This window comes from Salipiger sp. PrR003 (assembly GCF_010500785.1).
Classification (GTDB): Bacteria; Pseudomonadota; Alphaproteobacteria; order Rhodobacterales; family Rhodobacteraceae; genus Salipiger; species Salipiger pacificus_A.
Genome location: NZ_JAAGOV010000036.1, coordinates 53,896 through 106,038, shown reverse-complemented (window position 1 = coordinate 106,038; position 52,143 = coordinate 53,896). Strand labels below are relative to the sequence as shown.

The window sequence follows — 52,143 nt, the reverse complement described above, 5'->3', positions numbered from 1 at the left end:
GGCGCCCGCCTCATGGCGCTCGGCGGCGCGACCATGAACGGACCAAGGTATATCTGGTGGAACTTCGTCTCGTCGTCAAAGGACCGCATCGAACAGGCCAAGGAGGACTGGAAGGCCGCCGACTGGGCGAACGGTCCCTTCCGCCTGCCGCCCGGCGACGAGCAGGAGTTCATCCCGATCACCGAAGAGCTGGACCGCACCCGCCCGAGAAACTGGGACTAGTTTCCGCGAATGAACATGCATAGCGAGGCAGATCGATGGCGCACTTGCAAGCTCAGGGGCGGATAACGCTGAAATATGTAACGCGGTCTGCCGTGCCCAGTCAGCTCACTCCGCGATCATCAGGTCTAGGAATGAGCTGGCGACCAAGCGCGGGTACGCCTACTCGAGCTGCGGTGGGGGGGAAGGTTACCAGCATCACGGCTGAGGGCTGAGAGTCCGTCCAAAAGATGCTCGCAAGGAGAAGGGCACGCAATGCTACCGCTCGATCCAAAGTGGTATGGGCCCATGCCATGTGCCTGGTACTTCTGGTGCTTGGGCCATGGCCCTCGTTCAGGGATAGTCCAGACTATCCTCAGCGGAAGAGCCTGAACAGCCCGCCAGCAATATCGGCGATGTCGAAGACCCGCGCATAGAGGTGTTCGCGCGCGGCGAAGGGTGCCGAGTCTGACCCTGTCATGTCCCGCTCCACCGCGGTGATCAAACGGCGCAGACGCGCCTGGTGAACACCGAGCCGGGTCTGGACGGGATCGGCCAGGATGCCTGCAAAGGCCGTGACGACGGCCGCCGTGACGATCAGCATCAAGGCGACCGTGATAATTGCGAGGGGCGAAGCGCCGACAGGGAACGCGCCATACCAGAGCCCGCCCAATCCACGGCCGAGCGGGACGTTTCCGATCGCAGCGTCCAGAGCGTAGGTGTCGGCCAGCGCAGGTGCCAGGGACAGCATGCCCGGGGTCAGGCGATGGAACAGCCAGGCCCCGAAGCAGATCGTCAGCAGTGCCGTGGTCATCTCGGCCACGGCCGACCTGGTACCGGTGTAGCTCTTGATGGTCGCGGCGGCGCGCTCAGCCCTTTTGCGCGTCTCATCCTCCCTTAGGGCCGCGTCTTCTCGAAGCGGAGGAGCCTCGGCGAAGCGATCGGCGATGGGGCGCCCCGGACCGCCCGGCAAGGCGAAGACATGCTCGAGAAGCCCCTCCTCCACCGCGCGAGCCGTGCGTGTGGGCAGGATCAGGTGGACGCGCCCGGAAAGCCTGAAGCGCGCCTCAGACGAACCACCCCCAGCAGGAACGCGATGAGGCGCAGGAGCGCATGCAGGGGTGCTAAGACCACGTTGAGCGGGGCACAGAGGATATCGAGGCCCAGGGCCCTGCGATGCAGCCGGGCCGAGCCCGCGAGGGAGAAGGTCGATGCAACATGACCATCGACGCGCGCCCGCGCTTCCGCAAAGTAGTACTTAGGGTCCGAAGGCTGGATCGCGCCGCGCTGCATTTCGTCCTCTCACCGGGCCGAGCCCCCTGCCCGCCCTGTTCGCAGATAAGGCGCCCGCGGCTGGCTTCCAAGCCATGAGCAATACCTAGCATGCCTCCACACGGACGCGGCCCCGCCGCAAAAACACCGTCTGGCCGTAGTTTATCTCCTTTACCGGCGCGGGAAGCCTCATCGGGACTTCTAGCGGTCGGGCGGAGTGGCACGAAATAGTGGCGTGCCTTAGTGGCATAAAACTGCAATAAACTTGAATAAGCCTCCACACTGCAGATACTTAGACAAGCAACTTAGTGGCGCGAAATGGAGTTCTGGAGTGGCCGAGATGATCATCGCCCCTACACGAATCGAGCCTGCCCGGATCGAGGACCTGCCGATTAAGTTGGCCGACTCCGCCCTGGCCTTGGCGTCGGCTGCCACAAAGCTGGGTCGAAACCTGCCCGCCGAGACCTTGACCGAGGTGGCCGCGATGATCCGGGTGATGAACAGCTACTACTCGAACCGGATCGAAGGCAACAACACCCGGCCCCGGGAGATCGAGCGCGCCTTGTCAGGCACCTTCGATGCCGACCCGAAGCGCCGTGCCCTGCAACAGGAGAGCGCAGCCCACGTCCGCATCCAGGCACAGATCGATGCCCTGGCCGCGGCCGGCACGCTCGGGGACCCGACCGGCCCCGACTTCATCCGCTGGCTCCACGCGGAATTTTACCGGGACCTCGACGCCTCCGCCCTGACGATCCGGGAAGGCGCGCACCCGGTGGTCATGGTGCCGGGAGAATGGCGTGACGGGGACGTGGAGATCGGCGAGCATATGCCTCCGCCCCATGACAAGGTGCCGGCCTTCATGGATCACTTCCATGCGCGCTTCCGGCTTGACTGGCTGCACGGGCAGACGGCCCGGATCCTCGCGGTGGCCACGGCCCACCACCGGCTCAACTTCATCCATCCGTTCTACGATGGCAACGGCCGGGTCAGCCGGCTCATGAGCCATGCTCTGGCCCATCATGCCGGGATCGGTGCCAGCGGCCTCTGGTCGGTCTCCCGGGGGCTCGCCCGCGGACTGGAGGGAGGTCTACCCGGGCGCGACGAGTACAAGTCAATGATGCATCTGGCCGACCGGGTTCGGCAGGGCGATCGCGACGGGCGTGGCAATCTCTCCCTGGCGGCACTGACCACCTACACCGACTGGTTCCTGAAGGTCTGTCTCGATCAGGTAGAGTTCATGGACGAACTGCTGGGGTTCGACGGGATGGGCAAGCGTCTGGCGCGCTACGCAGCGAGCCGTGATTTCCGAGCCGGCGCGTCCGATCTGCTGCGGGCTGTCCTCGTCCGGGGCGAAGTTGACCGCGGTGATGCAGCGGCCATCCTGGGCGTGGCCCCGCGCACCGCACGCGCCGTTATCAAGGAACTCACCGATGATGGGGTGCTGGGCTCCATCACGCCCCGCGCGCCACTGCAACTGCGCTTTCCCAGTCAGACGCACGAAATGCTTTTCCCCCGCCTCTTTGAAGCCTGATGCCGATAGTGCCCCGCGGCGTGGTGTAGGAAGCCGCGAGCGTCGCTGATCGCGAGGCTGGCGGTCATCGTCGATCTTCGAAGTAGGTTTGGGTTGCGACACCTGAAACCTGAGACGGAGATGACGATGACCGACGACAGAATGGCTCTGATGGAGCTGGTTGAGAAGCAGGCTGATGGCGATCTCGTGCGCGAGATGCTGGCCTTTGCAGCCGAGCGCATCATGGAGGCCGAGATCGAAGCGCGGACCGGCGCGGCCAAGGGCACGCGCTCGCCAACGCGAGAGGCCCAGCGGAATGGATACCGGGAGCGGGATTGGGATACGCGTGCCGGCCGGATCGCGCTAGAGATCCCGAAGCTGCGCAAGGGCAGCTATTTCCCCAGCTTCCTTGAACCGCGGCGGACAGCCGAGAAGGCATTGGTGGCGGTGATCCAGGAGGCTTACGTTCACGGCATCTCCACGCGGTCCGTGGATGACCTGGTGAAGGCCATGGGAGCTGGCGGCATGTCTAAGAGCCAAGTCAGCCGGTTGTGCATGGAAATCGACGAGCGGGTCGACGCCTTCCTGTCGCGGCCGCTTGAAGGCGCGTGGCCCTACCTGTGGTTGGACGCCACATACCTGAAGGTCAGGGAGGGCGGGCGCATCATCAGCAAGGCGGTGATACTCGCGGTGGCGGTCAACGAGGACGGCAAGCGCGAGGTTCTGGGTGTCGCAACCGGTCCATCCGAGGCGGAGGTGTTCTGGACTGATTTCCTGCGCAGCCTCGCCGACCGGGGCCTGCGTGGCGTCAAGCTGGTCATCGCCGACGACCACAAGGGCCTGCGGGCCGCCGCACGCCGGGTCTTCAACGCCACTCATCAGCGCTGCCGCATCCACTGGATGCGCAATGCCCTGGCGCATGCCCCTGCGAAACAGCGCACGGCAGTGGCGGCGATGTTGAAGACGGTCTTCGCCCAGGAAAGCAAAGCCGACGCCGAGAACCAGTGGGCCGTCGTGGCGGACGCCCTTCGGGAGAAACAGCACAAGCTCGGCGCCCTGATGGACAACTCCCGCGACGATGTGTTGGCCTACATGTCGTTCCCTCGAGAGCACTGGACCCAGATCTCTTCGACGGATGAGATCGACAAGATTTTTGCACGCAGATCTGTTATTCTTTCTGTGTGCGGTCGATCTCGTGGCGAAGCGTGGCGTGTCGGCTGGAAGCGCCACCGAGCAGTCCGTGTATTCCCTGCCGGGGTGAGGCGGTCGCACACTTGTTTCCTGATGGTGGCCAGGCGCGCCAGGCGGCAACGAAGTGCTCGTAGCTCTCTTGCGCTTTCTCGGCGATCTGCATCTCTTGGTGCCGCATTTTCTTGACGTGGTAGGCATATCTCGCCCCACGTTTGTTGCCCTTCTTCTGCGGCTGGCCAGCGGCCAGTTCCATTGACCGACGCTTGTGGGCAACGAGGCTTGGCCGGGCCCACCGGTATGAACTGATGCGGTGGATGCCCCCGCCAACGGCATCTCATATGCCATGATGGTTCCATTGGAACCGAATGGAGGGCACACCGATGACGACGAGTATCAGCATGCTGGCGATCGACCTTGCGAAGGGTAGCTTTCAGGTCTGCGCCGTCGGGCCGGAGGGGACGGTTCTATACAACCGAAGTTTGTCGCGGACGCGTCTGGCGACGCTTCTCGCTGAGCAGCCCGCGTGCATCGTGGCGATGGAGGCCTGCGCCACGTCGCATTACTGGGGCCGGGTGGCACAACGGCACGGCCACGAGGTTCGGCTTGTCCCGGCGGTCTATGTGAAGCCGTTTGTGAAGCGTCAGAAGAACGACAAGGCGGACGCGGAAGCCATCGCGGAGGCGGCCTTGCGCCCGACGATGCGCTTCGTGGCGGTCAAAAGCGCCGAGACTCAGGGGCGCGCGGTCGCTTTCCGGACGCATCAATGTCTGGTCCGGCAACGCACGCAGCTCATCAACGCGCTTCGAGGACATCTGGCCGAGTTCGGCCTTGTGGCGCCGAAGGGACCGGCGAGCCTGAAGGTGCTGGAGAACGCGCTGGAAGACGAGGCCACGGACCTGCCACGCCCGGTTCAGGAAATGGGAACGATTTACCTTGGCCAAATCGCGCGGCTCACCGAGGTGATCGAACATCTGGCGGATGAACTCGAGGCAGCATCGAAGACAGATGCACAGCTGCGTCGGCTCTGCACCATCCCTGGGATTGGCCCGGTCACCGCTGGCGCGGTCTCGGCATTTGCACCGGACCTCGATACATTCGACAGCGGACGAAACTTCGCCGCGTGGCTCGGACTGGTTCCACGACAGAGGTCCACCGGCGGCAAGACAAGGCTGGGTTCGGTCAGTAAGATGGGTCAGACGGACATCCGCCGCCTGCTAATCGTCGGTGCCATGAGCGTGATCCGCTGGGTGGTTCGAAAGGGCGGCAGTGCGAACCGCTGGCTGGCTGCGCTGGTGGCGCGCAAGCCCAGGATGGTCGCCGCCGTCGCGCTGGCGAACAAGATGGCTCGCATGATTTGGGCCATGACAACGAAGAAAGAGGATTATCGAATGGCGTGATCTGAGCCCGAACAGGGGCTGGACACGACATGGCCGCAAGGCCGGGGTGAGCGATCGACGAGGAGTAGGCGACACGGACTTCGAAGTTCAAGGCGGGAGATTCAGTCCCGGGGCTCGAGCGCTTGCAGCTCTCTGAACCGATGTGAACCCAGCCTTCCGAACAGCATACCGGCCCGTGGCGTCATGGAAGGCCACGCTCAGAGGCCTGACACACGTCCGATCGAAGACCCCGCCTACGAACCGAAGATATTGCTTGCCAAACAGGGGGCAATGGTATGGACCCCGCCGCCTTCAGGTGGCGTATCCTGGGAAGATAAACAGGAGGGCTCGTGCCATGGAGATCAAAAGGATCGGCCTTGATCTGGCCAAGTATGTCTTTGAAGTTCATGCCGTCGATGGTGATGAACAGGTTGTCTTGCGAAAGACACTCAGGCGCGAAGCCGTCGCTCAATTCTTCGCCGATCTGGAGCCTTGCGTTGTCGGGATGGAGGCGTGTTGCGGATCGCACTACTGGGCACGGGTCCTAACGGACCTGGGGCACGATGTACGATTGATCTCCCCCCAGTTCGTGAAACCCTACGTCAAGTCGAACAAGAATGATCGCAACGACGCCGAGGCGATCTGTGAAGCGGTTGGCAGGCCATCAATGCGGTTCGTACCGCCGAAATCATCCGAGCAACTGGAAATACAGGCCGTTCACCGGATCCGCCAGCGAGTGGTCGCAAACCGCACCCGGCTTGTGAACCAGGTCCGTGGCCTGCTGGGGGAACACGGGATCGTGGTGGCCCGAGATATAAACCGTATTCGGCGTGCCCTCGGCGAAATTGCGGATCGGCAATCGGGGGATTTAGGAGGACTTCTCCTCGAAATGTTGGGCGACATGCGTGACGAACTTGCTGAGCTCGACGCGCGTCTGGCCACCTACAATCGCAGGATCAGAAACCTCTTTCGTTCAAACGAGATGTGCCAACGTATCGGCCGTATCGAAGGTATCGGCCCAATAACAGCGACAGCATTAGTGGCAGCCATAGGAGACCGATCGAGCTTCAAGAACGGGCGCCAGTTCGCAGCTTGGCTCGGGCTGGTCCCAAGGCAGAGATCCAGCGGCGGCAAGGCGCGATTGTTCGGCATCAGTAAACGAGGTGACAGATACCTGCGAACGATGCTGATCCACGGAGCGCGGGCAGTTCTGGGTCGATCCTCGGGAAAAACGGACGCGCGCAGCCAATGGGTCAATCGCATGCGCGAAAGACGCCACCCAAACGTGGTGGCGGTGGCGCTGGCAAACAAAAACGCGCGGATCGTCTGGTCGCTGCTGTCACGGGAACAGAGTTACTGCCCGGAGCACGTCGTCTCTTTCGGATGACCACGAACAGTTAGAGGAAGAAGCGCCCACCGGAATATTGCAACATCTGCCAAGGGATGGAAAAGGGTCACGCCCGTTGCTTCTCGAACCTGATGTGTGGATCGGCAAGGTCAACACCGATGCCTTAGGGGCGATGAGGTAGAAGCAAGCGGAAATCCATCGGGGCTCGCGGCGTTGATCCGTCAGGCCGCCCGAAGAAGCCGGATATACATCAGCAATCGCGACCGCCGATCCAGAACCAAACAGACCGTTGCAATCAGGCGGGGTCCATATACATCCACACACGTCCCCTCCGGCCCGACGGCGCAGACCTGAAAGCTACCCTTCGCAAGGTCGATCGCCAGCATGCTGATACTCGTCGTCATCGGTGTGCCCTCCATTCGGTTCCAATGGAACCATCATGGCATATGAGATGCCGTTGGCGGGGGCATCCACCGCATCAGTTCACACGTTCGAAAATGCCTGTCCAGGGTCGACCACCCTGCGGGCCTCTTCAGATTGCACTTCGACTACCGTTGGCGTCGTCGGTACAACTGCCGGGGCCGCCATGACGCCGGTGGCAAGAGACATGAGGAGAAGCGCCTTTGCGGTCATCTGTTTCTACCCTTCTGGTCCCCAGCGTCTCCAAGAGCACTTGGCCTTCCCCTAGTGATTGAGAGGTGCTGGCTGCATGATTTTCATTCTGGGCGCTCTTTAGAAATTTTCAGAGTCGATGAAAACCCCAAAAGCCGCAAGTTATCCACAGCTTCCCCGAGGTCACTCAACATCAGAGCTTTCTGCACAATAGGGCCAGACTATATCGACAAAGGCTCCTCCATGATCTATTCTTATTTTCATCCGACTATCTCGGATAGAATTGAGGACCCCCATGCCCCTGATGAGCGCCCCCTACTGTACAGAGTGTGAGCAGAGCACTGCGCCGACCTCGGATGGTCGATGCGGGGGATGTGGTTCCGGTCGGGTCCTTGGGGCGCGCCAACTGCCCAAGGAGATGGTCGACGAGCTCATGGACGATCATCCCGGCGTCCTGCATTGGTGTCACGACATGAGCCTGGCACCGACCGGCAAGAACATGGGAGAGCCTCTGTCGATCCTTCTCTATGTCCCCGGCAAGAACCTTCGGCCGGTGCGAGAGGGATTCTGGGAGCGCCAGTGGGAACTTTGGTCGTGGTACGGCGCCCATGGCGTCCGCGAAGTCAGGGCAAACCAACCCAAAGCTTGGCGCTATATGCCTTCGGGGCCCATTCGTGTATGACGCGTGGGCCGGCTTATACGGTTCGTCGATGATGCCTCAAGATATCCTCAAATACCCCGAAACCAAGCATCGAATTCGCACCCACCAATTCCCCAGACTTATCCCCGGTTTGTACCTAGATGACCCAGCGTAAGGCTTGGGATGGTTCGGTTGAGCGACTTCTCCCCGCACCGGTAGATTGGACGCTTCTAATCACCTGCAGAACAGGAGACTACCGCATGGCCAGAATTCTTCTGATCCTACCCGATGAGGCCCAGCGCACCGCGCTTGACCGGATCCTCGCCGAGGGTGGGCATGCCGCCTACCAGACGGCGACTGCCAATGATGCCCGCTCACACATTGAAAGCGGAAACTTCGACCTGGTGATGCTCGATCCCGAACTGCCTGACCAGGACGGCTTCTCGTTCCTCAAGGATGTGCGCTCGAGCAACCGGCGGCAGCCGATCGTGGTGCTCAACCGCTATGCCAAAGTGGCGACCACGCTCATGGCCAAAGGTCTCGGCGCCAGCGGCATTCTGACGATGCCTTTCACCCGCGGTGAATTCTTCACGACGATCGACGACGCGATCGCCGCGTAGCGATTAGGGACGTCGCCGGTCCTCACATGGCCGGCGACATCTCATTGACCCACTCTTCCTCTCTCTGTTGACGATGGAGGTTGAGCTGGTAGGCCCACTCTTTCTGCAGCTTGTCCTCTGTCACATCGACATCCAGGGATCGCACCACCTTGTAGAGCTGCGCGAGTTCGCTGTCGGTGAAGTTCTCCAGCGTCACGCCGACATCCGAGTAACCTTCGAAGGCAACCTTCTCGCCGTCCACCACCGTAAGCACCAGGTGACCTCCTGAGCGGCCCTGCATGGAGAAGCTGTAGTCGCCCTGATCGTCGCCCGGGTAGGTCGTATAGAGACCTTCCGTGTAGTAGCTGGCCATGTCTGAAGTGATGTCCGAGAAGATCGTGTCCTGGTTCTCCTCGTAATACTCCGACCAGGCCTCATCGAACTCAGACGACACATCCTCGCCGAGCTTTCCTGTCTCGTCCAGGGACATGCCCATCTTGGCATTCCACGAAAGGTAGAAGGACCCGTAGCGCCCATCTCTGTGAACGTCATGGTTCATGATCTCCGCGATCATCGCGCTGCGCCCTGCGGCCGGGAACGTGTAGTCTGTTTCCCCCTCGTGGGCCTCTATCATCTCCGGCGTGCGGATGTCCGGCTCATCTCCGGGTTCGAGGGCGCCCAGCGCGATCAGGTTTAGCCGGTTGCCCTCAAACGGCTCGTCCATGTTCATGTCGATTTCGTAGACATTCTGGCGATACTGCTTGAGATCGCGCACGAGGCCCTTGAATTCGTCCCAGGTGACCGTCCCCGCGGCACTGCGCTCCCGCAACGTCTCGAAAGTCCTCGTGGCATCGGCATGGCGTCCCTTGAGGACATCACAGGCGACAATGCTTGTCCCGGGGCTTTCCTGGGAGCCGTTGTCGAGGATGGCGATGCCGTTCTTCTCACTCGCTATGAGGCCCCCCGCGTTGTAGGCTGACGCCTTCACGACGGTGAAAACTCGGGGTGTGTCACCTTCGGATGGGAATTTCAGGAAAAACTTGTCGTTCTCGTCGTGAACAAAGGGGCCCGTTTGCGGCATGGGGAAGCTCCGAAAATAATTGATCTCCGGAGCATGTGCGCGACCGCCTGCAAGTTTTCAGAGTGCGTCAGGCGGCCTGCTCAACAGCTCGTACTGCTCTCAGAACTTGCGGTACTCGGACAAGGGCAAACCGTTGGCTTCGATCAGAGCATTGTACTCTGCGATAGCGTCAGCATTTACCTGATGCCACACCCTAGCGCGCTCGGCCCGAATGGCGGCCAACACGCCGCTTTCTGCCGCCTTGGAAATATTGATCCCGAGACGGCGGGCCTCTTCGAGAACCCCCCTTTCAAGGGTTATCCTGGTGGACTTCTTGGCCTGGTCCCGCATGCAGTGTACCGCCTAGAGGTTGCCTCGACACAAGGTAAGGTACCGCAATTCAGTGGTGCTGTCTAACCTTCATGGCGCAAAGCTCGGGGGCAAATCATCATTGCGCGCACTCGTCCTTGTAGTTGTCGAGAGCGCCATTGAAAATCATGCTCAGGAATGGGTTCTCGTTCAGGTCCTTGCCCAGCGCCTCGGGATGATAGTGATGGACGAGAGCCATGAGGGCAAAGCCAACGGACTCGTTCTCTTCGGAATTGCTCTTGAGGTATTCGGCATCGTCGGCGCTCACGCCCAAGGTGCTGAAGTTCTCGTCCATCTGAAATTTGCTAGGGCCACCATCGTCCGATGCCTGAAAGATTGCAACGATCTCTTCCGCCGGCGTGTCCGCAAGCTTGGCATCGACGCCTTCCAAGATCTTGCACTGCCGGTCGCTGAAGGTACGGTCTTCCGGGTTGTCTTCCGGCTGCAGCACCTGGGCCAGCTCTTTGGCGATCGGGTCGATGGGCGCTGCCTCGTCCGCAGAACTCGTACTCTCGACGACCGGGCACCCCTTGAAGGTGTGGTACATGTCCCCGCCATAGAACATCTGATCAGGCATGTGGCGAGCCCGGGCTTCTTTCATGCGCGCCTCGAGGGTTGCCTGCACGTCGGGGTCCGAAATCGCAGCGTAGCAGGCGTCCTTCATCTTCTCGACGCCAATAAGCCCACGCGTTTCAGCGGCCTTCTCTGTCGCGTTCCGGAAGCAAATCCACGCCGTGTGGTAGTTCTCGTTGGTCTCGAGGCATGCATCGACCTCAGGCTGGGCGGCATCCCCATAAAACTCGGGCGTCACTGCCAGGTCGAGGAGTTCGGCACCGAACGCCCCTTCCTTCAGGCAATCAGCCATTTGGGAATAGTCGGTAACCGTCGCATCGCATTTCTCGATGACCTTCTCGGGCACTGCAGCCGAGGCTGCCATTGCAGCACTCACAGAGACCGCACCGATGAACAAGAACTTTCGCATGATAAAACCTCCCGGTAACTACGATATTGATAGAGCGACGAACCCAGCTCTATCAATGAAGGGGCGCCCGGACGGCTTTCTCGGGCACCTAATGTGGCTTTCGTGTCAGGCGCCTGGGCAGCGCGCCCTCAGGCTGGCCAGCGTGTCAATGTAGAACTCGATCGCTTCCTCGCGCTCATCCTTGTCGCTGATCGCCACTTCGGGGTGGTACTTCGCGATCGTGGCGACCACACTGAATCCAATCAAGTTCTGTTCGAACTCGTTTTCATCCTTCGACAACATGAAGTCATAGGTAGCGCTCGACAGGCCGATGCCCGCAGCGATCTTCTTTGCCGCGACCTCGTCAGAACTCGGCACGCCCTCGGAATTGGCCAGACGCTCCTTCAGCTCCTCGGCCGAGAGTGAAGAGATGGTCCCGTCCAACTCATCGAACGCCTGGCAGACCTCAGCGCCCAGCGGCTCGGCTGCCGTGCCGATCGAGGGGGCAGCGAATGCGAACAGGATTGCGACGGAAGTGATGATCTTCTTCATGGTTTCCCTTTTTCTGTCCACATTCTATTCTTAAATCACCACCATCGCAACACCTGAAAAGAAAAACACCCCGCGGAGATGTCCGCAGGGTGCTGGTCTGGTCAGATACATTCCCAGGAATGCTTCCCGGTGCGCTTCCACTTGTGCTCGCCGGAGTATGGGACCGTCACGAAATATCTCTGGCAGCTTGGGTCTGCCTTTGGCTTGCCCGGCGGGTTGATGACAAGAGACCAGGCCGTCTCCGTCCGTCGACCGGTCCGGCTATAGACACACTGGGTATCTGGGTCGGTCCACATCTCGCCACGATGGAACACTCCGGGCACCGCACCTGCCTTGTCTGCATTGAGATTGTTGGGCTCGTAGCGGGGCGTGTTGAACTTCGGGTTCGCCCAATCCTGCGCGATATAGGGCCCAGGACCGTCTGTCGCATGGTCGTATAGCTCGGCGAGGCCCCCTGCCCTGGGCTGCTCAATCGGATCACGTTCCTGCCCCGGCAGGTGAAGTCGATCCAGCGCCCCGCACCCTGAAATTGTGGTAAGGAACTCCAGTAGGGTGCAAACTCTGAAAATGCTCATGATGTAATCCTCTTCCTGAACATATGGAGGATGGAAAAATAAGAATAATGGTGGGTTTCCGAGGTGGCCGCAGGATAGTTGACGCGCAGCATGTTAAAGGATAGACTTCATTCAACAGACAAGGTTTCACAATGAGCACCAACTTCTATTTCCGGCCTCGAGAGGGTCGAGAGAAGATCCACATCGGCAAGTCGTCGCAAGGTTTGGTCTTCGCACTTCGCATCCATCCGGACCTCGGCATTCACAGCCTCGAGGACTGGCAGAAGTTCTGGCAGGACGGCGACATCATTGACGAGTACGGGATCTCCGAAAGCGCCGAGGGCCTTGAGAGCCACATCGAGCGCCGTTCGGGCGGCAAGCAGCATGTCGGCCTTGGAGAGCGCGCGTATCCCTCCGTCGACGGTAAGGTGACTCTGATCAACCGGGAGTTCTGCTGATGCGGATCATTCACGGCCAGGACTACTACGACGGTGCGCACGCCGGCATTGATCCTGAAATCGTCTTCGTGCGCGATGGTCGCGATCTTCCTGCGACGTCTTTTGAGGACTTCCCTTTCGAGCCCCGCAACCGAACGACCCGCGATATCGACGGATGGAGCCTGACGCTGGCTTACGTCTTCTTCTGCGGAGAGGTCTTTCCGGTCATGCGTGCCAAGCGCGCCAAGGCAGAGCACGAGCTGAGCTATGCACGGTACCGAGACATTCCTCGTGCTGGAGGGCATGAGTTCTACTTTGAGGAAGACACCTCCTTCTTTTCCCGGCCGAAAGCGGAACCGGAAGTCAGCGGCGGCGCGCGCCGCCTTTTCGATGCCGGCTATCATCCCGGCGGAGGTACCCCGACGGCCGACCACGACGTCGTCTGGGTCTACGATCGAGAGGAGGCGATGGCCTATCTCGATGAGACCATCGCGGCCGAGGCAGATGATGTCTTCTCGCGTCCCGAAAGCTTCCGAACGAAGATCGACTTCCATTTCGCTAACCGCAATCCGCGCTGGGCGCAGTGGCTCATCGAGCGCCGCATCGTCGTCGGCTTCCTCCAGGGCGAGGCCACCAACTCCGGGAGCTGGGATGATGTCCGTGACTTCGACACTCAAAGGCATCATCTCGTTCTGAACAGTGATCTTCTGCGCCGGGTCGACTTCTACAAGGTCAAGGATGCCTTCACCGCCTTCCAGGACATCCAGTCCTTCGTTGGAGGCGTGCTGCCGGCAAATGCTGCCGAGACCGTGGCCCTGAGTGACCACTCGAAAATTCAGAAGGCAGGCTTCGACACGGTGACCTCCTTCCGCAAGGCCCCCGGCAAGAAGCGGCGCCGGGCATGAGAAAGGAACCTGCAAAGATGACCCCGACCCCTACCGAGGAAGAAGTTCGCGAGATCGTCTTCAACGTGCTTTCCGAGAATCCGCATGGCACCAGGGAGCGTGGGTGTCACAGTCATCTTGAGGTCTGCGCTTATCACCTCCAGACGATCCTCTTTGAGCCCCTCCTGAAGGCCCGTGCTGATGCCGGCATGATCGAACCGCTCGACGACAAAGGGCACGACACCGAGTTCACCAAGGTCTGGAACCGTGCACTCAAAGGTGAGAGCAAGAGCTGGGACTGCAGGGAATTGGCAACACTGTTCCTGCAGGAAGCCATTGCAAGCACGTTTCCTGATGATCTGAACTGGTTTGGTGCCGAGAATGCCGTGCTGTTCGATCACGCTCTTCTGACGAAGCTCCCTGGATATCTAACAGGAGCAGGCATGCCTGCCGCAACGCTCGTTGGCCTAGGAGCCAATGGAATGCAGTCGTGGGTCGAGGGGACGCAGATCAATGCGCGCATGGATGGCTATCAGCTCGTGCTGGAGAACATGCCAAATGGCCATCTCAAGCCCGCCATGGACTACCGGGCTCACTACTTTAAGGACGAAGACATCGGGGATGAAGACCGGTCTACCGAGATGTTCGGCCTGATGAACTTTCAGGGAGACGGGATCGAGCACGACGAAGGTGTAAAGGCATGGCAGGCGTGGAGAGACGAAGCCGACCAAAAAGGGATTATGCACCGATTTTTCTGGGATAGCGTGGCTGGCATGGTAACGAGGTCACTGAAGTCGAAAAAGGACATGGGCATCACCTGGCAGCAGCTTCGCCAGGATGAGAGTGTGTCTGTAGAAGCCGGCCCCGAAGGCCTCGTGGTCTACGGCGGTCAGGTCAACGGCCTCAAAAAGTTGTTCGACGAAGGTCAGTTCCTGTGCGGACCCCGGGATCGGTTCGTCGACATGCTCGTTAACGGGGGCTTCTCCAAAGGCGACGCGGAGCACTATCTTGATCGACTTGTACAGGGCTGCTCTGCCTTTTCTGCAACTGTCCCGGCCGGCTCCAAGCTGCGTTACAACTGGGATCCGGAGACCCTCTATGCCTTCGACATGCCGGACGACGAGATGATCTTTGACATCGAGAAATCGGATGCTCTCCCGATCCTGGCCGTCGGCACCTTCGAGATGCCGGAGATGACGACACATCGTCAACGAAAAGCAGCCGCCCTGCAGCGAGACTCTGAAAACAATGGGATGAAGCCATGATCGACAAATCCACGTCATACACCGCCGCCCAATCGGCTGCGGTTCGCGGCGCATCCACACTTTCTTTGCCCGCGTGGGCCACGAGAGCCCAGTCCTCTGTGCATGTGTCCAAGAGGTTTTGCGCACGGATGTCCGACAAGCTGGGGGTCGATTGCTCGATCGCTGTTGAATTGCTGACCTGGCTCAATCAGGAGCAACCAACCACGGACACCTCGCCGAAGGTCAAGGAAGCCACCATCTTCCCAAAGCTGGATGCTGATCGCTATGACTATGACGAGCTACTGCTGCACCTGCCGGAATGGACCGAGCACGTCACCGGCAAATCGGTCGATGTAGACGAGCTGACGAAAGGACTGGCTTTCGGAGTGGTCAGCCACGACAGCGTCTTCCCGATCGACTACCCGACGGCGAACCTCTCTGCCAAAGACCCTGCAGAGGCCATCCAGGTGATCAACCAGCGTGCAGCTCAAGGCATCGACTGGCTTCTGAGGAAGATCGACGGAGATCGCGTGGCAGTGGATCTCGATACTGTGCGCATTCAGGCGGGCGCCGACGTCTATGACGGGCACGGCCGCCTGCTGGCCATGCCCTTACGGATGAGTTCGAACGACATCAACTCTTTCGCGATGACCCACGGTGAAGAGGTCTTCTATCGGGCGCTGGTGGAAGGGCACCTCTACAAGAGCGGCGCCGCCCATTTCGATGGCGTCCGATACACGTCCGCAAAGGCTCAAGCGATCTGCGGCCGTGTCTTTGGCCTGAGCGAAGACAAGTATGCCTTCCATGCGCTGGTGGCCTGGACACCTGAGGCCTTCGAGGCGGTCATCCGCCCCCATCTGTCTGATGTGCCATTCTCCGGCGCACCCGGCAGCATCGAGGGGCGAAGCCTGCCTCTCGCGATGTTAGAGTACCATCTGGGCCTCGAACCCGCGCCGACCGCTTCTCACACCACAGGACTCTGAAATGCGCCCCAGCAAAGCAGAAATTCGTCGCCTCAAACTGGAGAAGCTTCTTCCCAATCTGCGCTTCGTGGACATCGAAGCTTGCAATGGCGGGCCTGACGCCTGGCCGGTTGAGATTGGTTGGTCGCGGATCCAGATGCCCGAGGAACCCGAGGGGCAAATTGGATTCGACACCACGTCGAGCATGATCAGGCCAGCATCACAATGGGATGAGAGCAAGTGGAGCCGCCACGCGCAAGATGTCCATGGCATCGCTCGCAGCACTCTGGTGAACGCACCGAGAGCGTATGAGGTCGCAGCTCAAGTCTTGGAGGCCCTCAATCGACCTGAGCTTGTCATCGTCTCTGACAGCCCCAGGAATGATCAGCCTTGGATGGATACACTGCTGGAAACGGTCTGCGCGAAGGGCTGGATCCAGATCACTTCACCCTGGCAAGCACTGAATGGCTTGGCGACCCCAGAGGAGATTGCTGCCACCAAGGCGTGGCTTCGTGAAAACAAGGGTCCCCACCGCGCCGGAGAGGATGCCGAGCGCCTCGCCCGTGGGGTCATGGAGAGTATCGTCAGACCGGCTTCGATCGAGCCGACTCCCGGACCCACTTTTCCTTGAAATCAGGACCTGACATGTATCATATTTCGCGACGTTCCTGGCACTTCAGGTTGCTTCAAATTGCCGGCGTCGAGCCGTCCTACACAGAGCAGATGACAAAGTCCTACTATTGGTCTCTCGTGCGGCCTCTTGCAGTTCTCTGGCTACTCTTTGTCAGCTGCCTGATCGGCTCCGCCTACTGCGTGAACGCACTCTTGGGCTATCCCATCATGGGACCGATTGCCGAGAGGTACACTCCTCTCGAGCCAGGGCTCTGCTTGTGGCTCTTCGCCTTTAGCGGGATCTGGTTCCTCAACCTAGCCACGTCCTATTTCGCTGTCCCAAGACGGTGGTTTCGAGAGCGCTGCGGAATGAGCGAGGATATCAGCCTGCGCTGATTGGTCTGGTGTCGATGAGTTTCGCTCGCTCATCCCGCAACTCTTTAAATTGGCGTCCTACGCGGTCAAGAGTTGACCTCACGAAGTCCTGGGTTCGATACTCTCGGCCAGTTCCCCTGAGTAACTCTACTTTCTGAGAGAACTCATGGGGCCAATTGCTGCAGGTTGCCGCGCTCAGGGGGATTACATCTTTGGGTGTCATGCAACTGAAACCCAGCCAGTAGTTGCCATCTGCCCAGTGTTCACCGAAGTCGAGCCATCTGCCATGACATTGGGTTTCAAACAGGTCAGCGAGCAAGCTGGGGTCTTCCGTCAGCGCTTCGACGGGTAGTCCAGCATACCCGTTGAAAGTGCCAAAATTGGGCAGTCGTAAAACCCTGAATTTCAGCCCATAGCCTTCGAATTTTATATCGTTTTCGTCAAACATCCTGAAACCTTATTACGCCCAACTGAATTCCCCGAGCCCATCAAAAATGCAAGCAGTGAAATGTAACAGTCTGTCTTCGTGGCTCCCTCGACACAAAATTCTGCGAAGGCTTCATATCGAGACGAATGTGCATCGCAATACCGACGAACGATAGTTAGCTTCGATGCGTCCGCACTCGGCATCAGGCGAACTTGTCACCCTCTCCTGATGCCGAGCACCATGCTCAATGGGAAATAGGCAATGTCGACACGCCCGGGGTGATCACGTCCCTCGGTGTTCCCGCCCAAAACACCCACCAGGGTTTGGCCATCGACGTTGATGATCGTGTGCAAAAACCCGACATGCCCGTAGACCGGGCCACGCGACAGAACGACAATATCACCGCGCCGCGGCTGCGTTACCCGCTCGCCGTATTTCAGAAAGTCGAGCGCCCAAAGTGATCCCAGGGGGCGCTTGCCTGATCGGATCAGCATCGCATCGACAAAGCCTGCGCACCAGGGGGTCACGACCGGGTCCAACTCGCCAATCGTGCTTCGGAACAAGGCCTTCAATTCTGCCCGATCCCTCTGCTCGCCTTTGTACATCAGCAATGCCGCGTTCTCGTATGCATCGTAGGGAGGGCTGATCTTGATTCCATCCGCAAGAGCTGGGCTTGAGACCATCCCGATGGCCATTGCACTGAACGCGAGGACACGCAGGCCCCGCGCCAGACGATAATTTACAGTCTTCATGTTGTGCTATCTATCCTTGCCCGCTATGAACAGCGGGACCTATAAAGATAGCCAGTTAAGCCATGACTAATGTCGTCCGAATGTCAGACTACCGGAAGTGGCCCGCAAGAGAGGTGAGGCCTGCGGCAGAGCACGTATGTGAGAAAAGCGCACGGAGTTATCGTGAACTTCTGGATGACCTTCAGTCTGAAGGTTTCAGGGAGTTTCTGTTCGGCACCTGAGACACGGTGGACCTCATGGCCATAGATAGTCGGCTGATAGTCGCCGATCATGGCAAGCAAAGCTTGAATTTTAGGCATTGTTTGTTCAAGGAAACGGCCTCCTGCCATACAAGTTAGCTAACGACGTGACCGACCTTACACATTCCGCCCGCTTGGATGATCTGGCCCCGGCCCCATCACCCTTGGCCCTCATAGCTCTCGATGGAAGTATCGTGGACACCAATGAGCTGTGGGGTCACATTACTTCCGAAAATCCCAAACTCCAGGGATTCCTCGACCAAGGGCTCTTTCAGATGCTGATCCAGAGCCTCCCCAGTGGTAAAGACGTGATCCTGATGGGTATCGCTGAGGCACGGTCCGCCAACTACAGCGTTGTCAACGCAGTGATGCTCCGCAGGTTGCGCGATTGCTATCAGGCAGAACTGATCTCGGAGGCTTCCCCGCCCGAAGTGGCCATGATCCGCAAGACGCACGTCCACCTGGCCCGCATCGAACGGCGCAGGTTCCCGGTTTCGCTGTTCAAGTGGACCATGGTCGCCGATGACAAAGATCCGCTCGCAGAGCCGATTATTCGGCTCACCGATCACGCGGCCCTGTCCCCGTACATTGGGGAGCCCTTCAAGATGCAGTTCACGCTGAATGCGCTGAATGATCTCGGTACTCTCACGAATGAAGGAGATTTCATTCGTTACGCCCGACGTCTCCAGGTCGGCGAGAAGGCAGCGGCTTTCATGCTCGGGCTCATTGACAATCAAGGCTTCAGCCGGACCTTCATTGTCTACGGCCAGCCTTTGAAATCTCGTCGAACCTTGGCGCTGGGCATCGCACTCGATGTGAGCGACTGGGCCAGAACATCGAAGAACATCGATCTGGGAGCGCAAGTAGCCTCCCAGAACACCCTCCTTTCAGCACTCAGCTCGTCACTCAACGACCATTCGATCATGGTGAACGCATTGTGTCGTATCCTGTGTGGCGCTGACGCCAAACTGGCGCCAGGCACACTTGAGGAGTTGCTTACGCTAGCTCGCAATGTGAGCAATATCGCCGGCGATCTGAGTGACCTTGAGAAAAATAGGGTGAGGCCACTGGTGAACAGCTATGTGCCTGACAATCACCACGGCGAGCTCGCGGCGCCCTTCCTCTCTCACCTAACTGACTTGGCCAAGCGCAGCACGCGGGGTATTTCCTTCCGTCTGACGGAAGACATCAACACTGACGCCCAACCGGCTGTCGGCCTTGAATTTCTACTGGCCTCCGTCCCTATGATCGTCGATCATGCCTACCACGCCATTCGCTGTCGCTGGCAGGACAACACGCGGAAGAATGGCAAGGTTTCCCTCGCATTGGAAACTGAAACGACCGGGGTCGCTGGCGGACATGTCTTGCGCGTGACGGTATCCGACAATGGAGATCGGCACGACCTCTTCGAGGCCGCGGACACGTCCCATGATCACTCTGAGGAGGAAGGTCGCGAAGCGCGTGTCTGGATGAATTTCAAACATGTCCTCCAGGCCAAGGGCGGCGATCTTGAGTGCAGCTTCCACTCACGCACTGGTAACACCTATGTCATGACGATCCCCTGTTGATCGCCAATTTTCAGAGTCCTGTTAACGGGCGATAAACTTCCTGATTTTACTCCACGGCGACGTCACGCACTTCCGTCCGGCTTCAACGCTATGCGCAGGTGCGAGGCTAATGAATAGATTCAGGAAGGATCACGAACATGGGAAATCCTGCTCCCAATGACCCCAGCAGCGCCGTCATTGCCGTCATGGCAAAGATGCGTCGCGCCCTGCTCGAGCTCGAAGGGCGGCACCTGCCCGGACAGATGTCGACCCTCGAAAGGGATATCTACTACGGCTTCGTGTCCGAGTGTAACGGCAGCCCAGACAAAAGGGTATCAAGCGAGAGCCTTCGTCGCACCCCCTTCTGCAAGAACGCTTCTCAAGCAAGCTACTAGACCGAGGCCTCATCCGTCACGGCGAAGGCTTGGGCCTATACTATTTGGAGACGCCATCCAACGACACCGAGAATGATCGTTCTCGACCTCACTTGCCTGAGGCTTCATCACACCCAATTGCCCCCTCAGGAGGGTTTTCATGACCGATTTCAACTACCGTCTCTGCAACACCGACGACCCCGAGGAGCGCCTCGAGGATGCTGCCATGTGGAAGGCCCTGCATGATGTGCATGGCGACAACATTCGAGCTCTAGGGGTCGACGAAGACCCGGACCCCAGCTCTGTCTTCTTCGGCCGTACCAGCAAGAAGATGCAAGCCATGGGCAAAGTTGACGGCATCGGCCTGCGTCCTCTGAAATATTGCCAGATGCCAGCCTTCACCGAAAATGCCGGCAGGCAGTTTGACGTGATCGATGACATCTTCGAAGCGGAAGATCGCGCCCGTGAGATCATGCGGGAGCACGGTGCCGTTTTCATGAAGTCGACGCGTCAGAAGCACTTCGCCCACTACTTCGACGATCCGGACGTGTTCGACGACATCATGGAGGGCATGGCTTTCTCGTTCATCGACGGGGGCCCCGCCCTGATGGTCCAGGAACCGGTGAAGATGCGCTACGAGCAACGGTTTCTCTTCGTCGAAGGTGATCTGATCACGTCCTCACCGGTCGCATACCACCTCACCCCGCTGGCGAACCTCCCAAAGGGAGCGCAGTTCGCGACCCCCAGTAGCAAGAAGCCCGAGATCGCTCCCGCCCGCGATCTCACTGCGTTCGCCTGCCATGTGGCGACCCAAGCTGGGCTGGATGCCGTCTGCATCGATTGCGCTTGGGACTACTCCGCGGACAAGCCCTTGGTCATCGAGTTCAACGAGTTCCACGTCGGGCAGATGGGCCTCTACAATTGCGACCCCACCGCAATCGCCGAAGCTACCCTGCGGCCTGTGTTCAAGACCGTACTCGTGCCCGGTAAGAAGAAACCAAGCACCACGCTCACGTTCGACGAACACATTGGCCAGGTCCTCGATAGATTGGGTCTCTCAGAAGGTGATGAGCTCGAAATCCAAGATGAGGACTTCGATGATGACCTGCCGGTTCGGTCAGGTCCCTGAGTGGGAAGGTTGCATCATAGCGGGCACATCGAATTCACCACAGATTGCAACAAAGGAAAATGATCATGACCGCACTCAAGGACCTCCTCAATAAAGACAAAGACAAGAGCGCAGCCCGCGAGGAGATGGCCGAACAGATCATGGACGGGTTTCCGACCTATGACGAAACCGACTTCACAGAAGTGCTCGATGAGCTCGTTCATGAGACGGCCGACACGGAAGCCGCTGACATCAACAACGGCGCCTACGAACACGAACTTTCCCCACCAGAGGTCGAAGCCACCTGCAGCAAGATGGCGAGCGACATCAACAATCAGGGGCCACAAGCTCAAATCGCCTTCCTTCTCAAGTACGGACTTTCAGAAGACCAGATCCGCTCGGCGCTTCGAGGGTCATCTCCCGCGCCCTAATATTTTGACTTATCCTTGAAAACGCTTTCCGGGGCGACTACATTTCTTATTGTAAGATAAGAGGTTACCCAATGAGAAAGCCCGGAGTTCGCAAGCATTCCCGTCGTCGATTTGACAACGCCCGCATGAAGCGCCGTGCCCGCGCCGTCCGCCCCTGGGACACCCAGGCGACGAATGCAGACCATCTGGCTGAGTGCCCCTGCCACATGTGTGGAAACCCGCGGCGCCATTGGGGCCAGCTGACCATGCCTGAGCTCAAGTTCCGGGACATGGCAGAATTCCAGATCAAGGACATCGCGTAATTTATCCTTGCACTGACGGGCGGCACGAGCTACCTGTCAGTGCAAGCGAAAAGGCATCCTCCACGATGATCAGACACGGAAGACATATCATAGGCAGCAGGCGCAGACGCGTCTGATTTCTGCTGTGTCGTTCCGGTAGCTTAGCGGTCCAAAGCCACCCGCTCATAACGGGCGGATCGGGGGTTCGAATCCCTCCCGGAACACCAGCGGCCCCGTGGCCAAACTGGATAAGGCAATGGACTTCTAATCCATAGACTGTAGGTTCGAATCCTACCGGGGTCGCCATTTCTTCCTAAAAACCTGTCTTCTCGGCGTCAGCGCCGATGAGTTGATATCGCGGGGATGCGCCTCGCGAACCACCTCGGAGGCCGCTGTGAGCGAACCCAAGTTTTTCCCCCTGAACCCTGAACCCGCTGAGCCCAAGGAGGGCTCGATCACGACCGCGGCGTGCAGATCCTGCGACATCTGCGATGTCCTGATCGCCGGCATGGGCGGGCCGGGCAACGGCTCGATCTGTTTCGAGTGTGGAACCCTCATCAAGCGCGGCATGGTTAAAATGGATCGCGAGAAAGTTGTCTCAGCATACGCTGCGCTGGAGATGTCTGATGTCTGACCCCATGTATGCCCTCATCGACCCCAATTGGGGTCAGCCTAAGGCTATCGCCAGCACGCGCCGGGAAACCGTGGAAGACGCCTGGGCGGCAGCCATTCTTTGCGAAGAGGCATCCCTCTACAGCGGACGGTCGCAATTCCCTCTTCCCAATGGAACGCCCGGCAAACGGTCCCGTCTCGAAGCAAGCGGCTACCGTGTCCTGCCGGTCGACACTGACAACAACATCCTGGACATCTGATGCCGAGCTACAGCGCTCCCTACGTCCACCTCAACACCTCTGAAGCAGAGAACTTCCTAGCAAAGTCCCGTGAAAGCACCGGCGCTGGGCTCCACGAGCCCTTCAAAGGGCTGATCATTCTGTGTCCTGACGCGATTGCGGCTCGAGAGATTGCCATCCATGGTACGTCGATCTCAACCTCGCATGGCCCTGGTTTTGAGCAGGTGGCGATCGATACCCTGAAATGGTGTCTTGGGGTCGGCGGCACCATCAGCATGTGTGTGGATCAGGTACCTGATTTTCAGGAACTCCACGACGGCTTCGAGGTTGTCCTGCATCCGCACGCCGATCCCAAGTCTGAAACCGTTATGGCAGCGCTGGCCAAGTTCGAAGCCGTGACATGTCTTCCAGCACGGCAGCCCGTCATCTGGGTATGCGCGTCCCGAGAAGACTACGATACCGCGGTCTCGGCCGGCGATATTCCTGCGGACATCCCAGCATGGCCTGACGGGTCGGGCCCGAACAACGTCATTAACCGCCAGCACGATGATCTGGACGTGGTTGTCATCGACGGTGAAGGACGCTCTGTCTGGCCTCTGACCGGTAAGGATATGGGCTCCATCCCGGCGCGGCTTGTTCTCGTTGGCGAAAAGCCATCCGAAGACCTGATGGATGGCATCGCACAGGACATCGACGAGCACATCATTCCCAAGCAATCCCCTCCGATGTTGTGATGCCGAAGTCCCGTCTCATGCGTCTCCACGGCCATCTAGCACTCACGACATCCTGAAAAAGCGAGCAACCATGGCTACCCGAGATATCAGCACCAATGACATCAAATACGCTGCCGAACTCTGCCGCGCCGTCTACGATGAAGAGCCGCACGTCGATGGTTGGGTGCCACTGAAGCTTTCAGATCTCGATGTCCCCGAGGGCTATGAGCCCGACGGTCGATACGTGAACGAGAACTCGCTCGCCTTCGTGCGGACCACTGAAGTCGATGGCGTGACCACCTTGGCCCTCACCTTCAAGGGAACCGATCTGCTGTGCCACCGTGACTGGGGAGACAATATCCTCAACATCAACGGCCACTATGAGAAGCTGCGCCCATTGGTCGAGGCGATCGACCGCTACGTGGAACGCATGGGCATTGAGAGGGTTCTAGTGACCGGCCATAGCCTTGGCGGCGCCATGGCTGAAATCTTCATGGATGAGCACCGGTCTGACAGGTCGAAGGTCACCTACCACGGCGTGACATTCGGAAGCCCGGGCGCACAGTTCACGGCGGATACCGACGACCCTCGCATGCTCGCCTTCCGCCATGCCAACGACCTGGTGCCGAAGATCGCCTCCGTTCGCGACAGCTTCGGCAAAGGCTACTCGTGCACCGGCCGCCTTATCGAGGTGTCGGATACCACTGATCGCTTCAAGGGCATGCTCGGCGGCCTGAAGGCCCACGGGATTGTCCAGTACATCGAGACCATCACCCAGATGGAGATGGATCGAACCCTTCATGAAGTTCTGGCGGCCAGAGGCGACATGCAGATCGAGGTCGACTGCTCTGCGGACCGGGCTCTCACGGCGCCTGAGAGCCCTCCTCACCTGGCTATGGCAATGTGAGGTAGGCACATTTACGGGCTTGAAACTGCAATGCGATACGGAGTGAGAGACATCGAAGAAGACGTCCGTTGCCTTCGCCACTATTGGGGCGACGTCGACGGCGAAATTCCGGGAACAAAAAATGAACCAGAAAATCCTGAAAATGATGATGGAGCGGCAGGGCAAAGACCCAGCGCAGCAAGACATCCTGAAATTGGTGCGTGGCCTGCTGCTCTGCACGGCCGCAACCGGATCACTCGCCCTTATCGCGCGCGTTCTGACACATCGCCCCGAGGCGCTGGGCGGCGCCAGCCTCGCCTGGACCCTCAGTTTGCTTGCGATGGTTGCCGTGCCAGGAGCGGCCGCCCTGCTCGTCCATCGTGCGATTGCTCGCCGGCAACCTGAGCCCGCAGCCAACGACACCGCTGGGGAGGAGGACTGATGCCGCGCCGAGAGAATGTCGACCTGCAACCAGGCGATCGAGAAGCATTGAGTTCCGACGGCCGCGTACGAGCAGTCCAGCTCGCTGAACTCGAGATGGAAGATGCGCAGGAGCTTCTAGCGGCGCTCGACGAGACCTTTGGGGAGACCGCACCGTGACGACCCTCAGTGCCCTTGTTCGCAGCCAATCCAGCGCCCCGGCCGAGTCTTCCGAGCATCCTCTAAGAGACCCCTATGGGTCGGCAGGCCGGTTCGACGAGTTGCCACCCGAGAAAGCACGGCAGGCCCTCAAAGCTCTCGAGCAAGCCTTCGGCGATCTCGCCGACACCTAAACTCCCCGCAACGGCACCGACAAAGAGGAGCCGGCATCTCCAGACAACCAGAAGAGAAGACACCATGCCTGAAAACGAGATACCGCAATACGCTGCCTACCAGGGCACAGACCTGAGCCGCAGAGGTCGCAAGATCCTCAACTGGGCCTATGCCACTGCCAACGGCAAGGTAAGCGTCGATGTGACCATGCAGGAAGCCGACGGCGGCTACCTGTACCATGCATCCAGCAAGTCCGAACTCCTGCCTGACCCCATCTCCAGCACCGACCTTGCTGTCCTTCGATCTCAGATCGGCGACATCTTGAACGCCAACCTTGAGGCCCGGGACGACGCACTATGGAGCGACTGCATTGGTCTCTCGCTATTGGTGCGCGATGACGGCGGCTATGCTGGCGGACCGGACTACGGACGAGAAAAATGTGAGATCGGCATGACCCTGAACAGGGTTCCCTTGCGGGTCAAGAAATCCACCTTCCAAAAGGGTAACGACCTCCACAACGGCGAAGTCACAGTGCTCGCGAAGGGGCGAGAACTGCGTGTTGCCCAGCAAAGCGGTGATGAACTCGATCCGGGCGTGCCAGGTCAGCCGCCGGTCCGTATCGATCCTGATAAGGCGACCGTCGTCGTCTACGACACACCTGAGAATTCAGAGAAGCTGGACCAGCTCAGCACGATGATGGCTCTCTTCTCCAAGCGCCTACAGGATCGCTTTGCTCCGGAGCGCATGCGGGAAGACGGCATTCCTGAGCCCGAGGACGTCCGCGACATGATGGATAAGGCTTTCGCCGAAACCATGGTCCCAAAGGACGGAGGGATGAAGCCATGAGCTACCAGACACTCGGAGAAATCATCGCCAGCAAGAATTTCGAGGGCCGCCGAGTCCACGAAGACTATGGGATCGACCCCGAAACGATCGAGGATCTGCTCTACGACCGACCCAGCGGCCTCTACAGCTATTCGAACTCGCATGGTGACGCATTCCTAAACAACGAGAACCTCCAAGTCGTTGAGCTCAATACCTGGATCTGTACCGATACGGGTGTTGGCATGAACCTCATGCTGCTCAACGATGAACCGATTGCTGTTTCCTGGCAGAGCGCCCGCAGAAACCCGACGAGCTACGCTTTCATTTCAGAGGAAGCCTATGAGCTGTTGCGGGAGGCCTGGGAACGTCATCGCCCTGAGCGCAACATCCAAGACAAGCTCATCGATGCCGAAACCTTGGCAATGCCGGTCGCGCCGGCCGGCCAGGCTGCCTATGATATCGAGGATCGGGACGCGACCAACCTCCGCCTTTCAGCGGTTGGCGTAGCAGGCTGGATGGATGAACTCGACAGGGCCGGAAATGGCCTGGCGGACGTCGAAAACGTTGAGACTCTGAAGGCCGCACTGGCCTCATGCGAAGCGCATGTTTCATCGCAGCGCGCTCTGCTGGATCGCATCGCGGAAAACTCTGAGAATGGGGTTCCTGGTCCCTGCGACTTCGTGGAAAGCGTAGAAAAGGAGCTGAAGGTAACAGCGAGGATATGTGCCCACTCCTAAGAGATCGACTTGCTGCCCTCGAGGTCAATGCTCCGGGACCCTAAGCACGCGGAACACCTACAAGGAACGCCCAGCGCCGAGCTTGAAGCCCGCGCTGGGCGCTTCTGTTTACGGAGCCGGCGCCGGCGCACGGGCCCAGTCGGGAAGCTCATCGGAAGCTATCAGATCGCAAGCCGCCGGGTTGTCGAGCGCATCGGCGTTGGCCTCCTTCAGAGAGTCCTCGAGATCCCAAACGCTGTTCTTCCCGGCTTCAATCCATTCGCCGTTGAGGTCGATCTCCATTGCGACAATCTCGTTTGCGACCAGGTCGAACGCGAACCGGCAGTCACGCGCGACCAGGCCACCATCTTCTGAAAAGAGATGTGTCCAAAGGTTGTCGGGTCCGTCTGCAATGATGTAGCTCATTCTGCCTCCTGAAGCTGTAGTCTGGAACTGCTGGCCGTGGTGAAACCTGCAAATATCTATCCTTAATTTTTGTAATTCGTAACTCCACGCGCACATGTAAACCAAAGACAAGTGCTTTGAGGATAGTCTAATGAAATTCAGAAGAAGGTATGCGCGTCGCCGGGAGCGCGGTCTCAGCTATCTGGAACTGGTCGGCGTCCTGTTCGCGATCACCATGATCTCGACCATGATCGGCTCCATGCTTGCTGACAACGCCAGAACCATGAAAGCGCAGAGCAACGCTGAAAAGCTCCGCACCATCACGGAGACGGCTGAGCGCTACATTGCCACTTACCAGACCGATTTGGCCGCCGCAGTTGCCGGTGGCGGCACACTAGCGATCCCGGTCGCCCGCACCTGCGCAGGCTGCGCCCAGCCCCCTGCGCCGGCAGGGTTCCAAACGCTGCAGGATGCAGGCTTCCTGCCAAGCTCATTCGTTGATGTGAACAGCAACCAGCAGAGCCACGCCCTGCTCGTGCAGAGATCGCCGTCTGGGGGCGTTGAAGCCATCATCACGACCTACGGCGGATCGCGCATGTCGGACGAAGACATTGGCTATGTCTCGAGCATGATCGGCGCGGCCGGCGGCGGTGTCTTCAGCAACGCAGCGATCGGGCCGACCAACCAGATTTCCGGTGTGCACGGCGGCTGGGGTGATGCGACCTCGAACTGGAACGCCTCCATCGGCGGAACTAGCGTCCGTCCGTCCTCGGGCACCGTGCAAGTCTCCATGGACCTTGCAGGCATTGCCGGCCTCGGCGGCGTCGACCAGTCCAAGTACCTGCACCGGACCCCTCAGACTGACGCCACGCTCAACGGCATGGAGACCGATCTGAACATGGCTGCGGACGGAACCCGTCACAACATCAACAACGCAAACCAGGTCACTGCAAACTTGATGACCGCGAACAGCTCGATGAGAACACCTCGAGTGTATGACGCCAACAATACGGCGTACTTCATTGACCCGGCGAGCACGTCCCGCGTCAACGCCCTGAATTTTGGCCCCACTCTGATGAGCAGCCGACGGATCGACTGGAACTCCACCTCGGGTTCGACCGCAGCTGGTGTAATCGATGGCCGCACAGAATTTGAGGGCGGAATAGTGACGTTCAAAGGGCCAGGGAACATCTCGTTCAACACGAGCTCTGGTGCCGCCATCTTCAATGCGCCGGCCGTCTTCAACAACGACATTAGCCGCAATGGTGGCAGTCCGGTCCGTGTGGCTGATGACCTGACAGTCGTTGGCACCCTGAACTCAGGCGGCTCTGTCTCAACTCCAACCGTAAACGCGACCACCGTGTCGGCTACAACCGTTTCGGCTACGACCCTAAACGCAAGCCAAGATGTGAACGCGACGCGTGATGTTGTCGCCAACCGTCATGTGAAAGCGACCTATGACGTCACCGCAGGAAGGCACATCCATGTGACCTATGACGTGAACGCGGGCCGCAATGTCCTCGCTTCCAACCTCGTTCGAGGTGCTCAGATAGTCTCCACAGGCAATGCCACAATTCAGGGAAACGCTGCCGTACAGGGAAGGCTCGATGTCGCACAGCACGTCGGCGTTCAGGGCAATCTAGATGTGCTTGGAAAGAGCACTGCCCGCGGAGAGTTCGTCATGGAAGGAGCTGCCACCGCTAAAGCGGGCCTAGACGTCATTGGAAATGCAGATTTTAGCAACAACATCACTGTAGCTTCCAGGGTCACTTCGAACAACGTGAAAACTCTTCGTCTCGAGTCAGACAAGGTCATCGCCGACCAGTTGATCATGATGTCCGACCGCCGCTTGAAGACTGACATCGAAGACCTCAAGAGCGCTGATCTCATCAACGACCTGCGCCCGGTTTCCTTCCGATGGAAAAGCAACGGTGAGAAATCACTCGGCTTCATCGCCCAAGAGGTCGAGGACGTCGCACCTGAACTGGTCGCAACCGATGCGAAAAATGGCATGAAAGCGGTCCGCTACATCGACCTGATCGCCCCACTGGTCGCCAAGGCGCAGGCCACGGACGCTAAGATGGAAGCTCTCGAGGAGCGGCTAGAAATCCTCGAGGCCGCCCGCTGAGGCCAGCCACTTTCAACGATGAAAACGCCCTGCCATTCGGTGGGGCGTTTTCTTTTGGGATTCACGAATTGCTGGCATTTTCACCGCACTAGAAAAGTCAACATCACCATTAGAGAGCGCATGATGAGTGACATCCGAGAGCAGGCACATCGCCTCACCCTGATCAGCAATGTCATCTGCGACGAGCAGCCGCTTGAGGGCATTTCCGACGCGGACCTTGCTTGGATCGAGAAGAAGTTCGCGGGTTGGAACTTCCCGCTTCCTAGGGAGCTCATCGAGATCTGGAGGTGTACCTCCGGATTGCCCCGTCATGACTATGATGCAAGCCTCCTGAAGGCGGCCCTGGGCGTGAAGTCAGAAGATGATCCTGATGTGGACTGCCTGTCGGACTATGATGTCGAACGCTATGGCATCCTCAATTTGGGTAATGCGCATCATGCTTCCTTCACCATGAACCGCGAGGGAATGACGAGCTTGGAGACTATGTCCTTCGACATGCAGCCTGCGGCCTTTCCGTACTCCTTTGCGGAAGGCTTTGCTCTCTACGTGGAGGCGGTCGAACAGGAAGTGTCCGATGGGCATTTCGCAATCGAGGATCACTCCTTGGTCTAATCGCAATGACTCTGAAACATGACCTTGAGAGGCCGATATCACGGTCTCCACCGATTCCGGCGTAGATCTGTGCGATCGGATGGAAATCCTGAATCCTTGAGCCCCCCTAAGCCCAGACACCTTGTGCGACGAAGGCAGTGCCTGGGTGACTAGAGTGGTTCTGGAAATCTCCTGCTACAGCTGCTATATCTCTTTCCAAGGAGATCGACATGACCTCGTTTGACGTCATCATGAGCGCTGGTTCAGTGCTGGCTGCGGGAGCGTCCGTAGTACACATGGCGCACCTCTTCCGCACGAGCGGGCGTGAAGCACCGAATGACCCGATCCGAGTTCGCAGGTTCGTCGAAAACGCGCCGTACGAGGGTATCTACAACATTCTCAGCAAGTGAGCTCAAGCTGAACGTGCAGCTCGGGCACAACTTGGGTCTATGCACAGAGCATTCATTTCTCCATGAGTGCCGATGCAACCGCTATGACCTTGGGCGACATCATCATCCACGTGTGAGACACAGGCATCGTCACTTTGGTCTCAGCCGGCATCGAGAAGGCAGAGCGCACCGAGACCTTCCCATCGTCGGGGCCTGGGATCAGCGCAGAGAAGACCGGGCTCATCGAGCGAGTGCCCGCGATCACCGCCAACTCCATGTCGGCTTCTTGCGGGAGCCTGTTCGGGAAGCTGTCGGGCTCCGTCCCTAGCTGCAGCCCCGCGGGACCGTTGAGGACTCTGAAAATCTTCCAATCCTGAAACCGGTCGACAATTTCAGAGCCCGCGCTGGGCGGCCCAAGGAGGACAGCGCGACCGAAGCGGGGATCAGGGTGCTTCGACACCCAGTGCCTCAGAAGGATGCCTCCCATCGAGTGGGTCACGAAGTGAATGGCCTTCGCATCCCGACACGCTTCCAGGGCCTCAGGAAGCGCCTGCTCGGCCAGCGTCTCGATGTCAGCGGACCGCGAAGGGTAGCCCTGGTTCACCACCCGGTAGCTCTGCGCCTCGAGGCTACGCTGCATCAGCCACATGGACGCCGGCGACCGGTTGAGACCGTGCAGGAGAACTACGCACATGTCCCTTGATGCCTGCCCCGTTGTCGCTGCCCCCGGGAGTCCGAGGGCAGCGAGGAGCATGCCTTGAAAAAGCTTCCTCACGCCGCTGTCTCCTCGGTGGAAAGGATACGGGCGGTGAGCGCCGGGTAGTCTGTCTTACCTGAAGCCAACAGCGGGATGTGATCCATCACAAGGACTTCGGCGGGTACCGTGATTTCGGCCACACCCTGCGCCTTTGCGACACCGGACAGTTCCTTACGGGTTGCGCCGGTCTGATCGGTCACCAAGACGACCTTCTCTCCCTTGCGGGCATCTTTGAGTGCGATCGCGGCCACGTGTGCGTCCGGCCAAGCCTGAGCTGCCAGAACCTCCGCGGCAGCCAGCGAAACCATCTCACCGCCGACCTTCGCAAACCGCTTCGCGCGGCCGACGATCCGGATGAACCCAGCATCATCGATCTCTACGATGTCCCCGGTGTCGTACCAGCCTTCTTCGGGCGCATGGATGGCGTCTCCCTGCCCGTGCAGAAGATACCCCGCCATGATGTTCGGGCCGCGGATCCAGAGCCGGTTTCCGTCGATCCCGGGAACCGGTTCGAGGCGCGTCTCGAGGTAGGTCATCGGCCGGCCCACAGTGCCAGTCTGCGCCTCCATGGGCGTGTTGAGAGCAACGATCGGGCCGGCTTCGGTGGCACCATATCCCTCGAGGATGCGCACGCCGAATTTCTCGGCCCACATCGCACGGGTGGCGGATTTCACCGGTTCAGCCCCGGCAATCGCCGCGCGCACCGTTGCGAAATCATAGGCACTCGCCCGGCGGCCCCAACCGGCCAGGAAAGTATCGGTGCCGAGCACGATGGTCGCACGGTGCGCGTAGGCCATTTCGGGCACGATCCGGTAATGCAGCGGCGAAGGGTACATCATCACGCTTACACCGGAGATCAGCGGCAGGAGCACACCCGCCGTGAGGCCGAACGAGTGAAAGAGCGGCATCGCATTGAGCATCCGATCCCGCACGCTGATATCCGTCCTCGAGCGCACCTGGGCGACGTTGGCAATCAGGTTCGCATGGGTGAGCACCACCCCTTTCGGGGCGCCTTCTGTCCCCGACGTGAAGAGAACGACCGCCGGGTCATTTGGCAGCATCTCGATGTCGGCCGCCTTGCGCGAAGCAATCAGGGCTTTCACCTTTGCTCGTAGCCCGATCTCGGCCTTGAGGTCATCAGTCCACAGGATTTCGATCCCGCCTGCGACCAGCTCGTCGACAGTCTCTGAAATTTTCGCCTGCTCGACGAAGGCTCGGCTCGTAAGAATACGCTTGATGCCCGCCGTCTCGATCGCCGACCGCATCGGCCCAGCGCCCAAAGCCGGATTCAGGATCGCCGGCACGCGGGCAGCCCGCCAGAGGCCCATCAGCACAACTGGTGCCGCAGCCACGCCTGGAAGCAGGACACCTACGCGCTCGCCCGGCTCTGTCTTCTCCTGCAGGAGTGCCGAGAATGCTGCCGCGCCCACAGCGATCTTCTTGCGTGTGAGCTTCGTGCCCATCGGATCGGTCGAAGCGATACCACTGCGGCTCAAAAGAGTTCGCGCTTCATGAAACGCCTCGGGGATCGTACCGGCCTGGCTGAGTGCCTCGAACCGTCCCTTCTCAAGAATGCCCTGCAATGCTCGGGTTGCTGCCTCTCTACGGACGCGTCCTTTAAGGTCTTCGGCGACCTCGAGGTTGACGGGCATGCTAACCCGGACCCGGACCTTCGGAAACAGACGGCGCGCCATGCCTGGGATGCGTCGGGTGAAGATCGAGCTTTCCAGCCCCTCGATGTGCACCGGAACCACCGGTGCACGGGCAGCATCCACCATCCAGGCGCTGCCCGGGTAGGTCTTCATCAGAGCTCCATGCGTCGAGATGCGGCCCTCCGGGAAGATCAGAGCGGCACCGCCCTCTCTGATTTCTTGCGCAAGCCCCTTGGCGGCCATCGGACGTTGCGGGTCCAACGGTGCAATTTTCAGAGTCTTCGCGAGACCCTTCAGCAGACGTCCCTTGGCCCAGCCAGTGTTCACCGCGATGTCGACCTCACGATCGATCAGCGAAAACAATAGCGGCCCGTCCGCGAACGACGTGTGGTTCGCCACATAAACGACAGGGCCATCCACCGACAGGTTCTCTGCCCCCTCGATCTCAAGGCGGAACCAGGTCTTGAGGACGACCCGCCCGATCCACTGCAGAGCTGCCCGCGGGAAGAAGGCCACGGCACCCACGAGTGCCAGGACAGCGCTTGCTGCAACCACCAGGAAGATGTCGGACAGTCCCATGCCCGCACTCACCCCAACCGACATCATTCCAGACGCCGCAGTGATGCCCAGCGCATTCAGGATATTGAAGCCCGCCATGACCTGCGCTCGCTCGCCTGCCGCGGCCCGGGATTGAATGATCGCCTTGAGAGGAACGGCAAACATCCCGCCACCGAAGGCCATTGCGAACAGAGATACTACAACGAAGAGCCCTTCCGGGATCGCGAGCAGCCCGGCCAAGCCAGCACCTTCCTGGAGCCGATCAAAGCCCGCAAAGACGCCAAACGCCGCCGCGGCCACGAGCACCGAGGAAGGTACCAGCAAGGATGCCCCAACACGCCCCTTGAGACACATACTCGCGAAGAAGGAGCCGGCGCCGATACCGATCGCGAAGAGAGCCATGACAAGCGTCATCATGATCTCACCACCCCCGAGTTGCATCCGCAGGTACGCAGGGAGCGTCGACAGGTACACCGCGCCGGCCGCCCAGAACCAGGACGAGAGGATCGCTGCCCTGAGTGCGGTGCGGTCAGAAATCAGAGTATTCAGGATGCGCCAGTTACCGGCAAGCGGGTTCAGCGGCATGTGCAGGTTCGGTGCCGCTGCTTTGGTCACCGGAAGCTGCCACGCCCAGTAGATGCCGATCAGGGCTACGACAATCGAGGCCACACCCACCCACAGCAGGGTTCCTGCGCCAGCAAGGATGCCCCCAGCGACGGTGCCTGCGAGAATTGCCAAAAAGGTCCCGGTCTCGAGCCATGCGTTTGCACCGGTGAGTTGATCCCGTTTCAGACGCTCCGGAAGCCACCCCAGCTTCAGCGGCCCGAAGAACGCGGACTGCGTCCCCATCAGGAAGACAATCGCAAGCATCGCTGGAACGGAGCCCGAAAGCATGATGGCGAGAGCGGATACCGAGAGAACGAGTTCGCTGACTTTGACCGCGCGGATCACCTTCGCCTTCTCGAACTTGTCGGCCACAATGCCTGCCCATCCAGAGAAGAGAACGAACGGCAGCATCAGCAAGCCCCCAGCCAGAAGACCCGTCGTCGCCGCTTGTTCGGCCGGCACACTCATTGCTGCGTAGACGATGATGGCAGCTTTCAGAAGGTTGTCGTTCAGCGCTCCAAATATCGCTGTAGCAACGATCCCGAAGTAGCTGAGAAATCTATTTGAATCGAAAATCATGAAAACTGGTCCTTCTGAAAATTACTGGGCGCCCAAGAGCTTCAGGATGCCCTTGAGGATCTCGTCATGGTGAGAGATCGCCGGCCTGGAAATGCGGCCGAACAGCATGAATGTGAGCGGTTGCAGCGCGGCCCCCATGACCATTGCAGTCGCCATATCGATATCGTCGACTTCGATGGCGCCGGTGGCACGTGCGGTCTCGATCGCGTCCCGCACCATCGTCAGCGGTGTGGCATCTTCATCCGCAACGGCTTCATTCAGGGTGTCGTGTTGTTGGGCGAGCAGAAACCGGATCAGGTACGCATCTTTGTCGAAGCCTTTCAGCATCACCTTCAAGTACGCAGACAGGCGCTCCTCGAGGGTCATCTTTCCCTCTGCCGCGGCATCCATCTTCGCTGCAAAGCCCAGGTAGGCTTCCCTGAACACCCGGATCGCCAGCTCTTCCTTTGAGTTCGTGTGCCGGTAGATCGCGCTCTGCACGATCCCGCATTCCTGCGCGATGTCCTTGATCGAGACCTCCGCGTAGCCCCGCTCCGCGAACAGCCGCAGGGCCGTCGTCTCGATCAGGGATTTCCGTGTTTGCGCTGCCTTCGCCATACCTGTTGCCTACCTTTCCAAATGTGAGTGAACGTTCACTCACATTTTTAGATATGGCAGAGCATCCCCAAAAGCAAGGCTCTAGAAATGCGAAGGCCGCGCTCAGCTCTGGCGCGGCCTTCTTGAGTTGCGATCAGGTGACTTCAGAACCGCAACGCGTCGGGCTTACGCACCTCACGCGGTTCCACGGTCTGCGCCCTCACTTCCATCAGCTTGTCGATCAGATTTTCAATGTCGCCGCCAGCCCGCGTAAAGCTCGAAGTCGCGCGGTTCTCTTCGTACCCCTTCATCGGAGTCAGCGGTGCCAACTGCTTAGCACCGCCTGAAACCTTTTTCGCAAAGACCTCGGCTTCGCCCAGGCCTGGGACAGGCATCGAAGTGAGTTCGACGCGTTCCGGGAACGCATCGTTGAAACCTAGATCCCATGTGTTGATGTATTCTGTTGAGCTAGCGATGTGAAGCGTGCCACTCTCGGGCTCCGACCACATGATAACCGTTTTCACTCCCAATTCGCCCGCAAATCCAGCGTCTTCTAGAGCGCTATCGAACAGCAAGTGCCCGGCTGCCCGCGACAAACCTGCGCCAGGAGACATCATCGCCATTGCCGCACTGTCCTGCTCCACGGCACTCAAAACAACACCCTCTGCGCCGCGGGCGGGGTCCAACGTCTCTGCGAGGGATTGCACAGCTTCCTCAAGTGTGCCTCCCCACAGGCTATTTGGGTCCTGCCCCTTCCTAATCAATTTTGCTTTGTGGTCTTCTGGGAATTCGGGCGCCGAACTTGTGAATGCCACGAGCTCATTACTGTTCGTGTCAAAGACCATATGAGTTCCCTTAGTTTGCTCAACGAAGCGGCTCACCTCTTTGGTCTTGTCGTTGCCTGATGCATCCGGCTTCGGAACACCGTTTGGATTGCCCGCGAACGCGGACGCGACTTGTAGAAATAGGTTTTCCGTCTTCATTTTGGCACTCTCACTTGGTCAAGTAGAGAGTGCCCCACTTTTTTACCTTGCACCGGCGGCGCCACCTCACGTCTACAAATCATTGGAGGGCAGATCATGCCAGATGCAGCAATCGAAGATATGCGATGGCAGAGCAGGAACTCGAGACCTACGAATTCGCGGAATACGAATTCGTCGACAGCAGCGGGTGGGAGTTCACGTCAGGGTCTGACCGTCTCGAGAAGCCGATCTTCATCAAAGATCCGGAGCGAGCTGATGAAGACACCCAACTGGGCGCTTTCATTGTCGAGTTCGAAGCGGGTTCAGAGACTGTGGTCTCTGCGGAAGCCAGGCTGAATGGTGTTGAGATCGGCTACAGAGCACCGAAAGGACTCTCCCTATAATTTAAACGCGCTCGCGAGGCCCCCGGCTTCCTGTCCCTCACAAAGCCTCCTCGCGAGCGCGCACTTCCCCCGTTGACACAGCATGGTCGCTCAGACAGCGGTACGGGCCCGCCTGCCTTCTTATTCGCTTGCCTGTATGGAACCGCAGCCAGTTGATCAAGGGATATTTGTTATGGCCCCCATGTGCTTGATTAGCCGTATGGCGTCAACGAGAAATCGTGAAAATGGTCCCCTCACGTCACGTGAAGCTTACAACCATACGGTGATTTCGAACTCTCCAAGCAGTCGGTCCTCACCGGCCTCGCGTTTGAGGAAATCTGCTTCCCAGTCAGTGTCCCCGAAGGAGCTCTTGTTGCTGGTCTCTGACGTCATCATTAGGCGCGACATCTCGGGAGCCAACAAAGCTTTCGCCATTCGCGTGACCGTCCTCTCCGCATAGCGGATGTCCTCATCGAAGCTCGTCGCCTCTTCCCAGGCGTGATTGCGGATCCAGCCCGATTTCCGATCGACGCCGAACAGGCGAAATTCTGCATCCCGATCGAGGTCTGCTGTCCAGCACCTCTGCACGACGTCATTCGCCTTCTCACGCCAGGCATCGAACTTTTTCAGGATCTTCGTCGCCGAAAATTCGAACTCCTCGCTGCCTTGCTCAAGTTCCGGGCCGCGTTCGTCATCCTCGTCAAGACGGATGAACTTGTTCTCCAGGACCGCCACGTAACCCCCAGCGGCCCAGTCGAAAGCCTCGCGGGGCACCGGGCTGAACATCGGAGCGTGCTTCATGAGGCCCAGCGCATGATAGCCACCAAGCTTCACGGACTGTCCAGGCTCCCAGTAGCCGAGATCGACCAGGCCACGTGCCGAGCGCATGTCAGGCTTGAAGGCAGGATCCTTGATAAGGCCGTGCAGGGCATCGCGCTGGGCAGGTGTCATCTTCTTGGTACTCCGGTTGCTCCACCAATAGATATAAATCTATTTTTCACGTCAACATTCTATTCTTTTACGCCTCCGGTTGAGCCGCTCAATATGATCGGCATCACGCGCTGGGCAGTGTTCCTGATTGCGCTCTGCAGCAAGGGGACGCCGCCGCCGTCCACGGCTTGCCAGTTGAGGCTTCGCTTTCGTTCATTACCGAACGCTGCAACCAAGATGTCGACGCCTTCCTCGCTCGCCGCAAGCGCGATCCGGAAAGGCTCTGTGTGCTGAGCGGAAAGCTCACGGGCATGGTATTTGGCGAACCTGTCTCCGCCGCGCATGATCTCCGCTCGTTGAGAAGGTAGGTCGCTGAATGGCTCGATAAAGGGTGCCTCATGACCGCTTGTTGACGACGTAACTGGCGGGATATCAGACATCACCGTCTCCCCTCGCATCCCACTTTGCCTGGCCGGCTTCGAGTTCCTCGATGACCCCAGCGGGAACGATGATGCCCCCGGCCTTGAGGGATTTCAGGTTTGCCGCGCAGGCACCCGGGGAGCGGTGGTTGAAGTCCTGACCGGCCGCCGGGTGCTCAATCACCTCGGGAGGATTCAGTCTTTCCCATTCATCGCGGCGCTTCTTGGCGGCATCGAACGCCGGCTGCTCTTTCGCATGCGGAACGATGAACGACAGTGGGTGTGGTGGTCCGCCAAGAAGAGGTCGAGTGTCCCGCACGCTGGTGATCCAGTTCCCATCGAGATCTGCCCAGACCCACACATCGGACTCGTCGCCCTTGTCACTCGAATACTTGCAATAGGCCATCAGGCTCCCCTCTTTTCAATCTCTGGTGCCCCAGTTGCCCGGATACCGATATCTGGTCCCACCGCAAAGCACGCACATTGCTTCGGTCTCGCCCGAAGCCTCGTCTTCCTCTGACACCTGACATTTTCCGCTGATGTCGCAGCCCGGGACGTAGTCGGGGTGATCGACCGGCAGCTCTGTGGGGTCGACCTCGACCTTTGGCAGTCGCCTGCGGACCGGATTGTAGATCTCTGGGCTAAATTCAGAGTCGATTTCAGAGGCCGTGAGCGGGCGCCATCTCTCACAATCCTCTGCGAGCATCTGATCTTTGCCGCGGGTGAGTTCACCGGCGGTCAGCAGACGGTAGCGAATTTCGCTGCTCACTGTTCCTCCTCCTCGTCCATCTCCGCCTGCTCTTCCAAAAGCTCCTCAATCACGCTGTCGGGAACCAGGAGACCAGCTGACTTCAGCTCTTTTAAGTGCTCTGCGCAGGCGCCCGGCGACGAATGGTAGAAGCTTTGGTTCGCAGAAGGGTGATCGATCTTTACGGCGGGGTTAGACCGCTCCCAGGCCGACCGGCGAGCTTGAGCCGTCTTGTAAGCCTTGTGATCGAACCCGCTTTCGAAGAGAGCTGTCGTGCCCGTCGGAGGGCCTCCCACAGGATGCCTCAGGCCCCGCACATGAGTGACCCATGCTTCCGGACCGCCGGCATAGACATAGACGTCGCATTCTCCGTTGTAGCTCGACCATCTGCAGTAGGACATTTTCGCTCTCAATCATTGTGGACCCGACCGGCCGCGTAACCGGCATCTTCCGTTCCAAACCTCGGGTGGTCCCGAGGGGGCAATCGGCGCTTTATCCGCATTAAGCTACAGGCCCGTATTCCTTACTTCTCCCCGACCAGGAACTCGCCATTCGAGATTCTGGTGGAGATCTCCGCGACCTTCTCGAGTTGCTCATTCAGGCCTTCGTAGACCTCTCGAGCCTCTTTCCCGAAGTGCGCCTCGACTTCCTCCGGCGTTTTCGGAGTGTAGCCGAACTCAGCCGCTCCAGCGGGATGGATGAGCGCATTGACCGCAGCACGCCAGAGAACGCCCTGAAGGCTGCGATGCAGCTCGTCGCCCGCTGGCTCGTCGTTCTGTCTATCTTCCGGCATCATCGCCTTCCTTTGTTGCCGAGAAGCCGCTCGAGCCTCTCTGATTTCTGTCGTTCTTCCGGCCCATGACTCGGCCACAGCCTCAAGTCCGAAGTCTCCGCTGCCAGAAGTGACATCACCTCCGGACGGGCCAAGAGGCCCCGCACTTTTTCACCCGCGGATGGCCGACCCTCAACGATCATCGCATTCAGCGCCGACCTTTGTTTGCGAGAAGCCTCTTCAAGCAGTTGGTCTTCGGCTTCGGCGGCGTCCGAGGGACTTCAGGCACCGCAGCAACCTCAAGAAGCCAGTCGAGGCTGGCGTGTCCTGCTGAGGGGGCGGCGAGTGCTCTTCCGGGGAAGAAGCGGATCCTGTCTGGATGCATGTGTCGTCTCCTGTTTTTACTCCCCGAAGCGGCCGCTTGAGCCACCCCATGAACACGTCGTCGCCTTCATAGAATTTAGACCCCTCGACGAAAGACAAGCCCTGACAGCAACTGATGTATTGCTCCCGCGTGATCTGCCCGCTCACGAAGGCCGCCTTGGCCTGGCCGTGGTATGAGGTCGGTTTCTTCGCCACGTCAGCCTGCGTACTTGGCTTGGAGGCGAGCGAGCTCAGCGCGTTCCTCGGCTTCCACAGCCGCAGTTTTCTTCGCGGCGGCCGCAGCTTCGCGACGTGCGATATCCTCGCCTTCTGCTCGGATGCGACCTTGCACGGCTTCGATCAACCCGGAATCATCGAGTTCAAGCCACGCGCAGGGAAACCTGAGCTGCTGCTGGTCCGAGTATCCGTATTGGCCGTAGCCTTGGACCTTCACCCGCACATGGGTCTCTCCGATCTTGAAGCTCGCAACCGAGAACCTCTGCCAAGGGACTGCCCGGAAGCCGGTCGAGACCGCATCTTTCTGACGCGCATACTCACGCCAGACACGGCTAACCTTCTGCATGGCGATCCCCTCGATGGAGTCGAAATCAGCCTTCTTCTTTCGGTAGGTCTCGGAAAATTCAGTCATGCTTTAGGTCCTTACTCAGGGGCTCAGTCTTCGGTCAGGAGATCGCCAAGCAGGCTCGGTCGAAGGCTCTTGAAGAACGCCTCACACTTGGCCTGGCCGGCGTTTCCTGCCAGACACTCTTGAACGGGGTCGAACGCGCCGCGCAGAGGCTCCGGCGGCTCAAAGATGTGGGTCAGGGTCACACCGGTGGTGATGATCGCGACACAGGCGACCGCACAGAGTCCGATCGCGTGGAATGGCTCAAGGCTGGCGTATTGCTTCAACATCATTCGGCCGCTTCTTCCCGCAGGACGTGGGCTTCATTGCACCGCTCGACCGAGCTGGTGCTCTGCAAGCAGTACTCAACCGGGTTGAAGGGCGGACCAAAAACCTGGCTGGTCGTTACGCCGATCGTGGCAAAGAGCATGCAGGCCATGATGCAAAGGGCCCAGACGTGGGGCGAGGGAAGTTCGGAGTAGGATTTCAGCACTATCGTTTTCCTTCAAATTTCAGAATGATTGCTGCCTCGTTCACTGCAAAACACCCCTCTCGGGCATAGCGAAGGAACGGATAGAGAAGCAGGTGGTCCCCGCCCGACGCGAGGAGGGACAGGAGGTCTGGAAGATGGCGGGGGCTGGCATTCTCGGCGATGAGGTACCCTTTGCGGACATACGAGATCAGCAGCATGCCGGGCACAGAAGAACCGACGGCGTGGATGTCCTGGGTCTCGTACTCATGCAGTGCCTTTCGCACAGAAGCGATCAGCGCGGCAGCAAGGGGGTGAACATTCTGGGTCATGCTGTCGGCATCTCCCCGGGGTGCAGATCGAGACCGGCCAGAAGCAGCTCTTCAAGACGGTGCCGCGCGTTGTTCTGAGCACGAGTTCCAGCACCCTCGCGGAGGGCATCCTGCAGTTCGAAGATGTCGCCCTCATCCAGGGCGATGATCACCTTGTCCCCGGAGGTCGCGCCAGGTTCCATGTTGAAGGGCAAAGTCGCCAACACGTTCGAAATCTCGTCGAGCCCCTCTGCGATCGTCGTGGAATTCGCGACCGGACGATCGAGACCGGACTTCAGCCGCCCGACGATTTCAGCCACCTTCCGCGCGCGCTGGGCGGTCAGGTCAGCATACACCGGGCGTCCATCCTTCGAATTCACCTGATGGCAGAACTCGCGAGCCCCGCGCAGCCAGCCCTCGGAGGGATCGACATTGAGCCGCCGGCGTCCGATCGGGGTGTCCACGTGGCCAACCATGTTCTCCAGGTGCTCGACCGCCTTGTCGAGCTGTGTTCCCGGTTCCCAGCCACGGGTCTGCCAATCGTCAGACTGCCGCTTCATGCGGTCGAGGTCGGCTTGCAGGCGAGCGTTTTCCGACCGGAGCGTCTCGAGTTCGCCTTTGTTTTCAGAGTTCATCGTCATCACGCCTCCAGGAGAACCTTGTCGACCTTGACCGGAATGATACCTCCGGGCATGGTCTGGCTGTTGCCTTGCCCCTCAAGATCGAGCAGTTCCCGGTATTGGCGAAGCGCGGCACTCGTCGCTTCGACCCGCAGCCCCGCCCCCTTCGAATGGCTCTCGTGGATGCGCGGGTGGTTCTCGGGCTTCTTTTCGATCTCACGCAGAACGCGCTGATCCCCGGCAGCGAAGGCCAACGCATCGAAACAGACCTTTCCGGCCGCAATGATCTCGTCGGTCGAGCGGCGGTTCCAGATCAGCATTGCCCCGTGAACGCTGTCGGCGCTTCCGCCACGAGTGCCGCAGCTGCCGCACTCAACTGCCCTGCGCCCCTCGGCCGGCACCATGATGGCGACATCGAGGCTCGCGACATCGGGCACGACTTCAGAACGGATGCAACGTTTGCGGTCAAAGCTTATCCTTTCAGGTTGGCGATCACTGACTTGCCATCGCCTTTCTATTCTTATTATCATCCAGATAGCCGCCGCCGTCAAGAATAAGTTGACATGGTGGCGTCTGATGGGCAGAGAAAATTGAACAGTAGCGAGCATCCATGAACACCCAGAAACCCACCCAAAGATGCCAACTCTTCTTCAGAGAAACAGGAGAGACCTTCGGGGACAACAAGGTTCACAGCTTCGGAGGCATCTTCGAAGCCCCGAAAGGTGCTTACGATGCGCAAGCTGTCTATCAGGTTGCTCCCCAGCGCGGTCGGGATGGCGGTCTTAGCGGCTTTGTTGTGCTGCCGGACAAAATTCCCTTCGAGAACATCAAGACCCCCTGGGGCTACTCGCCACTCCACGATCCGCAGTCAGCCTCATCAGTCGATTATTTACTGACCTCCCCGATCTGGCCTCTGTCGCAGGTCTTCAACCTCGGAGCGCTGCAGCTTCGGAAGATCGACATCCCATCCGCCGATCCTGAAAACGAAGTCTTTGGCATTTTCGGCATCCTGGCCGCATCGGATATCACCCCGGACTACGACAGTATCTCCGTGTTCGAAGGACCACACGAATACGCAGGTTTCATGGACCTGCAAGGGCGTCTGGGCCACGAGGTGCTACCCGAGCGGAATATCCCACCCATGGTGGAGCACATGCGTGGTGACAACTTCTCTGCACTCTGGCGAAAGCCTCTTTGGGGCTTCTCAGATGAGCCATACATGATCCCGAGCTTTGCTTGCGAGGAAGAGGTCAACGCCTGGAAGGAGATCGCGAAGAGGTTGGCGAGCGGAGACGCGCCTGAGGACATCCCAGAGGAGATCTGGAAGTGGCGGAGCGCTGGGCAAACTGATGAGGTCTTCGTTGCAGCCCTAACATATCTCCACGAGCAGTATCCCGACCACATCGACACCGCGTATGTCCCCAAAACCGCGGCTCAGAGCGAAGAAATCGAGCAAAGGATGTCTGAAGCAATCTCGCATGTGCTCTCATCCCCGAGAATGTAGGCCCAAGAATAAACGCTATTGTGATGCCGCTACATCTATTCTATGATTGCTCTATAAGGAAAGCATCATGACCAAAGACTGGACCCCCCTGCCCGGCGCGACCGGGCCCGACCACATTTTCTGCATCGGCGACGTGCATGGCGAGCTGGATTCTCTGAAGGCAGCGCTGGCTGAGATCGACAAGCTCGAGAAGCATGGCAACGTCCGGATCATCTTCCTGGGCGACCTGATCGACCGCGGGCCGGCACCGATCGAGTGTATCAAGCTTATGCTCCCGGGCAACCACGAGCTGATGATGCTCATGGCAATGCTGCCCGGCAAGTCGGCCGCGCATGACAAGATTGCAGTCCAGCAATGGATCGGCAACGGGGGCGGCACAGCGATCACGGAGCTCGTGGAGAAAGGCTACAAACTGAACTCTGCGGAGGACCTCAATGCGGCGTTTGAGAAGGAACTTCCCGACGACTTCATCGAGACGATGCTTTCGCGATCGCACCTGACCGCTGGTGACCTGCTCTTCGTGCATGCCGGCATTCACCCGATTGAGGACCCTGCGGAGTTCCTTGCAAGGGACCCGTTCGAGCACAACAACTGGGCGTGGATCCGGAATGACTTTCTGGACTACCGGGGCGGCTGGGATGAGACCAAGAAGCGCGTTGTCGTACACGGTCACACTCCATGGGAGCAGGATTACGGCTCTACCATGCAAGGCGCCATGAGCGAGCGCATGCGTGCATGGAAGGAGGGCGAGGTTCTGGGTATGGATTCAACGTTCGATGACACCGCGGGCGCAGACATGGTAGAAAGCCACCGGCGTATCAATCTCGATAGCGGTTGCGGCAAGTTCACGACCTCGCTGCCGTTCGCAGAGTTCTGGGATGGCCAGTACCGCCTGCATATCGTGACGCCAAGCTGATCATGGAAGCCCCTGCAGCGCCGCTGTGGGGGCTCTCAGCGACCCACCACTCCGGAAGGACTCCTGCCCATGCCAACTGTAGACATCGAGTTTCACGAACACGCAAGAGAACGTCTCGCACTCTTCATCAAGAATACGGCCGAGGGAATCGAGGAGGGCTATGGCGCGGGGAACTGCACTCCAGAAAGCGTGGCATTCTGGACCCTTCATCCCAATACGGATGTCTCGGATGGCTGGTGCCTTCTTCGTATCGAAATCGGGGGCGACGACCTGACGGACCACGAGATCGCGGCGGCCGTCCGCAAGGTCGGTACTGAACCCGAAGGCAAAAGCTGGATCTTCGGCAGAAATGTCATCCGCTGGAGTCAGTTGGCGGACATTCCCATCAGGAAGGATGGTTTGGAATGCCCGTAACCCATGGCATCTCTGGGTTCCTAAAACCATCTTCCGGGGACTGAGCGATGGAAGTTAGAGGATCGGCGTTACCCAAAGATGCCTGAGGCCCTTGCCACCACTCAACCGGAACGCCCCGGGTACGTCTACATGCTCGCCACCTGCGACACAGGGAGGCGGAAGACCTATGTCGGCTGGACGTACGATGTCACCAAGCGCCTCGAGGCTCACAATAGCGGCCGCGGGGCGAAAGCCACCAAGGGCAGGCGCTGGGCTCTCATCCACTCCGAGCAGCATCCTTCGAAGAGCGCCGCAATGTCGGCCGAGTACTTCCTTAAAAAGGATCGATCCCGCCGGCGCGAGATAGTGTCCAACTATCCATAAATGCGGTTGGCACATGTGCCTTACCCGTGGGCACTTCTAGCTGCACAGGAAAAACTCTGAATTTTGACTTGTGTTCTCCTTCTGTCTTTGGCATTGACCGTGCCAGCCGGGCTGACCTGGGTCACGGCTATGCAAAAAATCAAGAATTCAGGACGAGTAGTACAATGGAAAACCGTATCACCCTGGCCATGGTTGCCATCATCTTTCTTTCGGGGTTCGCGGCCTATATGTTCAACATGGACGTGAACAATGCTGAGGCCTCTGTCTGTCACTCCGGTTCGGATGCCCTCGTACACGGCGTTGGCGACGTCTGCATCTTCACGGGGTAATTCGCCCATGCAAGAAGCCCTGATGAAGCGGCTGCTCGACATGTTCGATGCGCCAATCATGCAAAACACCCTTCGTGGCCTCTACGTTGAAGCGATGGTTGCTGAAAGCCTCGGAGATCGGTGGAGACATACTGGTTCTGATTGGGCTGGATGGGATCTCGAGCACGACAGCGGCCTCCGTGTTGAGGTTAAGCAATCGGCTCGGCTGCAAAGCTGGGGTCCGGCACAAACGTCTCCGCGGTTCAGCATTTCAACTCCGAAAGGCTACTATCCGGATGGGAAGACGTTTGTCGAGAACACCTCCGGCGAACGTCTCGCAGATGCTTACGTCTTCGCGTGGCACGAGGGGAACGATCAGCGCCTTCCGGAGCAGTGGCAGTTCTATGTGATCAGGTCCAGCGCCCTGCCCCAGGGTCAGAGCTCGATCGGATTAAAGAAGATCAAGGATACCGGCACAGAGGCGACAGCAGAAAACTTGAAAACTGTTCTTCAAGAACTCCTGAGAAAGCCTCGCGAGACCGGTATCTGAAACGAGAAAGCCCCCGACATTGTCGAGGACTTCTATTCTGCGTTGGATTGCTGATCAACGCTGTCAGCTGTTCCCGCCGGATCGGTAGAACGAGATCCGTTGCCGATCCCGAGGCGTAAGCGTCGTGTCAATGCAGTAGGATTTCGACGAAGAGAACCATCCCCCGGAGTCTTCCTTCACCCAATCGCCCGGCGACATCTCGGCAAGCTCGAGTTCGGTTTCGATGCAGACCTCGCCAGAGACGTCGATGCCCATCTTGGCCAACTCGGAGACAGTCTTTGCGTCGGCTTTGGCGAACTCAATCTCGTAGGTCGCGCCTCCGCTCGCCACCTTTTCATAGATTGTAACACCCGGAAGCGGGATGTAGCCATCCCGTCCACGCTTCCGGATCATGTCTGTCGCGTCCGCCTCGAATTGGACATTCATCCGGCCGCCTTCGACGTACTTCTGACTCACATTCGTGAAGCCGCCTTGCTCGACGAGACCCGCCATGTATTCCTCGACGAACTCACGAACCTCGGCCTCGTCCTGGGGCTTGCCGGACATGTACTCAGCATGGACCGGCGCGTTCACAAGGTCGCCCGAAAATGCGAGCTGGACCGAGTTTTCTGCCAAAGCAATCGTCGCTTCGTAGTCATCGGGGATAATGCACCCTGCAAGGGCAGCAAAAGCAACGAGACCCGCGACCGAGCCGAGAGTGTGGATACGCATAGATTGAGTTCTCCTAGGGTCAGGATGCATTGATTTCTGTTGCGCTGCGTGATTCACGCCTCCGAAAACGGAGCGGTGACATGAGCGATCTCTTCTGGCTGACCGACGCGCAGATGGCCCGCCTGGCGCCTTTCTTTCCCAAGTCCCACGGCAGGCCTCGGGTTGATGACAGACGCGTGCTGAGCGGGATTATTTTCATCAATCGCAATGGCTTGCGTTGGCGCGATGCGCCCGCCGCGTATGGCCCACATAAGACATGGTGTGATTGCGGCGGTCGCTCTCCGGGGGCGAACGAGGTCCGGTATGTTGGCCTCATGGATATAAGCCGTGAGGAGAACGTCCTATGGAATACTATGTCGGTTTGGATGTGTCGCTGAAAGAGATTTCGATCTGCGTTGTAGACAGGGATGGCAAGACTGTAGCGCGTGGCGTCTGTCCCGCTGATCCCGGGGGCGTCGCGGGTTGGTTTCGCAACCGCGAACTTACGCCCCGACGGATCGTGCATGAAAGCGGAATGCTATCGATCTGGTTGCAGCGCGGCCTCGCAGGTCTCGGCCTGCCTGCGACCTGCATTGATGCCCGGAAGGCACACAAGAGCTTGTCGGCGCGGCTCAACAAGTCGGATGCCGCCGACGCTGAAGGTCTGGCACAGCTTGCGCGCACCGGTTGGTTCACACCGGTTCACATCCGCAGCGAGGAGGCGGACCGGCTTCGCAGCTTGGTAGGCGCGCGGGAACGGTTGATCCGGTTGCGCAAGGACCTCGAAGGTCACATTCGTGGCGTCCTCAAAACCTTCGGCATCCGTATGATCGGCATTGGCCAGGGACGGCAGAGGCAAGCGTTCCGCGATCAGCTGGCAGCAGCGGGCGAGACCGACCAGGTTTTGCGGGTCATAGCTGATGCCTTCATCGCTACCCATGCCAAGTTGTGCCAAGTGGCGGACGACTTGGACAAGGTGGTGAGGAAAACGGCCAAGGTCCATCCAGTCGCGCGCCGCCTGATGACAATCCCCGGTGTTGGTCCGGTCAACGCGCTCAGCTTCATAGCACTGGTTGATGATCCGGGTCGGTTCAACCGGACGTCGGATGTGGGCGCTTTTCTTGGGTTAACGCCAAAGCGACATCAGTCCGGCGAAATGGATTGGTCGGGGCGCGTTTCGAAATGCGGTGACGGTGCGATGCGCGGGCTACTGTTCGAGGCGGCGTCATCCGTGATCCATCAGGTGAAACGTTTCTCGCGGCTGAAAAGCTGGGCTGTACGACTGGCGGGACGGCGTGGCTTCCGCAAGGCGGCCGTCGCGACGGCTCGCAAAATCGCAGTGCTTATGCTGACGCTCTGGAAAAATGGAACTGACTATCAATGGACAAAGGAGGCCACCGCCTGATCTGAGTTCTCGCGTCTGACGCGGGGAGCGCAGTCCCGACGGGACGGAGGTTGATCGATCTCGCTGTAGAGCATGGGATGGCCAGAGCCACACCCCGCACAAGACATTGGAGACGATCCGCCGCCGAAAACCATCATGAGGCGCTCAATGCGACCTCGGAGAGAACCATGACCCCGGACGGACATCAACTTCCCACGCTTGACAAGGCCGCAATCAGAGAACGCTCTACAGCCGGTGGAAGCGTTGGAGCGAAAAGGGCATCTTCGCGCGGATGATGGCCGGGCTGGCGGCGGAACACGGCGAGAAAGCGACCGTGATGATCGACGCAACATACCTCAAGGCCCATCGAACGGCGACCAGCATGGCCGCCAAAAAGGGGGGCGTGGTCGCCTGATCGGTCGAACCAAAGGCGGTATGAACACCAAGCTGCACGCCATCTGCGACAGTCAGGGGCGACCGATCGACCTGTTCGTCACCGCTGGACAGGTCAGCGATTATATCGGCGCTCGGGCCCTGCTGAGTGGCCTGCCAAACGTCAAATGGCTACTCGGGGATCGTGGCTATGACGCTGACTGGTTCAGAGAAGCGTTGCAGGACAAGGGGATACATGCCTGCATCCCAGGCCGGAAGAAACGCAAGACGCCGATCAAATACGATAAGCGGAGATACAAGCGGCGTAACCGCATCGAGATCATGTTCGGCAGGCTAAAGGACTGGAGGCGCGTCGCGACCCGCTATGACCGATGCCCCAAGGTGTTCCTCTCAGCCATCGCCCTCGCGGCTCTCGTCATCTATTGGTTATGAATCCTGACCCTAGAAATCTATGCCAATAGGTATAGCAAATGAATTGCGGAATTTTAAAGGCAGGAGATCGATAAATAGCCTTGCCGCAAGAATTCATGAGAATTGTAAATTTCAGAGTCTGCGCCTTTTCGGCACATATCTCGCCCGACACCTTTCAGGCGTGGCTAGGCAGCAGTCAGCGTGCTCATCTGAGTGCGCCCAGCGCTGTCGAAAGACGGTAGCTCAAAAATGACAAAGGCCCCTCGCGGGGCCTCTGAATTCGCTCAATGACGGGGGTTAAACGAGTGCCAAGTCGACCGCGCTCTCGCGACCATCGCGGCCGGATTGCAGCTCGTAGCTGACTTTCTGGTTGTCGGCCAGGCCGGTCAGGCCCGAGCGCTCTACGGCGCTGATGTGTACGAAGACGTCCTTGCCACCGTCGTCGGGCTGGATGAAGCCGAAGCCCTTTGTGGTGTTGAACCATTTTACTGTTCCGGTCGCCATGTGCGGCCTCCTTGGAAATGATGGTATGGGTCCTCTCCGGGTACCCGCAAGCCGCTTCGAGATAAGATGGAAGAGACGTCACTCGAGATCCGTTCGATCCGCAATCATAGAAGCAAGCTCATGTCTGACCGCTCTCCAGTTAAAAATCAAGGGCCCTGCTTGTTTCTCGTGCGATATCGCCGGAGTTCTGGATTTCAGCGACAGGTCAGAAGGTTGTATCTCGACCTGATGACGGGTATTGAGCGGGTACAATTCAGGATAGCCCCATGACCACTGCCTCCCTGCCGAAGCCCTCGTTTTTCGTCAGCCATATCCAACGCTGCGAAGACCTCTTGGAGCGGCGATCGGATATCTCTTCGGTGGTCGATAAGCTCCGCGCTGTCATTGATGCGCAGTCAGAGGAGACTGGGGCCAAGATCCTGAAGCGCGCTGCCCGTGAGGAAAGGGCCCCGTTCACGGCGCTTGCCGCAGAGGCCATCGATCGGCGTCTGCCGTCAGCTGCCGATGGCACGAAAGCGTCGAACCTCGAGGTCAACAAGGGTCTCCTCGATTTTGTATCCCTGGTCTCTCCGAACATCCGGCTGCGCGCCCGTGCTGGCTCGGGAAAGTCGACCGCGATCGTCATCAAGTGCGACTTCCTGGTGAACGCCCTGGGCGTGGCCCCCGAAACCATTCAGGTCCTCACATTCAACAAGGCGGCCGCCACCGACCTCAGTCGGAAGCTCAAGGATGCGCTCGGGCCAGAGGTCGGCGGCAAGATCGGAGTGAGCACCTTCCATAGCCTTGCCTATTGGGTTCTAAAAACGTGCCCTGAAACGCGGCATCTCACTCTGAATTTCAAGGAAGAAGACCGGAGCCAGAAAGAGCAGATCTCTGACTTGAAGGTCGCGGTGATGCAAAACTTCTCCGCTCAAGATTTCAGAGTCTATTGCTCTCGTTATGAGGGGACCGATTTTCAGTTTCTCACGAGGAACCCCGGATTTGAAGATCAGGTTCGCGATTTTATCTCTGGAGCGACGTCTCTCTACCGCGCCCGCCGCGGCACTCCGAAGGCCGCCAAAGCTTCGCCGATCACGCGCCATCTGGCGCGCATTGTCGAGGCGTACGAAGCTGGGTTGATCGAGACCAACGTCATCGACGGAGAGGCGGGCCTTAGGAAAGCTGCTGACCTGCTCTCCGGCGACGCTGACCTTAGCAAGCTGAAGCGTCTGGACGGGGCTCTGAAGTACCTTTTCGTGGACGAGTATCAGGACTTCTCGGCGGCGTTCGAAGCCCTCACACGCGGCGTCCTCGCCCGCAACCCGAGCTGCGTGATCAACACGGTCGGTGACGACTGGCAATCGATCAACTCGTTCATGGGTGCCGACCTCTCCTTCTTTACAGGCTTTCGAAAGTCCTACCCTGCCGCCCTCAATCTGCCTCTGCAGACCAACTGGCGCTGCGGGAAGCGTATCGTCGACTTGGGCAACGCCGTGATGCGCGCGAAGGAATCCGAGCAAGCAGTCGCCGGCCTCACGCACGAGGGCAAGATCCGCGTGAAGACGGGCGGCATCAACGACTATCGGCGCAAGAAGGACGAATGGCACGAAGAAGCCCGAGTCTTTCTTGAAGCGCAGATTGAGACCATGGCGCGCTATGCGTGGGCAGATGACGCCCGCGCCGGACGGGAACCCGGGACGATGGTATTGTTGGCCGCGAAGAACGAGCCATTCGGTCAGTCCCTGCGCAGCTACGCGAAGGCGATCAACATTCCGGAAGGTATGAAGGTCGACGTAAGCACGACGCACGCGTCGAAGGGCCGAGAATGGGATCATGTGATCTTGCTCGACGGCGTCGTGTCAGAGTATCCGGCATCTCATCCGGCGGACCCGGTCACGCGGGACATGATCAGCAGTCAGGACAAAGCGGCAGAGGGGCAGCGACTGCTCTATGTCGCAGTCACAAGGGCGAAGCATTCACTGGCGATCCTGGCGCCCACCGAGCTGCATCCGAAGCTGCTGAAGGCGCGTGAGTTCGCCAAACTCTGAAAATTCACCGAATATCGGGTGCCGTACCCGTTAGACCTGCTTGGTGTCACCGCCGGCAGGGCTGAAGGCGCCGGAGCTCGGCCTCAAAAACCAAACCAACGTCTACAGTCTCGCAAATGACACGAGAACCCTCCGAGAGCACGTAGACGCCGCCCTCCAGCACGAGCTCGAGGCGACCCTTTGTCCAGTAGCTCTGCCTTTGGTCATCGAACATGTCAGGCTGGACAGATACCCACCCTTCTGTCGCGAGGCGGCGCTCGTCCGGTGTCATGAAGAGCATCATTGGAATTTGACGTTGAGGCCCTTCCGCGGTTCGTTGGCAGCCGCAAGCGCATCAGCGACGCGATCGAAGTGCTGCACGGACTCATTCCAGCGATAGAGCCGCACGGCGCCGATGACGGTGCCATCGGGGATCGAGAGGTCAGCAGTCAACAGGTCTTTCTCACGGGTCCAGCGTGCTCGTCCGTCGGCCGCGCAGTGCTCGGAGGGAATCCAGCCGTCGGCTTCGGGAGTGATTGCCGGCGGGATTGGTTGCTCAGTCATCACCAGATGGGCCTCACTCGCATTGTGGAAGGGTCGACCGACCCCGGTTTAATGAGGACCTCCTGCTCGCCGCGCTGCGTGATGTAGGCAGCAATCAGAGATTTGGGAACCTCGGAAGTAATGACGTAGCAGTGGTCCCCGGCCTGTGCAAATCTCTTCGAGAACCACTCAGCCGTATTTTCAGAGAACGACCAGGCCCAGCCCGCGATCGCCGCCTCCAGAGGGGATGGTTTCGAGAACTTGGGGAACTGAACGCCTCGGTGGACGGTCACCACGTCTGGCATAGCTCGAAGCGCACGGCGGTCACGCGCGCTCGTCATGAAATCACGGTGGGGGACCTTCACGTTCATCAAGCGAGACCAGATCGGGCTGGCCTCGTCATGCTCGCCGTCGGACCACATGTGGCGCGCAAGGCGCCAGAACGTCACGGCTTCACGCGGGTCTTCCTCGGCATCCAGGAACTCTCCGATCGTCGCATACTCGACGAGGTAGTCCATGCGGAAGGCGCGCTCGAGACCGGCAAATACGCCACCCCAATTCCGCTTGGCCAGGTTCTCCCTATGAACGCTCTTCCTGAATTCGATCAGCCCTTCGATCTCACACGGCGTCGCAACCGGGAACATTGTCACATAGT

67 protein-coding genes, 2 tRNA genes and 3 pseudogenes (1 of these 72 only partly in view) are annotated in these 52,143 nt (G+C 59.2%); 42 read left to right on the top strand and 30 right to left on the bottom strand.

Going from position 1 to position 52,143, the window contains the following annotated elements; all coding sequences use genetic code 11:
* Positions 1-222 (top strand): pirin-like C-terminal cupin domain-containing protein (locus G0D83_RS11390; RefSeq protein ID WP_304610664.1); only part of this gene is annotated, 222 nt, incomplete at its 5' end.
* Between the two features lie 352 nt (positions 223-574).
* Here the strand turns inward: G0D83_RS11390 and G0D83_RS11385 are convergent.
* Together G0D83_RS11385 and G0D83_RS11380 are read right to left on the bottom strand one after the other, a co-directional pair.
* Positions 575-1,204 (bottom strand): DUF6635 family protein, encoded by a 630-nt coding sequence (locus G0D83_RS11385; protein ID WP_164193612.1) that lies wholly within the window; start codon positions 1,202-1,204, stop codon positions 575-577.
* A gap of 26 nt (positions 1,205-1,230) precedes the next feature.
* The gene (locus G0D83_RS11380; protein WP_164193586.1) at positions 1,231-1,491 is read right to left on the bottom strand and encodes a DUF6635 family protein; all 261 of its coding nucleotides are present in this window, start codon (positions 1,489-1,491) and stop codon (positions 1,231-1,233) included.
* Between the two features lie 319 nt (positions 1,492-1,810).
* Between G0D83_RS11380 and G0D83_RS11375 the strand changes: the two genes are divergently transcribed.
* From G0D83_RS11375 to G0D83_RS11350, 6 genes and pseudogenes are all read left to right on the top strand, one after another.
* Entirely contained in the window at positions 1,811-3,001 is a 1,191-nt protein-coding gene (locus G0D83_RS11375) for a Fic family protein (protein ID WP_164193635.1), read from the top strand.
* Between the two features lie 126 nt (positions 3,002-3,127).
* Positions 3,128-4,132 (top strand): annotated as a pseudogene (locus G0D83_RS11370) (IS256 family transposase); the annotation flags it as partial.
* Between the two features lie 419 nt (positions 4,133-4,551).
* On the top strand, positions 4,552-5,568 hold the full coding sequence (locus tag G0D83_RS11365; protein WP_164193583.1) for an IS110 family transposase: 1,017 nt from the start codon (positions 4,552-4,554) through the stop codon (positions 5,566-5,568).
* Positions 5,569-5,902: 334 nt separating this feature from the next.
* Positions 5,903-6,934: an IS110 family transposase gene (locus G0D83_RS11360; RefSeq protein WP_164193581.1), complete on the top strand. Its 1,032-nt coding sequence runs from the start codon at positions 5,903-5,905 to the stop codon at positions 6,932-6,934.
* Between the two features lie 1,006 nt (positions 6,935-7,940).
* Positions 7,941-8,189 (top strand): hypothetical protein, encoded by a 249-nt coding sequence (locus G0D83_RS11355; protein WP_164193577.1) that lies wholly within the window; start codon positions 7,941-7,943, stop codon positions 8,187-8,189.
* A 218-nt stretch (positions 8,190-8,407) separates the two neighbouring features.
* Entirely contained in the window at positions 8,408-8,767 is a 360-nt protein-coding gene (locus G0D83_RS11350; protein WP_164193574.1) for a response regulator, read from the top strand.
* A 22-nt stretch (positions 8,768-8,789) separates the two neighbouring features.
* Here G0D83_RS11350 and G0D83_RS11345 read toward each other — a convergent pair whose 3' ends face one another.
* The 5 genes from G0D83_RS11345 to G0D83_RS11325 all read right to left on the bottom strand — a co-directional run bounded on the left by G0D83_RS11345 (position 8,790) and on the right by G0D83_RS11325 (position 12,263).
* On the bottom strand, positions 8,790-9,827 hold the full coding sequence (locus G0D83_RS11345) for a hypothetical protein (protein ID WP_164193571.1): 1,038 nt from the start codon (positions 9,825-9,827) through the stop codon (positions 8,790-8,792).
* Positions 9,828-9,926: 99 nt separating this feature from the next.
* Complete coding sequence (locus G0D83_RS11340; protein ID WP_164193568.1) at positions 9,927-10,157, bottom strand: type II toxin-antitoxin system CcdA family antitoxin; 231 nt, start codon at positions 10,155-10,157, stop codon at positions 9,927-9,929.
* A 97-nt stretch (positions 10,158-10,254) separates the two neighbouring features.
* The gene (locus G0D83_RS11335) at positions 10,255-11,157 is read right to left on the bottom strand and encodes a hypothetical protein (RefSeq protein WP_164193565.1); all 903 of its coding nucleotides are present in this window, start codon (positions 11,155-11,157) and stop codon (positions 10,255-10,257) included.
* Between the two features lie 105 nt (positions 11,158-11,262).
* Positions 11,263-11,688, bottom strand: coding sequence for a hypothetical protein (locus tag G0D83_RS11330; RefSeq protein WP_164193562.1), 426 nt, complete (start codon positions 11,686-11,688; stop codon positions 11,263-11,265).
* A 101-nt stretch (positions 11,689-11,789) separates the two neighbouring features.
* Complete coding sequence (locus G0D83_RS11325; RefSeq protein ID WP_164193558.1) at positions 11,790-12,263, bottom strand: hypothetical protein; 474 nt, start codon at positions 12,261-12,263, stop codon at positions 11,790-11,792.
* Between the two features lie 131 nt (positions 12,264-12,394).
* Here G0D83_RS11325 and G0D83_RS11320 point away from each other — a divergent pair, with 131 nt between their 5' ends.
* The 5 genes from G0D83_RS11320 to G0D83_RS11300 are packed head-to-tail and all read left to right on the top strand — an operon-like array spanning position 12,395 to position 16,400.
* Entirely contained in the window at positions 12,395-12,700 is a 306-nt protein-coding gene (locus G0D83_RS11320; protein WP_164193555.1) for a hypothetical protein, read from the top strand.
* The gene (locus G0D83_RS11315) at positions 12,700-13,584 is read left to right on the top strand and encodes a hypothetical protein (protein ID WP_164193550.1); all 885 of its coding nucleotides are present in this window, start codon (positions 12,700-12,702) and stop codon (positions 13,582-13,584) included. Before G0D83_RS11320 ends, G0D83_RS11315 begins: the two co-directional genes overlap by 1 nt.
* 17 nt (positions 13,585-13,601) lie before the next feature.
* Positions 13,602-14,828, top strand: a complete 1,227-nt coding sequence (locus G0D83_RS11310; protein WP_164193545.1) for a hypothetical protein — start codon at positions 13,602-13,604, stop codon at positions 14,826-14,828.
* Complete coding sequence (locus G0D83_RS11305) at positions 14,825-15,790, top strand: hypothetical protein (RefSeq protein ID WP_164193542.1); 966 nt, start codon at positions 14,825-14,827, stop codon at positions 15,788-15,790. Before G0D83_RS11310 ends, G0D83_RS11305 begins: the two co-directional genes overlap by 4 nt.
* 1 nt (position 15,791) lies before the next feature.
* Positions 15,792-16,400, top strand: coding sequence for a hypothetical protein (locus G0D83_RS11300; RefSeq protein WP_164193539.1), 609 nt, complete (start codon positions 15,792-15,794; stop codon positions 16,398-16,400).
* Positions 16,401-16,763: 363 nt separating this feature from the next.
* Here the strand turns inward: G0D83_RS11300 and G0D83_RS11295 are convergent, their stop codons facing one another.
* Both G0D83_RS11295 and G0D83_RS11290 read right to left on the bottom strand, forming a co-directional pair.
* Positions 16,764-17,204: a hypothetical protein gene (locus G0D83_RS11295; protein WP_164193536.1), complete on the bottom strand. Its 441-nt coding sequence runs from the start codon at positions 17,202-17,204 to the stop codon at positions 16,764-16,766.
* Positions 17,205-17,398: 194 nt separating this feature from the next.
* Positions 17,399-17,935 (bottom strand): CHAP domain-containing protein, encoded by a 537-nt coding sequence (locus G0D83_RS11290; RefSeq protein WP_164193533.1) that lies wholly within the window; start codon positions 17,933-17,935, stop codon positions 17,399-17,401.
* A gap of 433 nt (positions 17,936-18,368) precedes the next feature.
* Here G0D83_RS11290 and G0D83_RS11285 point away from each other — a divergent pair, with 433 nt between their 5' ends.
* From G0D83_RS11285 to G0D83_RS11210, 16 genes are all read left to right on the top strand, one after another.
* On the top strand, positions 18,369-19,742 hold the full coding sequence (locus tag G0D83_RS11285) for a hypothetical protein (protein ID WP_164193529.1): 1,374 nt from the start codon (positions 18,369-18,371) through the stop codon (positions 19,740-19,742).
* Between the two features lie 137 nt (positions 19,743-19,879).
* Positions 19,880-20,116 carry a hypothetical protein gene (locus G0D83_RS11280; protein WP_164193525.1) on the top strand — a complete coding sequence of 79 codons (237 nt, stop codon included), beginning with the start codon at positions 19,880-19,882 and terminating at the stop codon, positions 20,114-20,116.
* 139 nt (positions 20,117-20,255) lie between these two features.
* On the top strand, positions 20,256-21,224 hold the full coding sequence (locus G0D83_RS11275) for an ATP-grasp domain-containing protein (RefSeq protein WP_164193522.1): 969 nt from the start codon (positions 20,256-20,258) through the stop codon (positions 21,222-21,224).
* 65 nt (positions 21,225-21,289) lie between these two features.
* Positions 21,290-21,634 (top strand): hypothetical protein, encoded by a 345-nt coding sequence (locus G0D83_RS11270; protein WP_164193518.1) that lies wholly within the window; start codon positions 21,290-21,292, stop codon positions 21,632-21,634.
* 71 nt (positions 21,635-21,705) lie between these two features.
* Entirely contained in the window at positions 21,706-21,936 is a 231-nt protein-coding gene (locus G0D83_RS11265; RefSeq protein WP_164193515.1) for a hypothetical protein, read from the top strand.
* 129 nt (positions 21,937-22,065) lie between these two features.
* Positions 22,066-22,142 (top strand) — tRNA-Ile (locus G0D83_RS11260).
* A 2-nt stretch (positions 22,143-22,144) separates the two neighbouring features.
* Positions 22,145-22,221, top strand: a tRNA-Arg gene (locus G0D83_RS11255).
* Positions 22,222-22,309: 88 nt separating this feature from the next.
* Positions 22,310-22,549: a hypothetical protein gene (locus tag G0D83_RS11250; RefSeq protein ID WP_164193512.1), complete on the top strand. Its 240-nt coding sequence runs from the start codon at positions 22,310-22,312 to the stop codon at positions 22,547-22,549.
* Complete coding sequence (locus G0D83_RS11245) at positions 22,542-22,787, top strand: hypothetical protein (RefSeq protein WP_164193509.1); 246 nt, start codon at positions 22,542-22,544, stop codon at positions 22,785-22,787. The genes G0D83_RS11250 and G0D83_RS11245 overlap by 8 nt, the downstream gene beginning before the upstream one ends.
* Positions 22,787-23,500: a hypothetical protein gene (locus G0D83_RS11240; RefSeq protein WP_164193506.1), complete on the top strand. Its 714-nt coding sequence runs from the start codon at positions 22,787-22,789 to the stop codon at positions 23,498-23,500. The genes G0D83_RS11245 and G0D83_RS11240 overlap by 1 nt, the downstream gene beginning before the upstream one ends.
* 70 nt (positions 23,501-23,570) lie before the next feature.
* Entirely contained in the window at positions 23,571-24,386 is an 816-nt protein-coding gene (locus G0D83_RS11235; protein ID WP_164193504.1) for a lipase family protein, read from the top strand.
* A gap of 121 nt (positions 24,387-24,507) precedes the next feature.
* Positions 24,508-24,807, top strand: coding sequence for a hypothetical protein (locus tag G0D83_RS11230; RefSeq protein WP_164193499.1), 300 nt, complete (start codon positions 24,508-24,510; stop codon positions 24,805-24,807).
* Positions 24,807-24,965: a hypothetical protein gene (locus tag G0D83_RS11225; RefSeq protein WP_164193495.1), complete on the top strand. Its 159-nt coding sequence runs from the start codon at positions 24,807-24,809 to the stop codon at positions 24,963-24,965. The genes G0D83_RS11230 and G0D83_RS11225 overlap by 1 nt, the downstream gene beginning before the upstream one ends.
* Positions 24,962-25,138, top strand: coding sequence for a hypothetical protein (locus tag G0D83_RS11220; protein ID WP_164193492.1), 177 nt, complete (start codon positions 24,962-24,964; stop codon positions 25,136-25,138). Before G0D83_RS11225 ends, G0D83_RS11220 begins: the two co-directional genes overlap by 4 nt.
* A 64-nt stretch (positions 25,139-25,202) precedes the next feature.
* Complete coding sequence (locus G0D83_RS11215; protein WP_164193489.1) at positions 25,203-25,964, top strand: hypothetical protein; 762 nt, start codon at positions 25,203-25,205, stop codon at positions 25,962-25,964.
* A complete protein-coding gene (locus G0D83_RS11210; protein WP_164193486.1) occupies positions 25,961-26,680 on the top strand; it encodes a hypothetical protein in 720 nt (239 codons plus the stop codon). Before G0D83_RS11215 ends, G0D83_RS11210 begins: the two co-directional genes overlap by 4 nt.
* 108 nt (positions 26,681-26,788) lie before the next feature.
* Here G0D83_RS11210 and G0D83_RS11205 read toward each other — a convergent pair whose 3' ends face one another.
* Positions 26,789-27,085 (bottom strand): hypothetical protein, encoded by a 297-nt coding sequence (locus G0D83_RS11205; RefSeq protein WP_164193482.1) that lies wholly within the window; start codon positions 27,083-27,085, stop codon positions 26,789-26,791.
* 130 nt (positions 27,086-27,215) lie between these two features.
* Between G0D83_RS11205 and G0D83_RS11200 the strand changes: the two genes are divergently transcribed.
* The 3 genes from G0D83_RS11200 to G0D83_RS11190 all read left to right on the top strand — a co-directional run bounded on the left by G0D83_RS11200 (position 27,216) and on the right by G0D83_RS11190 (position 30,193).
* Positions 27,216-29,192 (top strand): tail fiber domain-containing protein, encoded by a 1,977-nt coding sequence (locus G0D83_RS11200; protein WP_164193479.1) that lies wholly within the window; start codon positions 27,216-27,218, stop codon positions 29,190-29,192.
* A gap of 120 nt (positions 29,193-29,312) precedes the next feature.
* On the top strand, positions 29,313-29,804 hold the full coding sequence (locus G0D83_RS11195; protein ID WP_164193476.1) for a hypothetical protein: 492 nt from the start codon (positions 29,313-29,315) through the stop codon (positions 29,802-29,804).
* A 209-nt stretch (positions 29,805-30,013) separates the two neighbouring features.
* Entirely contained in the window at positions 30,014-30,193 is a 180-nt protein-coding gene (locus G0D83_RS11190) for a hypothetical protein (RefSeq protein WP_164193472.1), read from the top strand.
* Between the two features lie 52 nt (positions 30,194-30,245).
* On the opposite strand, the gene G0D83_RS11185 is transcribed toward G0D83_RS11190, so the two are convergent.
* The 4 genes from G0D83_RS11185 to G0D83_RS11170 form a co-directional block, all read right to left on the bottom strand.
* Positions 30,246-30,947 (bottom strand): esterase/lipase family protein, encoded by a 702-nt coding sequence (locus G0D83_RS11185; protein ID WP_370457226.1) that lies wholly within the window; start codon positions 30,945-30,947, stop codon positions 30,246-30,248.
* Positions 30,944-34,324 (bottom strand): MFS transporter, encoded by a 3,381-nt coding sequence (locus tag G0D83_RS11180; RefSeq protein ID WP_164193469.1) that lies wholly within the window; start codon positions 34,322-34,324, stop codon positions 30,944-30,946. Before G0D83_RS11180 ends, G0D83_RS11185 begins: the two co-directional genes overlap by 4 nt.
* Positions 34,325-34,345: 21 nt before the next feature.
* On the bottom strand, positions 34,346-34,921 hold the full coding sequence (locus tag G0D83_RS11175; RefSeq protein ID WP_164193465.1) for a TetR/AcrR family transcriptional regulator: 576 nt from the start codon (positions 34,919-34,921) through the stop codon (positions 34,346-34,348).
* A 143-nt stretch (positions 34,922-35,064) separates the two neighbouring features.
* Positions 35,065-35,883, bottom strand: coding sequence for a hypothetical protein (locus G0D83_RS11170; protein WP_164193461.1), 819 nt, complete (start codon positions 35,881-35,883; stop codon positions 35,065-35,067).
* A gap of 125 nt (positions 35,884-36,008) precedes the next feature.
* Here G0D83_RS11170 and G0D83_RS11165 point away from each other — a divergent pair, with 125 nt between their 5' ends.
* The gene (locus G0D83_RS11165; protein ID WP_164193459.1) at positions 36,009-36,266 is read left to right on the top strand and encodes a hypothetical protein; all 258 of its coding nucleotides are present in this window, start codon (positions 36,009-36,011) and stop codon (positions 36,264-36,266) included.
* 249 nt (positions 36,267-36,515) lie between these two features.
* Here the strand turns inward: G0D83_RS11165 and G0D83_RS11160 are convergent, their stop codons facing one another.
* The 12 genes from G0D83_RS11160 to G0D83_RS11105 all read right to left on the bottom strand — a co-directional run bounded on the left by G0D83_RS11160 (position 36,516) and on the right by G0D83_RS11105 (position 42,110).
* Entirely contained in the window at positions 36,516-37,196 is a 681-nt protein-coding gene (locus tag G0D83_RS11160) for a hypothetical protein (RefSeq protein WP_164193456.1), read from the bottom strand.
* Between the two features lie 59 nt (positions 37,197-37,255).
* Positions 37,256-37,615 (bottom strand): hypothetical protein, encoded by a 360-nt coding sequence (locus G0D83_RS11155; protein ID WP_164193453.1) that lies wholly within the window; start codon positions 37,613-37,615, stop codon positions 37,256-37,258.
* Positions 37,608-38,000, bottom strand: a complete 393-nt coding sequence (locus G0D83_RS11150) for a hypothetical protein (RefSeq protein WP_164193450.1) — start codon at positions 37,998-38,000, stop codon at positions 37,608-37,610. The genes G0D83_RS11155 and G0D83_RS11150 overlap by 8 nt, the downstream gene beginning before the upstream one ends.
* 15 nt (positions 38,001-38,015) lie before the next feature.
* Positions 38,016-38,363: a hypothetical protein gene (locus G0D83_RS11145; protein ID WP_164193447.1), complete on the bottom strand. Its 348-nt coding sequence runs from the start codon at positions 38,361-38,363 to the stop codon at positions 38,016-38,018.
* Positions 38,360-38,743, bottom strand: coding sequence for a hypothetical protein (locus G0D83_RS11140; protein ID WP_164193442.1), 384 nt, complete (start codon positions 38,741-38,743; stop codon positions 38,360-38,362). The genes G0D83_RS11145 and G0D83_RS11140 overlap by 4 nt, the downstream gene beginning before the upstream one ends.
* 122 nt (positions 38,744-38,865) lie before the next feature.
* Positions 38,866-39,135, bottom strand: a complete 270-nt coding sequence (locus G0D83_RS11135; protein WP_164193439.1) for a hypothetical protein — start codon at positions 39,133-39,135, stop codon at positions 38,866-38,868.
* Positions 39,136-39,694: 559 nt separating this feature from the next.
* Positions 39,695-40,126 carry a hypothetical protein gene (locus G0D83_RS11130; protein ID WP_164193436.1) on the bottom strand — a complete coding sequence of 144 codons (432 nt, stop codon included), beginning with the start codon at positions 40,124-40,126 and terminating at the stop codon, positions 39,695-39,697.
* A 23-nt stretch (positions 40,127-40,149) separates the two neighbouring features.
* On the bottom strand, positions 40,150-40,395 hold the full coding sequence (locus G0D83_RS11125; protein WP_164193433.1) for a hypothetical protein: 246 nt from the start codon (positions 40,393-40,395) through the stop codon (positions 40,150-40,152).
* On the bottom strand, positions 40,392-40,595 hold the full coding sequence (locus G0D83_RS11120; protein WP_164193429.1) for a hypothetical protein: 204 nt from the start codon (positions 40,593-40,595) through the stop codon (positions 40,392-40,394). Before G0D83_RS11120 ends, G0D83_RS11125 begins: the two co-directional genes overlap by 4 nt.
* The gene (locus tag G0D83_RS11115; protein ID WP_164193426.1) at positions 40,595-40,903 is read right to left on the bottom strand and encodes a hypothetical protein; all 309 of its coding nucleotides are present in this window, start codon (positions 40,901-40,903) and stop codon (positions 40,595-40,597) included. Before G0D83_RS11115 ends, G0D83_RS11120 begins: the two co-directional genes overlap by 1 nt.
* Positions 40,900-41,523, bottom strand: coding sequence for a hypothetical protein (locus G0D83_RS11110; RefSeq protein ID WP_164193423.1), 624 nt, complete (start codon positions 41,521-41,523; stop codon positions 40,900-40,902). Before G0D83_RS11110 ends, G0D83_RS11115 begins: the two co-directional genes overlap by 4 nt.
* Positions 41,523-42,110 carry a hypothetical protein gene (locus G0D83_RS11105; protein ID WP_164193420.1) on the bottom strand — a complete coding sequence of 196 codons (588 nt, stop codon included), beginning with the start codon at positions 42,108-42,110 and terminating at the stop codon, positions 41,523-41,525. Before G0D83_RS11105 ends, G0D83_RS11110 begins: the two co-directional genes overlap by 1 nt.
* A gap of 2 nt (positions 42,111-42,112) precedes the next feature.
* Here G0D83_RS11105 and G0D83_RS11100 point away from each other — a divergent pair, with 2 nt between their 5' ends.
* The 6 genes from G0D83_RS11100 to G0D83_RS11075 all read left to right on the top strand — a co-directional run bounded on the left by G0D83_RS11100 (position 42,113) and on the right by G0D83_RS11075 (position 45,557).
* Positions 42,113-43,006: a hypothetical protein gene (locus G0D83_RS11100; protein ID WP_164193417.1), complete on the top strand. Its 894-nt coding sequence runs from the start codon at positions 42,113-42,115 to the stop codon at positions 43,004-43,006.
* Between the two features lie 67 nt (positions 43,007-43,073).
* Positions 43,074-43,922, top strand: coding sequence for a metallophosphoesterase (locus G0D83_RS11095; RefSeq protein WP_164193414.1), 849 nt, complete (start codon positions 43,074-43,076; stop codon positions 43,920-43,922).
* 69 nt (positions 43,923-43,991) lie between these two features.
* Positions 43,992-44,336, top strand: a complete 345-nt coding sequence (locus G0D83_RS11090; protein ID WP_164193411.1) for a hypothetical protein — start codon at positions 43,992-43,994, stop codon at positions 44,334-44,336.
* A gap of 78 nt (positions 44,337-44,414) precedes the next feature.
* Positions 44,415-44,699, top strand: a complete 285-nt coding sequence (locus G0D83_RS32745) for a GIY-YIG nuclease family protein (RefSeq protein WP_164193407.1) — start codon at positions 44,415-44,417, stop codon at positions 44,697-44,699.
* A 164-nt stretch (positions 44,700-44,863) separates the two neighbouring features.
* Positions 44,864-45,028 carry a hypothetical protein gene (locus G0D83_RS11080; protein WP_164193403.1) on the top strand — a complete coding sequence of 55 codons (165 nt, stop codon included), beginning with the start codon at positions 44,864-44,866 and terminating at the stop codon, positions 45,026-45,028.
* Positions 45,029-45,050: 22 nt separating this feature from the next.
* Positions 45,051-45,557, top strand: coding sequence for a hypothetical protein (locus tag G0D83_RS11075; protein ID WP_164193400.1), 507 nt, complete (start codon positions 45,051-45,053; stop codon positions 45,555-45,557).
* Between the two features lie 63 nt (positions 45,558-45,620).
* On the opposite strand, the gene G0D83_RS11070 is transcribed toward G0D83_RS11075, so the two are convergent.
* Positions 45,621-46,268 (bottom strand): hypothetical protein, encoded by a 648-nt coding sequence (locus G0D83_RS11070; RefSeq protein ID WP_164193396.1) that lies wholly within the window; start codon positions 46,266-46,268, stop codon positions 45,621-45,623.
* Between the two features lie 80 nt (positions 46,269-46,348).
* Here G0D83_RS11070 and G0D83_RS11065 point away from each other — a divergent pair.
* The 3 genes and pseudogenes from G0D83_RS11065 to G0D83_RS11055 all read left to right on the top strand — a co-directional run.
* Positions 46,349-46,525, top strand: a pseudogene (locus G0D83_RS11065) (transposase); the annotation flags it as partial.
* An 86-nt stretch (positions 46,526-46,611) separates the two neighbouring features.
* Positions 46,612-47,652 carry an IS110 family transposase gene (locus G0D83_RS11060; protein ID WP_164193393.1) on the top strand — a complete coding sequence of 347 codons (1,041 nt, stop codon included), beginning with the start codon at positions 46,612-46,614 and terminating at the stop codon, positions 47,650-47,652.
* Positions 47,653-47,869: 217 nt separating this feature from the next.
* Positions 47,870-48,456 (top strand): annotated as a pseudogene (locus G0D83_RS11055) (IS5 family transposase); the annotation flags it as partial.
* A 276-nt stretch (positions 48,457-48,732) separates the two neighbouring features.
* Here G0D83_RS11055 and G0D83_RS11050 read toward each other — a convergent pair.
* Positions 48,733-48,939: a cold-shock protein gene (locus G0D83_RS11050; protein WP_164193388.1), complete on the bottom strand. Its 207-nt coding sequence runs from the start codon at positions 48,937-48,939 to the stop codon at positions 48,733-48,735.
* Between the two features lie 266 nt (positions 48,940-49,205).
* Here G0D83_RS11050 and G0D83_RS11045 point away from each other — a divergent pair, with 266 nt between their 5' ends.
* The gene (locus G0D83_RS11045; RefSeq protein WP_164193384.1) at positions 49,206-50,966 is read left to right on the top strand and encodes an ATP-dependent helicase; all 1,761 of its coding nucleotides are present in this window, start codon (positions 49,206-49,208) and stop codon (positions 50,964-50,966) included.
* A gap of 279 nt (positions 50,967-51,245) precedes the next feature.
* Here G0D83_RS11045 and G0D83_RS11040 read toward each other — a convergent pair whose 3' ends face one another.
* Both G0D83_RS11040 and G0D83_RS11035 read right to left on the bottom strand, forming a co-directional pair.
* Positions 51,246-51,509 carry a hypothetical protein gene (locus G0D83_RS11040; RefSeq protein WP_164193381.1) on the bottom strand — a complete coding sequence of 88 codons (264 nt, stop codon included), beginning with the start codon at positions 51,507-51,509 and terminating at the stop codon, positions 51,246-51,248.
* Positions 51,509-52,143 carry the 3' portion of a hypothetical protein gene (locus G0D83_RS11035; protein WP_164193377.1) on the bottom strand. It continues 133 nt past the right edge of the window, so 635 of the gene's 768 nt are visible here — the last part of the coding sequence; its start codon lies off the right edge, out of view; it ends in the stop codon at positions 51,509-51,511. Before G0D83_RS11035 ends, G0D83_RS11040 begins: the two co-directional genes overlap by 1 nt.

Excerpts from the sequence above, each read along its gene's own strand:
- G0D83_RS11130 (WP_164193436.1), bottom strand. The coding sequence starts at position 40,126 with ATGACTGAATTTTCCGAGACCTACCGAAAGAAGAAGGCTGATTTCGAC.
- G0D83_RS11360 (WP_164193581.1), top strand. The coding sequence starts at position 5,903 with ATGGAGATCAAAAGGATCGGCCTTGATCTGGCCAAGTATGTCTTTGAA.
- G0D83_RS11340 (WP_164193568.1), bottom strand. The coding sequence starts at position 10,157 with ATGCGGGACCAGGCCAAGAAGTCCACCAGGATAACCCTTGAAAGGGGG.
- G0D83_RS11240 (WP_164193506.1), top strand. The coding sequence starts at position 22,787 with ATGCCGAGCTACAGCGCTCCCTACGTCCACCTCAACACCTCTGAAGCA.
- G0D83_RS11315 (WP_164193550.1), top strand. The coding sequence starts at position 12,700 with ATGCGGATCATTCACGGCCAGGACTACTACGACGGTGCGCACGCCGGC.
- G0D83_RS11155 (WP_164193453.1), bottom strand. The coding sequence starts at position 37,615 with ATGTCTGATATCCCGCCAGTTACGTCGTCAACAAGCGGTCATGAGGCA.
- G0D83_RS11235 (WP_164193504.1), top strand. The coding sequence starts at position 23,571 with ATGGCTACCCGAGATATCAGCACCAATGACATCAAATACGCTGCCGAA.
- G0D83_RS11125 (WP_164193433.1), bottom strand. The coding sequence starts at position 40,395 with ATGATGTTGAAGCAATACGCCAGCCTTGAGCCATTCCACGCGATCGGA.
- G0D83_RS11265 (WP_164193515.1), top strand. The coding sequence starts at position 21,706 with ATGAGAAAGCCCGGAGTTCGCAAGCATTCCCGTCGTCGATTTGACAAC.
- G0D83_RS11165 (WP_164193459.1), top strand. The coding sequence starts at position 36,009 with ATGGCAGAGCAGGAACTCGAGACCTACGAATTCGCGGAATACGAATTC.
- G0D83_RS11245 (WP_164193509.1), top strand. The coding sequence starts at position 22,542 with ATGTCTGACCCCATGTATGCCCTCATCGACCCCAATTGGGGTCAGCCT.
- G0D83_RS11075 (WP_164193400.1), top strand. The coding sequence starts at position 45,051 with ATGAAGCGGCTGCTCGACATGTTCGATGCGCCAATCATGCAAAACACC.
- G0D83_RS11140 (WP_164193442.1), bottom strand. The coding sequence starts at position 38,743 with ATGTCCTACTGCAGATGGTCGAGCTACAACGGAGAATGCGACGTCTAT.
- G0D83_RS11200 (WP_164193479.1), top strand. The coding sequence starts at position 27,216 with ATGAAATTCAGAAGAAGGTATGCGCGTCGCCGGGAGCGCGGTCTCAGC.
- G0D83_RS11330 (WP_164193562.1), bottom strand. The coding sequence starts at position 11,688 with ATGAAGAAGATCATCACTTCCGTCGCAATCCTGTTCGCATTCGCTGCC.
- G0D83_RS11320 (WP_164193555.1), top strand. The coding sequence starts at position 12,395 with ATGAGCACCAACTTCTATTTCCGGCCTCGAGAGGGTCGAGAGAAGATC.
- G0D83_RS11290 (WP_164193533.1), bottom strand. The coding sequence starts at position 17,935 with ATGAAGACTGTAAATTATCGTCTGGCGCGGGGCCTGCGTGTCCTCGCG.
- G0D83_RS11150 (WP_164193450.1), bottom strand. The coding sequence starts at position 38,000 with ATGGCCTATTGCAAGTATTCGAGTGACAAGGGCGACGAGTCCGATGTG.
- G0D83_RS11295 (WP_164193536.1), bottom strand. The coding sequence starts at position 17,204 with ATGTTTGACGAAAACGATATAAAATTCGAAGGCTATGGGCTGAAATTC.
- G0D83_RS11345 (WP_164193571.1), bottom strand. The coding sequence starts at position 9,827 with ATGCCGCAAACGGGCCCCTTTGTTCACGACGAGAACGACAAGTTTTTC.
- G0D83_RS11325 (WP_164193558.1), bottom strand. The coding sequence starts at position 12,263 with ATGAGCATTTTCAGAGTTTGCACCCTACTGGAGTTCCTTACCACAATT.
- G0D83_RS11215 (WP_164193489.1), top strand. The coding sequence starts at position 25,203 with ATGCCTGAAAACGAGATACCGCAATACGCTGCCTACCAGGGCACAGAC.
- G0D83_RS11225 (WP_164193495.1), top strand. The coding sequence starts at position 24,807 with ATGCCGCGCCGAGAGAATGTCGACCTGCAACCAGGCGATCGAGAAGCA.
- G0D83_RS11275 (WP_164193522.1), top strand. The coding sequence starts at position 20,256 with ATGACCGATTTCAACTACCGTCTCTGCAACACCGACGACCCCGAGGAG.
- G0D83_RS11280 (WP_164193525.1), top strand. The coding sequence starts at position 19,880 with ATGGGAAATCCTGCTCCCAATGACCCCAGCAGCGCCGTCATTGCCGTC.
- G0D83_RS11050 (WP_164193388.1), bottom strand. The coding sequence starts at position 48,939 with ATGGCGACCGGAACAGTAAAATGGTTCAACACCACAAAGGGCTTCGGC.
- G0D83_RS11365 (WP_164193583.1), top strand. The coding sequence starts at position 4,552 with ATGACGACGAGTATCAGCATGCTGGCGATCGACCTTGCGAAGGGTAGC.
- G0D83_RS11335 (WP_164193565.1), bottom strand. The coding sequence starts at position 11,157 with ATGCGAAAGTTCTTGTTCATCGGTGCGGTCTCTGTGAGTGCTGCAATG.
- G0D83_RS11060 (WP_164193393.1), top strand. The coding sequence starts at position 46,612 with ATGGAATACTATGTCGGTTTGGATGTGTCGCTGAAAGAGATTTCGATC.
- G0D83_RS11380 (WP_164193586.1), bottom strand. The coding sequence starts at position 1,491 with ATGCAGCGCGGCGCGATCCAGCCTTCGGACCCTAAGTACTACTTTGCG.
- G0D83_RS11170 (WP_164193461.1), bottom strand. The coding sequence starts at position 35,883 with ATGAAGACGGAAAACCTATTTCTACAAGTCGCGTCCGCGTTCGCGGGC.
- G0D83_RS11045 (WP_164193384.1), top strand. The coding sequence starts at position 49,206 with ATGACCACTGCCTCCCTGCCGAAGCCCTCGTTTTTCGTCAGCCATATC.
- G0D83_RS11270 (WP_164193518.1), top strand. The coding sequence starts at position 21,290 with ATGACCGCACTCAAGGACCTCCTCAATAAAGACAAAGACAAGAGCGCA.
- G0D83_RS11040 (WP_164193381.1), bottom strand. The coding sequence starts at position 51,509 with ATGACTGAGCAACCAATCCCGCCGGCAATCACTCCCGAAGCCGACGGC.
- G0D83_RS11305 (WP_164193542.1), top strand. The coding sequence starts at position 14,825 with ATGATCGACAAATCCACGTCATACACCGCCGCCCAATCGGCTGCGGTT.
- G0D83_RS11195 (WP_164193476.1), top strand. The coding sequence starts at position 29,313 with ATGATGAGTGACATCCGAGAGCAGGCACATCGCCTCACCCTGATCAGC.
- G0D83_RS11160 (WP_164193456.1), bottom strand. The coding sequence starts at position 37,196 with ATGACACCTGCCCAGCGCGATGCCCTGCACGGCCTTATCAAGGATCCT.
- G0D83_RS11310 (WP_164193545.1), top strand. The coding sequence starts at position 13,602 with ATGACCCCGACCCCTACCGAGGAAGAAGTTCGCGAGATCGTCTTCAAC.
- G0D83_RS11175 (WP_164193465.1), bottom strand. The coding sequence starts at position 34,921 with ATGGCGAAGGCAGCGCAAACACGGAAATCCCTGATCGAGACGACGGCC.
- G0D83_RS32745 (WP_164193407.1), top strand. The coding sequence starts at position 44,415 with ATGCCTGAGGCCCTTGCCACCACTCAACCGGAACGCCCCGGGTACGTC.
- G0D83_RS11210 (WP_164193486.1), top strand. The coding sequence starts at position 25,961 with ATGAGCTACCAGACACTCGGAGAAATCATCGCCAGCAAGAATTTCGAG.
- G0D83_RS11070 (WP_164193396.1), bottom strand. The coding sequence starts at position 46,268 with ATGCGTATCCACACTCTCGGCTCGGTCGCGGGTCTCGTTGCTTTTGCT.
- G0D83_RS11205 (WP_164193482.1), bottom strand. The coding sequence starts at position 27,085 with ATGAGCTACATCATTGCAGACGGACCCGACAACCTTTGGACACATCTC.
- G0D83_RS11110 (WP_164193423.1), bottom strand. The coding sequence starts at position 41,523 with ATGACGATGAACTCTGAAAACAAAGGCGAACTCGAGACGCTCCGGTCG.
- G0D83_RS11355 (WP_164193577.1), top strand. The coding sequence starts at position 7,941 with ATGGACGATCATCCCGGCGTCCTGCATTGGTGTCACGACATGAGCCTG.
- G0D83_RS11135 (WP_164193439.1), bottom strand. The coding sequence starts at position 39,135 with ATGCCGGAAGATAGACAGAACGACGAGCCAGCGGGCGACGAGCTGCAT.
- G0D83_RS11350 (WP_164193574.1), top strand. The coding sequence starts at position 8,408 with ATGGCCAGAATTCTTCTGATCCTACCCGATGAGGCCCAGCGCACCGCG.
- G0D83_RS11100 (WP_164193417.1), top strand. The coding sequence starts at position 42,113 with ATGAACACCCAGAAACCCACCCAAAGATGCCAACTCTTCTTCAGAGAA.
- G0D83_RS11080 (WP_164193403.1), top strand. The coding sequence starts at position 44,864 with ATGGAAAACCGTATCACCCTGGCCATGGTTGCCATCATCTTTCTTTCG.
- G0D83_RS11095 (WP_164193414.1), top strand. The coding sequence starts at position 43,074 with ATGACCAAAGACTGGACCCCCCTGCCCGGCGCGACCGGGCCCGACCAC.
- G0D83_RS11300 (WP_164193539.1), top strand. The coding sequence starts at position 15,792 with ATGCGCCCCAGCAAAGCAGAAATTCGTCGCCTCAAACTGGAGAAGCTT.
- G0D83_RS11375 (WP_164193635.1), top strand. The coding sequence starts at position 1,811 with ATGATCATCGCCCCTACACGAATCGAGCCTGCCCGGATCGAGGACCTG.
- G0D83_RS11180 (WP_164193469.1), bottom strand. The coding sequence starts at position 34,324 with ATGATTTTCGATTCAAATAGATTTCTCAGCTACTTCGGGATCGTTGCT.
- G0D83_RS11230 (WP_164193499.1), top strand. The coding sequence starts at position 24,508 with ATGAACCAGAAAATCCTGAAAATGATGATGGAGCGGCAGGGCAAAGAC.
- G0D83_RS11190 (WP_164193472.1), top strand. The coding sequence starts at position 30,014 with ATGACCTCGTTTGACGTCATCATGAGCGCTGGTTCAGTGCTGGCTGCG.
- G0D83_RS11105 (WP_164193420.1), bottom strand. The coding sequence starts at position 42,110 with ATGCTCGCTACTGTTCAATTTTCTCTGCCCATCAGACGCCACCATGTC.
- G0D83_RS11115 (WP_164193426.1), bottom strand. The coding sequence starts at position 40,903 with ATGACCCAGAATGTTCACCCCCTTGCTGCCGCGCTGATCGCTTCTGTG.
- G0D83_RS11090 (WP_164193411.1), top strand. The coding sequence starts at position 43,992 with ATGCCAACTGTAGACATCGAGTTTCACGAACACGCAAGAGAACGTCTC.